Genomic DNA, 57,671 nt, shown 5'->3' with positions numbered 1-57,671 from the left:
GCTTCAAGAATTGAAGGAGAAAGAAGAGGAATTAAAAAAACTTGCCAAAGACCAACCTGAAAATTCTTTGGCGAACCTTTTTCTAGATGGAAATTTTGAAGAACTGGAAAAAAAATTAAATGATATGGATTCGCGACTTGAAAATCTTTCAAAGGATGAAAAAGATGAAATAGAAGAGCTAATTGAAGAATTATTGGCCGATCAAGAGATTGATTTAGATAAATTACTGGAAGAAGAACTAGCGGCAATGCTGGAAGAACTTGAAAACCTTTTTAAAGAATTGGAGAGTCTTTCTAGTATGGAGCAAATGCATGATTTGCTCCATCAAGCATCTATTAGTATGTATAATAACATGACGGCAGCGAGTTTGGATCCATCTAAATTAAGCTTGTCAAATACCAATCAATCTTCCCAAAGTCAAGGCCAAGGACAAGGACAAGGACAAGGACAAGGTCAGGGGCAAGGCCAAGGTCAAGGTCAAGGCCAGGGTCAAGGCCAGGGTCAAGGCCAGGGTCAAGGTCAAGGTCAGGGTCAAGGTGGTGGACAAGGAGCTGGGACAGGGGTTGGCGAGCAAAGTTTTACTGTTCCTTCTCATATTGATGGAAATAATCACACGGAATCCGATGGAGGGCAAACAGGAGAAGGTGAGTCTGAATATGAGGATGCTCCTGATTCTCCAACATTAAAGGGAGTAGCACGGCCTTATGAGGAAATATACTCCTCTTACGAAAGGACCAATCGGGAAGCATTGGAAAGAATGCAACTACCATCACGTCTAGAAAATATCGTCAAGCAATATTTCAGTGAAGTGGAGCCTAAAGGAGCTGATTAAATGATTAGTTTAGAAGAAAAAGAACAACAACTAAAACATTTTCAACATATTTTAGTAGAAATAAAAGAGGAAATTGGTCAAGTAATTGTTGGTCAGGAGGAAATTATTGAGCAGGTGCTTTGGGCTATGCTCTCAGAGGGGCATGCACTCCTTGAGGGGATGCCAGGGGTCGGGAAAACGATGTTAATTCGGACTATTTCAGAAGTATTGAATTTTGATTTTGCCAGAATTCAATTTACACCAGATCTAATGCCTTCTGATATTACAGGTACGAAAATGATAGAAATTCATGATAATGGCAAGCAATCCTTTGTGTTTCATGAAGGTCCGATATTTTCAAATATTGTCCTTGCGGATGAAATAAATCGTGCAACTCCAAAAACACAAAGTTCCCTTTTGGAAGCGATGGCAGAGAAAACAGTTACTATTATGGGGGAGACAAGAAAGGTATCTGCGCCATTCTTTGTCCTTGCTACCCAAAACCCAGTAGATATGGAAGGAACTTATCCATTGCCTGAGGCGCAGATGGACCGTTTTCTATTGAAAATTCATATGGGATACCCAAAAAAGGAAGAGTTGTATGAAATCATAAAAAGAACAACCGGTACGGAGTCTTATCAAGTTAAGAGCTTACTAGACACTGATTCTATGCAAAAAATTCAGCTTGCAGTTAAAGAAGTGCTTGTTTCTCAGGATTTACTTGACTATACGGTAAACCTTGTAATGGCAACTCATCCTGACCAAGAACTATCAAGTGAAATGGTTAGAAAATATGTAAGATATGGGGTTGGCCCTCGTGGAGTTCAAAGTTTAATAAGAGTAGCAAAAGCAAGAGCATTTTGTGCCGGACGTTTTCATGTATCCAAAGGAGACATTAAGCATGCAGCAATACCAGTTCTTCGTCACCGACTATTCCTTAATTTTGAAGGGGAAGCAACAGGCATTAAAGAAGATGCTATTTTGGAAGATGTAATCCAACATATTGATAAGTCCATGACTGGTAGGTAGTGGCATGTTAAATGCAACGTTAACCAAGCAGTTACAAGCGTACACACTTCAAGTAGGAAATTTAAAAAGAAGTTGGCATAAAGGTACTCGGAAATCAACTCGGTTTGGAGCTTCTCATGATTTTTCCGATTACAGAATGTATGAACAAGGTGATGATTTAAGGCAAATTGACTGGAACATTTATGCTCGTACACAAAAACATTATATTAAAAGATATTTAGATGAACAAGAGTTAACCGCTGCAATATACTTGGATTGCACCAAATCAATGACCATCTCGAATGAAAAGTGGAAATTAGCAAAGACATTAACTGCAGCTTTTGGTTACTTAACACTTAGTAATGATGATAGGGTATCCATCATAGGTGTCCATGGACAGGAGCCTCCTTATCTGTATCGTAAAGGAAAAGCACACCTCTACAGAATGATGCAGTATGTAGGTGATCTATCATCTAAGGATTTAAATCTATTATTTTCTGAAGCTATTGGCGAATACTTGCAAAGAAAATCTAGTGTATCCATTGTAATTACTGATTTGATGGAACCTCTTGATACTGTTATTCATTCTCTAAAACTAATCCAGGCAAACAAACAAAATGTGTATCTACTTCAAGTTTTAGATGAAGATGAATTTTCTCCAAGTTTTGAAGGCGATTTTATGTTGGTTGATAGTGAAACAAATCAGGAAGTGAATGTGACTGTATCTGATTATGCACGTAAAAGCTATTTAGAAAAGATGAAGAGAAGAATAGAGATTTTGGAGAATTTTTGCTTTGAACGTGGGATATCCTATATCTCTTGTCATACAGGTGAAAAAGTAGAAGATATATTATTTAACAGGATGACCACAAAAGGGTGGATTAGGTGATAGGAATGGGATTTTCAGCTCCATTATATTTTTTATTCAGTGTATTTTTACTTTTAGTCATATTCATGTATTTTTTTCGTAAACAATACGAAACAAAAAATATCCCATCAGTTCTACTTTGGCAGGAGTGGATGAATGAATTTGAAGCACAGGCATGGTGGAGAAAGCTCCAGCATCATTTGCTCTTGTACCTTCAATTACTTGCCCTCTGTTTTCTAATAGTAACGTTAGCTCAACCATTTTATAATAAAGATGGATTAAAAGGAGATCATATTATTTTTATCATGGATACTTCAGCTTCCATGACTGCAAAAGAGGGTGAAGTTACAAGACTTGAGCTGGCTAAGAAAGAAGCAAAAGAAATTCTTGCAAAAGTTAATGATCAACATATTACTGTAATTCATGCTTCTGAGACACCAGAAATATTGATAGAAAGGTCCACATCATCAAAAGAAGTGCAGAACTATGTGACAGACCTCAATCCTACTTATGGCGGTGCAAACCTTCTAGATTCAATAGAAATGGCTAAGAATCTTTTGGGAGATGAAGAAGGGCAAATTCATTTATTCACTGATTTTTTGTCTAAGGATACGGCCCTAGATTTTCATGAAAATACGACCTTTATAGCATACAACATAGGGGAAAGTAATGAAAATTTAGCAATTGATACGTTTGGTGTGGGTACACGTGACAATAACGTAATCGGAGTAGTTACAATTAAAAATGAGGGGAAAGCACTAAAAGGGGTGGAACTCACTATACAAGACGGTGACGGGAATAGCCTAGAAACGATAGTGGACCAGTTAGAGGCGGAAAATACTAAGACTTTCTATATAGAAGGATTACCTTTGGCTAGTGTATATAAAGCTATACTGGTTACAGATGATCATTACGAAGTGGATAACGAGCAATATGCTTTTTTATCTAGTGACCACGCTGCATCTATTTATATACATAATGATGTTCACCCGTTTGTTAGAAAAGCTGCTGAAATTGCAGGAGAGGATGTTATTCATTTAACTAAAGATGAAGGGAATAATGAAAATCTGGCTGGTATTCATGTATTAAAAGGGATGCCAGATGAGGAGTGGCCAAAAGGTCCGAAGTTGATTTTTCTTTCCCAAAATGAAAATCAGGAAAATGTGACAGGTGATATCACCTATAATCAGTCAAGTCCACTTTTTCAATCTGTTGAACTTGAGAAGGTTCATATCGAAAGTGCCATATCAACTGAGCTTTTTGAAGGGTTGGAAGTTGTAGCGAAAAGCGGTGAAACCCCATTGATTCTTAGTGGTATGTTCGAAGGAACACCTACCATAATTGTATTGTTTGACTTGTCTGTCAGTGATTGGCCACTTCACACAGGATTTCCATTATTTATCTATCATGCGATTCAATACCTATCTGAAAAAGAGGCATTACTTGGCTATTATTATCCAGGTCAGTTTTTGGATATAATTCCAGGCACCAACACTCAGAAATATGAAATAATAAACAACTCAAATAATGTAGTGTCAATTATTCAAAACCTAGATGAACCAATAAAGGTTCCATTTAAGCCTGGGTTATATACATTCAAGGAATATCAAGAAAGTGAAGAGATAGAAAGAAAATTATATGTCATGCTTCCGGATAATGAGAAAACGATTCAGACAGAAGAAGCTTTCACTATTTCTACAGAAGGATCAAAAGAGGGGACAACAAATGCAATGTCCAAAAAAGAATTTTCCCATCTGTTTATCTTACTTGGTTTTATCGTACTTTTAATAGAATGGGAGGTATATCGACGTGGGATTTCAAATTGAGTATCCTCTCATGCTGTTATTAGTCATACCTGTTATTGTTAGTCTTCTTCTCTATTGGAAAAGCAAAAAGAAAAAAGGCAAAAAGGAATATATCATATTTTCCCTTCGAAGTCTGGTTTACCTTTTTTTAATATTAGCCCTTACTGTACCATCGGTACTATATCCTGTTAAGGGTTTACACACGGTATTTCTAGTTGATCAATCAGATAGTGTAAAACGCATGGAAACAGAAATATTGTCTGCTGTAAATGAAGCAGTTAAAGGAAAGCATAAAGATGACCATTACAGTATCGTCACGTTTGCTAATAAACCGAAGTTGGAAAAATCATTTACAAACGAGCTAGATACCATTTCACAGCTATCCATCAATGATGAACCTCAATTTACTAACTTAGAGGAAGGAATCAAATTCGCTTCAAATTATATACCAGGTAATAAAAAGGGTAGGATCGTTCTCTTGTCTGATGGTTTAGAGACAAATGGAAACAGCCTAAGACAATCCCAATTTGCAAAAGATAGTAATATTGAGCTGGATATCATTCCCTTTCAATCACCAACTGTAGAAGATGTATCCATTAATTCGTTCTATACACCACAAATGAGTTTTGAAGGTGAAACCGTTCCATTACAAGTGTTGTTAGAGTCGAATTATGATACAGATGCTACTTTGATTATCACTAGAAATGAAGAAACGATTGTAAAGGAAGAGATTGCTGTAGCAAAGGGAACCAATCAATTTACCTATCAATTTCTAATAAGCGATCCTGGGATGTACACATTTAAAGCAGAAGTGTTCCCTCATGACGATCAAATCGTTGAAAATAACGTTTCACATGCACTCACTCAGGTTTCCGGTCAACCGAAAATACTAATGGTTGATAGAGAAGGAGAGGGAGAAAATGTCTATCAGGCTCTTCATTCAAGCGGGTGGAATGTTGATCGGATACTGCCGGAATTGCTTCCAACCAATCTTTCCGGTTTCTTAGACTATGAAAGTATCATTTTCCATAATATATCTGGTCATCAAATTAGCGGATCTCAAATGGAGTTAACGGAAACAGCGGTAAGAGATTTTGGTGTTGGATTTATTATGACCGGTGGAAATGAATCTTATGGACTTGGCGGATATTTCAAAACGCCAGTTGAGCGTATACTTCCAGTAGAAATGGATCTTAAAGGAAAAAAAGAGGTGCCATCACTTGGTTTAATCATTGTTCTGGACAGATCTGGAAGTATGATGGGCGAGAAGTTTGATCTTGCTAAAGAAGCAGCAGCGAGATCAGTGGAACTACTTAAAGAGGGAGATACATTTGGTTTTATTGCCTTTGATACCGAGTCATGGCAAATAGTCGATACAGAACCGATAAAAGATAAAGAAGAAGTAATGAATACAATACGTTCCACGGCACTTGGTGGAGGGACGGATATTTATCCGGCGCTTGAAGAAGCATACCAACAGCTGAATGAAATGGATCTTAAAAGAAAACATATTATTCTTTTGACAGATGGACAGTCACCAAATGGTGCTTATGATGAAATCATCGATGAAGGGTTATCTAATAATGTTACACTTTCGACTGTTGCAATTGGAGGGGATGCTGATTTAAATCTTCTGGAGGAGTTGGCAACTTTAGGAACAGGAAGGTTTTACGAAGTTTATGATGCCACTTCCATTCCTAGTATTCTCTCAAGAGAAACGGCATTGACTACCAAAACCTACATTGAAGATAATCCTCATGTACCAACTGTATACGGTGGTTACGTTTGGTCTTCAAGGTTTCAACATGGAACTCCTTTTTTGAATGCATATGTGGCAACTACGTTGAAACCAAGAGCAGAAATGATTATTGAGAGTGAAAAGGAAGACCCAATTCTTGCGAGAATGAACTATGGACTAGGTCGTTCCATAGCTTGGACATCTGATGTTTCCGGAGCATGGAGCGGTGGATTTCCGAGCTGGGAGGAGTGGTCTGGTTTTTGGAACGATATGGTAACGTGGTCACTTCCCTCCTACAATAAAGGTTCTTATTTTTTCTCTTCATTCATTGAAGGAGGAAAAGTCTCGTTGAAGGTGGATTCGGCTGATGATAGCCTATTGCCACTAACTATTTCAGTTTCTAATAATAAAGGAGAAATAATTGAAGATATTTCAAGTAAGATGGTTGGTCCTGGACAGTACGAATTAGAATTTTCCGCCCTACCAGATATCTACTTTTTAAATGTGACGCAGGAAGAAGAAGGAGAAGTAGTTTCAACGTTTAAAAGTGGAATCGTTGTCCCATTTTCAACAGAGTTTGAACAACGTCCTGTAAATTCAGAACTACTTGAAACATTAAGTAGTAACATGAACGGACAAATGTTAGAGCAGCCACAAGATGCTTTTAGACCTTGGCACAAAAATCTTTATACAAGTCAAAATGTATGGATTCCATTTGTTATCCTTGCGTTCTTCTTGTTTATCTTCGAAATATTTATCCGCAGATTTGGGTTATTCTCTTTTACTTTCCGTAAAAATACAGAGAAAGCAAAAAAGAACATTCATTCTGCAACAAAACTAAAACCTAAAAGGATGCATAAAGCAAAACAAACCACACAAAGAGAAGAACCGAACATTGACTTGCCTAAAAAAATAATGCAAAAAGAAACAATAGCTAAGGAAGAATCAACGACTGCAGATGATCGAATGAATCAGTTACTAAAAGCAAAAAATCGAAAAAGAAAATAATGGCACAATTCATCAAAGCAGACTGTAGACATTCTCTAAGAAATATGGAGATTGTTTGCAGTCTTTGTTGTTTAGAAATGGACAATTGCAAGGGGAACAACTTGAAGCCTTAATGAGCTAAATTCATGTAGAATGAATAACCATTAAGAGAATCGAAATCATCCACAAAGTAAAGATTCATTTACATCGATTTTTAAATTTTACTCCTAGAGAATTCCAACTAATCTAATGTGGAATATTCATTATGTAATATATAAAAGTGAAAAATATATGAAATAACGAATTCATGTGATAGGTGCCTGAAAAATGTGTTTATTTTATGAATTTCAAGGGTGAATTCTTCCTTCTAAAAGTATTTAATGATAGGATTTGATGGAAAGATAAAAATATGAAAAGGTGAAATAATTGAAACATACTTATTTAATACTAATAATTGTTTTAAGTTTGTTTTTAGCTGGATGCAATTCACAAATACCCGATAAGACAAATTGGGAGCTTGATGATTTTCAATACATAAATCAAGAGAATGAACCATTCGGCCTAAATGATCTAAAAGGTGACATTACGGTAGCTACTCTAATTTTCACAAATTGTACAACTGTTTGCTCACCAATGACAGCAAATATGGCAAAACTACAAAGAATGGCTGATGAAAAAGAGTTAGATGCTCATTTTCTATCCTTCTCTGTCGACCCTGAAGTAGACACACCAGAAGTATTGAAGGAATTTTCAAGTAGGTTTGATGCTGATTTATCAAATTGGAACTTCTTGACTGGTTATACACAAAAGGAAATTGAGACTTTTGGTCCTGAAAATTTTAAAGCTATAGTTGCCAAACCGAAAAACGGTGGGGATGTGGTACACGGGACAAGTTTCTACTTAATTAACCAAGAAGGTGTAATTATTAAAAGTTATGATGGACTTAATGTTCCTTACGAGGAAATATTAAAACATATAGAAATACTTGAAAATCAATAAAAAACGCCTGGATGACACATTAATTTGTGGATCCAGGCGTTTTTTCATTAGAATGAACCCCTATTATTAGGTGGGTATAAGTAAATACTTTAAGTATGTTCTCGCTCATTCGTAGGATGATTGTCAGGATTGGACAAGCCTCTTGTGTTTTTCGTACTATCTACCATATTATTATTGCTTGCCATAACTCCATCTGTTACGATAATTTGAAGCTCTTTGTTAAACAGCTCTTTTGCTAATTCTTCATTACAAGCCAATAATTCATTTTCTTTCAATTTTTTTCATCTCCTGAATTTATGGCTTTCTAAAGTGTTGCAAAAAAAGGGTAATGAGAAAGTTCTAAATTAAACAACTAGAGGGTGCAAAAGAGTAAGACAGTAACGATAATTGGAACTTTCTTGGATTTTTCGTAAATGAACAACAAAGTTTGCGGATACAGCCTTTTGAAAAAAACAGTAATTTATGTTATAAAAAGTATACTGCAGTTATTGCATTCCTTTAAAAATAGCCTAGATGAACGGCTAATCTATAAGGAGATTGAAACATGAAAAAATGGAGTGTAATTGGAATACTTGCCATATTAATAATTAGTATGGTTAGTTGTACATCAGAAAATTCCTCAAGCTATGTATCGGAGCGCGTAAAGGAAAGAAGAGAAAATCAGCAGGAAAAGCAACTTTTACAAGATTTCTTTAAAAGAGAAGATAATATTGAAAACCAACAAAAAATTACAAGCATTGAAGAGAAAGAGGAAGTTCCTGAAGGGTTCTTTGATCGTTCATTTAACCTTGTATTTTTTGGAGATTCCTTAACACAGGGTGTTGGTGATGAATCTGGTAAAGGTGGTTTTACTTCTACTGTAAAAGATTACTATGAGGATAAATCCTATATAGACAATGTCACAATTACTAATCTAGGTGTAAGAGGAAACAGAACAAACCATTTGTTAAAAAGGCTAGAAGACCCAGAAGTACAAGAAGCCCTTAAAAATGCGGATGTAATATTTATAACTGTCGGTGGAAATGATTTGATGAAAGTAGTTCGAGAAAATTTTCTTGATTTAACGTTCACTCTTTTCGATAAAGAACAGAAATTATATGCGGACCGATTAGATAGTGTATTAGGCGAAGTACGGATGCATAATGATAGTAGCAGAATATATTTAGTGGGACTATTTAATCCTTTTTATCAATTCTTTCAGGAGATAGAGGAAATGAACGAGGTTGTGACCAACTGGAACGAGACGACTCTTTCCGTATTAGATAAATATCCAAATACAGCTTTTGTACCAATTCAAAATATTTTCTTTGATCCAGAAGAAAATTTGCTTGATGATGATCAGTTTCATCCTAACCAAAAGGGGTATCAATTAATAGGGAACAACATTCTTGAAGAAATAAATCGCTTTAACGAAGATTCCGATGTGGATGAAATGCTTGAAGAAGAATAGTGGTGATGGTTATTTTGAAAAAAGTTGTCAACTGGAAAAATGCATTTATAGGTTTATTGATAATAAATATTTTAATAGCTGCATCTGCTATCATACTTGCATTGCTACCTAATAATACAAAGTTTAAGCTGATGGGTAATGGTAATGGGGAAGATAGGAAAAGGGTCGCATTGACGATTCAATCAGATAAGCAAGATATCAATGCGCTTATTCAATATTATTTAGAAAAAGAAACTAGAAGACCACTCAATTATGAGGTACTCTTGACTGACAGAGTAGAATTACGCGGGGAAATGACCGTATTTGAAAGAGATATTCCCCTCACCATGACATTTATTCCTGAAGTTCAGGAAAATGGTGATATTATGTTAAAGCAGGACTCGATGTCAATTGGTAGACTGCAAGTGCCAGTATCAATGGTTCTAAAATATGTAGCAGATAATTATCCACTTCCAGAATGGGTAGAGATCATACCTAACGAGCAAAGTATTTATGTGTCATTACAGGAATTGGAGCTGCAAAGTGACACAAAAGTACAATTTTCCAGGTTTGACTTAGAGCAAAATGATATAAAACTAAATTTACTAGTACCTGTTGAGGACTAGAGACCAAAAGATGTCCAATTTTAAGTGGGCATCTTTTTTTGCATTTTACAACTAAAGTAGTAAGGAGAGAGTCATTTTATAATACCAGTCAAATACCGCTACGTAAAAAACCCAATTTTTTTCGGAACTGGGCATTTGCCTTTACCAATAAGTCATTTGTGAATACATTATGTATTAGAAAAGAGGGGGAGGTGGAGAGCATGGGTGGATCTGGTTATGGCTCAGGATTCGCATTAATAGTTGTTCTGTTTATCTTATTGGTGATTGTAGGGGCAGGTATATTACATTATTAAATAAAAATGTATGAATATTGCTTATAAGAGGAGGTGACAGCTATGAGTTGGTGTGGATGCGGCGGCGGATACGGCTACGGACCAGTGGCAGGTGCAGGTTACCCTGGTTACGGAAGTTCATTCGTTTTAATTGTAGTATTGTTTATTCTTTTAATCATTGTTGGTGCTGCTTGGTGCTAATAAGATAGAAAAGAAGTGCTCAATCAAATTTTGGTTGAGCACTTTTGTTTTGCTAAGGAACAAGGAAAACGGTGTCAAGAGCTGGTGAGCCTTTGGAGAAACCAATGATAACAATTGTGTAACTTAAATTTGGGTTAAAGTTAACTCTGTTTAATGAAAAAATAACTTCCTTTGTTCCAGCAAGCCGTTTTTCCAAATCTACTGTCATCGGAGTTATTCCTAAATAAGGCGACATATCAGAATAGGATATATCCGGGAAGACAACATCCCCCTTTTTTACTGCAACATCCATAGTAGGAGTATCGGGGGATAAGTGCCATATTCGGAACTTGGATTCATTCATAGGGAGTGTTTCATCATCCTTGATCATTATAAGCTCCAATTCAGTACTTACTCCAGTCAAAGCTATAGTATAACTAGTATTTTCTTCTGCTTGGATAGTTCTGGATAGTAACGGGGTTTCTTTATTTTCTTTCGAATTAATAGTAACATGGAAATTCTTTTTGGGAATTTCATAATATCCACTACTATTCGTGTAACGAAATAGAGTCATAATCAGATGGTCATCTATATGAATGTCAACTTCTGGAGTATTAGGGGATGCATGTAAAAAACGAATTTTGTTAGTATCTTGCAATTGTACAAGATTCATTCTCTCGACATTTGCTTGACTTACTAACTGATACATATAACGATAGTAATATTTATAGTAATATAAGTGTTTGTCAAGATTGATATATTTATAATAGTCAGCAAGGGATTGGTATCTTCCAGCCTGTTCATAGCTATAATGAAGCATCTTTGTCCCCCTATCCAAATTATTGATATTGCTTCATGGATATGCACGAAAGGCTCGACTGTTAACCAATCATTTTTGATATTTCAAGAAGATACTATTTTTCATTGTTTAAGGACAATGGGTAAGTGGTAAAATAACGAATAGGACGTAACGAAAGGGGCAGGAAAATGGCTGGGTATGAAAAAGTGGTTACCAATAGTATTTCCTTATATTACGAAGACAGGGGAATTGGTCTTCCCATCGTATTACTGCATGGTTTTTGCGGCTCAAATGAGTATTGGAAATATTGTTTAGAAGAACTCTCAGAAAAAAATAGAGTGATTGCCATTGATTTAAGGGGACATGGTCATTCCGCTGTGGCAGAAGACGAGTTTACTGTGGATGAAATGGCAGATGATGTGAAGAAACTCCTCGACAGCTTAGAAATAGAAAGATCAGTCGTACTTGGACACTCTCTGGGAGGATATGTAGCTTTGGCATTGGCAGAAAATGAACCTAATCTTATAGCAGGATTAGGATTAATCCATTCAACTCCTTACGCTGATAGTGAAGAAAGTAAAATAGGCAGAGAAAAAGGGATAATTCAGATAAACAATCAAGGAATAAATGAATTTGTGACTGATTTAGTGCCTAAATTATTTTCACCGGAAAACCTTGAAAGTCATAAAGGGGAAGTGGAATTTACAAAAAAATTAGGTTATCAGACTACACCACAAGGAGCCATAGGCACCCTCCAAGCAATGAAAAATAGAATAGATAGATCTAGCTTCATAAAAAATTATCAAGGTCCTCTCCTGTTAGTTGCAGGTAAAGAAGATCGCGTTATCCCTCAAGAAAAAACTTTTATAACGGATGGAGATCATGTTAAAAAAGTTCTTCTGGAACATTCAGGGCATATGGGTATGTTAGAGGAGCCTAGAAGATTTGTAGAGGAAATTAAGACTTTTATTGATCGTGTAGATTCGTAACAAAACGGATAAGCAGACGAAAAACTTTCGCCGCTTATCCGTTTTGATGTTCAGCTCTTTTAATAAATAACTGTTCATCTTCAACTAACCCGCATGCTGCACACTGTACCTTTTGGGATGGACCTTTGTAAGGAATATGGAATGGTTCTAGGTTTTCAGAGGTAAACTCCTCAACCACTTCTCCAGACTGCGGATTAAGTTTTACTGATTTTGCAACTTGCTCGATAATATTAAAGCGTGACCGATTTGTCTTACAGTTTGGGCATAAATATGGGGATGCCATTTTAACGCCTCCTTTAATTTATAGGCTCTGCATCTCATTAAATAATTATACCCATCAATTCTTATTGTCTACTTTGCTTAAAGTGAGCTTGAATTTGTCCTTTTAACATTTGCTTTTTCCAGTTTTCATTTTCTTTCTCTTTCTTTTTCCATTCACGACGTATTTCATGTGTTTGTACGCCTTCTTCCATTTGATTTGCTATTTCCATTAAACGCTCAACGTCTGAGAAGGAATATTTTCTGATACCAGAACCGGTTCGTGCTGGGAATATCAATTTTCTTTCTTCATAATAACGAATTTGTCGTTCAGATAACCCAGTTAAATCACGTACCGTACCAATCGAGATGACTTTTCTTTCCTTTAAAGAATGATCTTCATGTGCCATGGTTATTCACTTCCTATCTGCATCTCCTACTACAAGTATAGATCATTTCCTTCCTATAAACCTGTATGTTTGTAAGAAAAGCTGACATATAAATATAAAATTCCCAAAGTTTCGTGTTAAATATTCTAACAAAAATAAGGTATTGGTACTAGGTGTATTGGTAAACTCATAGGAAAAGCGAGGTGAGGACAATGGCAAAGCTAATAAGTAATGCTATTGATGAGGCAAGGGAATATTATACAAGGACGCTCGTAGAAGCAGGATTTTTTAGTGATAGTAATCATTTATCCTCCTATACTCTTAGTGAACTGAAAAAAGAATATACGACATTAATTGGAAAGGGGACTATGGGCAATGGAGACCAATCAAATGTCAGAATCAATCAAATTAGCAAATGAAATAATAAAACTTGATCAGCAACGAGATAAAATATGGGAAGAACTCCTATTAAGCGCAGGTGATCGAGCTTTTGAAATATTGAGAGAATTACAAAATACGCATTAAGTTAGGGTTACTCTAATCAGCAGCTTCTTCAAAATATAAATGGTGTAACAATTGTAAATAACGGTTACATGAAATAGAAGCAGTATCATGGTGAATGACGGTATGCAAATATTTTCTGTTTTGTAATGGAAATTGATGAAGAAGCCTGGAAACTTGACGGAAATCTGGTCTAGCAACATAATCGGTAAGCTTTGCAGGGATATTACTATCAGGCTTCCTTGTACCATTGAGAAATTCTATAATGTAATCTGAACTTTGAATGCCAATACCATGTCCGAAGTATTTTTCATCCCCCATATACAAACCATTTTCGCCCCTCCACCAAAAAGTGACAGGATTAAAGTCCGGGTTATCAAAGTAGACGATATCACCAGGAATAAAATGATAGGTGTAAGTGGAATCTATTACAAGATCAGGGTCAAAATGCCAACTGTATAAGTAAAGATCTTGGAATGCATGATCAAACAACCGTTTCCCGATGGTACTAAGTAAAGCATGGTATAAAATGATCACCTTTGCGGTTGCACATTCGTAGGCATACTCACCACTATTTTTATATATATCCAATATCGCATCAGCAGGTGAGACACCTTTTCGTAGAAGAAATCCACCATTGCTTGTTAATGTCCAGTACTTTGGGTTGCATTGTGAACCTGCGAACGTCTCAAAACGTGCATCACCTTCACTCATCGCAGCTGCACTCGCAACTAGATTTTGCCGATAAGTCAACTCAAATTTTAACTCACCAATATTTAAGTAACTATGTGTTGCATTATCACTTATTAATTTATCTAAAATAAGCTTCTGAAACTTTTCGTCTGGTTTAAATGTACTTTTATCAAAAGGCTTTCCTGCAATTTCAATCATAGTTTTCCCCCTAGCTAATACAGTGTATTTCTATCAGGGTATTCACAAATTGGGTTAATGTTGAATTTAAGTTTTTAATTACGTTTGATCTCTATTTGATTACAAGTAAAAAAGGCATTGTTCCTTTTCTAAAATCGATTATTAAGCAATTTATTTAAGCAAGAAGGTAAATCCTTTTTTGAATTGGTTATTTGTTTTCAAGATCTTGCAACTCCGCTTTAATTTGTTCTGTATTTAAATTTTCACCTATCAGTACAAGATTCAAAGGGACTTTTACTAATTCTTTCATGTATAACGGTGTTCCATAGGAATATTGGAATAAATAGATCCCGCTCGTATTTTTAAAGTTTATATATCCTTTGATACGGTAAATGGTTTCTGGGAGCTTTCTCAACCAGTCTTCAAATTCATTTAAATCAATGGAAGATTGGAATTGATATACAAATGTTTTTAGATACAGATTATCTTTTACATGTGTTGAAGTGTGTGCGCTTCTTTCGAGACTATGTGTTTGCATCCAGCTTTTCGGTGGAATTTTAGAAAAATTAGTTAAAAGTGTCTTTGCATGAGGGTTAATCGCTTGAAGTTCAAATAATATGCTTCCCACCTCGGCTTCACTTACTAGGTCTACTTTATTGATAATGAGCATCTCAGCGTGCTTAACCTGTTCCCTAATAAGTTGCTTTATTTGGACGGAAAGTATATCTCTATCTCTCCATCTTAGAATATCGAGAAGAGTGATGATTTTTGGACTTGTAAATTGCTCTACAAAAATTGGAGATAAAATCGTATCCAATACTTCAATGGGATGTGCTGCACCGGTTGTTTCAATATATATAGCATCTAGATCATTGTTTAATAAAAGCTCTTGCAAGGTAGATTCTAGTTTTTCTTGAATCGTACAACAAATACATCCATCGAAAAGCTCAGACAATGGGGTGCTTTTAGGTACTGCATCTGAATCAATGGATACCTTCCCCAGTTCATTCATAACGACTGCCACTTTTCTGTTTGCTTGTTGCTCTTCTTTTAACATTTGTGTAAGGAGCGTTGTTTTACCACTGCCGAGAAACCCTGCTAATATATATACTTCTACTTTCTTTTTCATCTAATTTACCCTCCTAAACTATTCGAAGAAAATACAATCGAACAATCTATTTTAGCATAAAACATAGGAATCTGATTAAGCAAGACATTATGAATTCTTCATGTATATTGGTATAATGCAGCTAAACGATTCAAAAGAGGGGAATGAGTTCTTATGAATAGCCCTTTAGAAAGAGCTACATTTGCTGGAGGATGTTTCTGGTGCATGGTTAAACCTTTCGATGAGCAGGAAGGGATTGAACAAGTTATCTCAGGATATACAGGTGGGCATAAAGAAAACCCTACTTATAAAGAGGTATGTTCTGAAACGACTGGTCATTTTGAAGCTGTTCAGATTACATTTGATCCAAGTGTATTTTCATATCAACAACTATTGGAAATATTTTGGATGCAAATTGATCCAACTGATGCAGGTGGCCAGTTTCATGATCGAGGTGATTCCTATCGGACCGCCATATTCTATCATTCAGAAGAGCAGCGTCAAATGGCTGAGGAATCAAAAAAAAGGTTGGAGGAAAGTGGGCGGTTTACTAAACCGATTGCTACATTGCTTTTGCCTGCAAAACCTTTTTACCCTGCCGAGGAATATCATCAGAAATATTACAAGAAAAACCCTTTTCGCTATAAAATGTATGCAGCAGGGTCTGGGAGGGAAACTTTTATCAAAGAGTATTGGAAAAACAAAAGCGATGACCTAAAGAAGAGACTTACTCCTATGCAATTTGAAGTAACCCAAAATAATGGAACAGAGCCACCTTTTCAAAATGAATATTGGGATAGAACAGACGAAGGGATATATGTGGATATCATATCTGGAGAACCTTTATTCAGTTCAAGGGACAAATACGATGCAGGCTGTGGATGGCCAAGCTTTACCAAACCTATTGATAGTAAATCTATCAAGGAAGAAATGGATGTCAGCCATCGAATGGTCCGTACTGAAGTAAGAAGTAAAGACGCAGATTCTCATCTAGGTCATGTCTTTGAAGATGGTCCGCTGGATACAGGTGGCTTGCGCTATTGTATTAACTCTGCAGCATTAAGGTTTATACATTTCGAAGATCTAGAAAAAGAAGGCTACGGCGAATATAAGAAGCTATTTAATTGATAGAAGGTCACCTCAGGATTAAAGTTGAGGTGACCTTTTTAAGGATTTTCTTGGAGATTATATAAAAGTTTGAAGTAAGCATTGTTCAATCGAATCTTGTATGTCTTTAACTAAATAGTAAACATTGTTTAAAAGAACTCCTAACGAAAAGTCTATTCTCGAGGCTGAAGTATAGTTTTTCCTCCATATGGCAAAATTCAACAAATAATGCAGGATAATGAAGAAGATGCGAAGAATATTACTATAAGAAGATAAATAGTATAGATAGGAATTGTAATAATTTATAAAAAAGTAAATGAGAAAGATTCTTTTGTGGGGGATTAAAGATGTCATTACTAAGTGTAAGTGAATTAAAATTTCAGGATTTAGTTAGTAAGAATAAGTTAATGTTTTTTGTAATATTTTTTTCATATGGGGCAGGTCTGCTCGTCAATATCCTGATTCCCGCTGCAACAGTCATAACTGTCACTATTCTAATAGCATTTTGTTTAGGAATTATTTTGTACATATTGACAAAACGAAATAAGTGGTTCAATTATGTAGTTCCATATTTTGCGGTTATTGTCACTTTTTTCGTATTCTTTACCATTTTAGTGAGTAGGGGAGCTTCTTTATCTGGGTTTACTCTTCCTTTTTTTGTTCTCATGCTTGCAACTATTTATTTAAACCGAAAAGTGTTCATTGTAGGAGGAATTGGGAGTTTAATTTTATTTTCCTTCTCATTATGGTCATTTTTGAACGGTAATTTACTTACAGATGGTCAACTTGGAAATATTGTCTTGCTTTTCTTTGTATTATTTATTGTGACTATCGTCCAAGTGAAAATTGGAAATAAACTTTTTTTTAATTTTGAAAAAATAGTTAAAGACATGAAAGAAGTAAATATGGAAAGGCAACTTCGACAAGACCTTTTTCAAAAAGATGCGTTAAAATTGATAGATCATCTAAGTAACGTAAATGAAAGATTGAGCCTGAATATCCACTCACAAAGAGAGATATCACAAACAATTAACGAATTATCAGCGGGAAGTCAAAAACAAGCCGATCAAATAAGTGGAATTGCGGAGCTTACAAATGACGTGACTTTACTAATGGATAATATTGTATCTGAGTCTAACAATTTATACGGGCTTACCAATAAAACTAAAAATGCAGCAGAGCAGGGGCAAAAAAAGTCAGTGGACTTAACGGACAGCATGAACCAATTTGCAAATGATGTGAAAGAGATGGAATCTGTTTTTCATGTCCTTACAGAAAAAATTGATGAAACAAATAAACTGACTCAACACATAAAAAAAATAACAGAACAAACAAACTTGTTAGCATTAAATGCTTCCATTGAAGCAGCGAGGGCAGGAGAAGCTGGAAAAGGCTTTGCTGTTGTCGCAGAGGAAATCAGGAAGCTTGCAAGCTCTACTGGTGAGACTACGAAAGAAATTACGGAAAACTTATCCTCTTTACATGAGACAAAAGAAGAAGTGTTACAAATGCTTCGACGTAACACGATTGAAATGACTAAAAATGTGGTGGCAACGAAAGAAGTTAATCAGTACTTTCAGCATATTGGTGAAACCTTAACAGCTTTGCTTGCTGATGCACAACATTTTCATTATTATGCTAAAGATGTAAAAGAGAAAACTTCTAGGACCGATCATCATACAAGTGAATTTGCGAGTTTAATGGAGGAAGCAACAGCAGGAATGGAGGAAATAAGTGCAAGTGTCGAACAAGTGACAAATGAGAATAATCGTATTGAACTAACATTAAAGGATATGGTGGAAATCATTGATAATATGGAAAAGCATAAATAGTATTTTCTCAATATGGGCATTCGCACATACGGGACAGCCACCCAGTACATAGTGTAGAAGTGTAAATATTAAACAGGAGTGATGACCATGCACGATTACTGTTACTACACAAGTGGACCATGTGGCTACCCTCAAGCTGTAGGTCCTGCATATGGATATGGACATGGATGCGGAAGCCCATTTGTATTAATTGTAGTACTATTCATTTTGCTAATTATTGTTGGGGCTTGTATTTGTAAATAATAGAACGAAATAAAGTGTCGGCTCAAACAAATGGGTTGACGCTTTTTTAATTTTATAATAAATGGTTTCGTCATATATTTTCCGCAAACGGGGATATATACCTATAAATTGACATCCGACATCAAACAATAAAAACCCGAACATTAATTTATTTTAATTCGTAATTATTCGCTAAAAGGTTGACCTTATCTCGATTATTTGTTATATTTACCATTGTTTGATAGTAAAAACGAATGAAGTGACACGGGGGAATCAACATGAATAATAATTACGATGTGATAGTAGTTGGTGCCGGTCCTGCTGGTATTTTTGCAAGCTATGAATTGACTTTATTGAATCCAGAACTAAAAGTCTTATTAATTGATAAAGGTCATGATATTTATAAAAGGAATTGTCCGATACTTCAAAAGAAAATTGAAAAGTGTCCACCAGCTGCTGGAAGAAAAGAATTTGCTGGTTGTTTGCCAGCTTGCTCCATCACCAATGGTTTCGGGGGAGCAGGTGCCTATTCCGATGGTAAATTTAATATAACTAGTGAATTTGGTGGATGGATGACAGACTATCTTCCAGAATCCAAGGTTGTAGATCTTATTAAATATGTAGATCAAATTAACCTAAAGCATGGTGCAACTGAAACAATTACAGATCCGCTTACTGATGAGGTAAAAGCAATCGAGAAAAAAGGGTATGCTGTTGGGCTTAAGCTTTTACGTGCACAAGTTCGCCACCTAGGCACAGAACAAAACCTTGCCATCTTAAAAGATATATACGAATACCTCACAACAAAAATTGATATGCAATTTAAAGTGGAAGTCGATGATATTCTAACAGAAAAAATAGACCGTCAGCACACAATAAAAGGAATACTCTTGAAAAATGGTGAAGAAATACACGCAGAAAAAGTCATGGTTTGCCCAGGAAGAGACGGATCAAAGTGGCTAACAGATATTCTTAAAAAACGTCGTCTTAAAATGATTAACAATCAAGTCGACATTGGGGTGCGTGTGGAAACCTCAAATGTAGTCATGCAGGAAATCAACAAACATTTATATGAAGGGAAGTTTATTTTCAACACATCTGTGGGAACCCGAGTTCGCACCTTCTGTAGCAATCCATCAGGCCATGTGGTGGTAGAAAATCATTCAGGAATAATGCTTGCAAATGGTCATGCCTATAAGGACCCAGCTCTAGGTAGTCAAAATACAAACTTTGCTTTGTTAGTATCTCATACCTTCTCTGAGCCTTTTGATCAGCCAACGGAATATGCGCATGAAGTATCCAAATTAGCAAATAGATTATCTAATGGCGGTCTCATTGTTCAAAAATACGGAGATATTCTAAAAGGCAGACGTTCCACCCCAAATCGAATAAAAGAAGGATTTTTGGAACCTACAATGAAAGAGGCAGTTCCAGGGGATCTAGGCTTAGTATTGCCTTACAATACAATGAAAAGCTTAGTAGAAATGATGGAAGCGTTAGATCACGTAACACCTGGTCTAGCATCTGAGCACACACTATTCTATGGTGTGGAAGCTAAATTCTATTCTGCCCGCCCTAAAATCAATGATAAATTTGAAACAGAGATAGGTGGTCTATACGTTGGTGGAGATGGAGCAGGCATAACGAGAGGGCTTGCCCAAGCTAGTGCAAGTGGTGTCTGGGTTGCAAGAGATATGATTAAAACAATGTCGAAGAAAACAACAATAAAAGAGACGGTAGAAGTATAAGCAACATTGGACTGTCTCAATGTTATAAGAATGATTAAAACTAAGCCCTGTATAATGGACTGTGGCATTCAACATATTTTCTAAAAAAAGAGACTGGCAGAAAGCTATCAGTAATGGCTTTCTGGTCAGGCTCTTTTTTGTAATTTTGCAATGCAGCTTTAATCTCCGTAACAAACTCCAATCTCTGATCCATTAACACGTCAAAGTTCCTGGCAACAATTACAGGAATGAATCAGTCGAAAATGCTTAATAGTATGAAAGAAATTCCATACTCATACATAGAATACTAGTAAGCTAGTAACTGACACGATCTAAAAAGCACTAACCATGCTAGTAAACGGTTACAAAAAGATGCAGGAAAGGAGTAATCGTTTATGGATCAATCTTATCTAATTAAACCGCTTTTGGATAAGGAATATCCTGTTATCAGCCATGGAAATGGCGTTTATTTGTACGATAAGGAAGGAAAGAGATACCTTGATGGTTCGTCAGGAGCGGTGACTGCGAGTATCGGTCATCATGTACAAGCTGTAATTGATGCGATGGCCGACCAAGCAGCAAGAGTTTCTTTTGTATACCGTTCACAATTTACTAGTCATGCAGCAGAAACTTTAGCATCAAAGTTAATGGCACTTGCTCCTGGAGATGTGAATTGGTCTTTCTTTGTAAATAGTGGAACAGAAGCGTTAGAGACTGCTATGAAGATATCGATTCAATACTGGCAAGAGATAGGGAAGGAAAGTAAAAACCAAATTATCTCCAGATGGAAAAGTTACCACGGAATAACTATTGGAGCTTTGTCCTTATCTGGGCATCAACAAAGAAGGAAAAGGTTTGAACCCTTATTGGAGAAATCTCCAATAGTAGAGCCACCATATTGTTACAGATGTCCATTTAATCTTTCCTATCCAGCCTGTAATCTTCAATGTGCAAATGACTTAGAACGTGCAATACAGGAAATAGGAAAAGAAAGGGTAGCTGCTTTTGTTGCAGAACCAATAATTGGAGCTGCCGCTGGAGCAGTATGCCCTCCAAAAGGATACTATGAGAAAATTGCGGAAATCTGCAAAAAATACGATATTCATTTTATTGCAGATGAAGTGATGACAGGGATAGGTCGGACTGGGAAAATGTTTGCCATTGAACATTGGGGAGTGACACCTGACATCATCTGTATTGGAAAAGGTATGAGTGCGGGCTATAGTCCCATAGCGGCTACTCTTGTATCTGACAAAATTGTTCAAAGTATTTTGAAAGGATCCAAAGTTGTTATGAGCGGTCATACTTATAGTGCTAACCCGCAATCAGCTGCAGTAGCCAATGCCGTTCTAGAATATATAGACAAAGAAAAACTCGTGGAAAACGGACGGAAAATGGGAGACTACTTAAAAGAGAAGTTAAATAATCTGAAAACCTCCTACTCTATTATCGGTGATGTCCGTGGAAAAGGATTATTGCTTGGATTGGAAATAGTAGCAGATGTGTCGAGTAAATATCCTTTTATGATTGAAAAAGCAGTCACAACAAGAATTGTAGAATTAGCACAGAAAAATGGACTTTTAGTGTATCCAGCTTCTGCTGGAGTGGAAGAAATTGGGGGGGATGCAATAATTATTGCACCACCTCTATGCATTACAAGAAAAGAAATCGATGAATTAATAACCATCTTAGAATCGACACTACAAGAACTACAAGGACATTTGTAAGGAGTGCAGACAGGTGGAAAAAGTGGATAATCGTTTTCAAAAAATAGTTGAAGTGGAAACATTACATCAGTTTTTTTATGACAACATGACCATAATGTTCGGTGGATTTGGTGGGGTCGGAACACCGCCAAGACTTGTAGACCTTGTATTAGAAACTGGGGTGAAGGATTTAACGCTGATAGGAAATGATGCTGGTTTTCCTACGATTGGTATTGGAAAAGTAGTCTGTGCAGGAAGAGTTCAAAGGTTGATAGCTTCACACATTGGTTCAAATCCAGAAGCAGGAAAGTTAATGACAGAAAATAATCTTCAAGTGGAATTTTCTCCCCAAGGTACCCTTGCAGAAAGAATTAGGGCAGGAGGAGTAGGGCTTGGTGGAATTCTAGTGGATGTTGGTATTACAAATGAAATCGTCACCAAAAACAAGTCATTAGTAAAAATTAATGGTGACAACTTTATTATTGAAATGGCTTTGACTGCAGATGTTTCTGTTGTGTATGCCAAACAAGCAGATCCATATGGAAACTTAGTTTTTGACAAGAGTGCCAGAAATACCAATCCATTGGTAGCGATGGCTGGAAAAACTACCATTGTTGAAGTAGAAGAATTTGTTCCTCTTGGCCATTTAGATCCAGAAGCAATTGTGACGCCTGGCGTTTATATAGATTTTATGATCCAAAGTAAGGGAGTGAACTGGAAGTGGGTATGGGAAAAGACATACGGAACTTGATTGCAAAAAGAGCGGCACAGGAGATTTCAGATGGGATGGTCGTCAATCTTGGTATTGGCATCCCTTCATTAGTTCCAAATCATCTTTCATCAAACATACACGTTGTTTTTCAGGCAGAAAACGGTGTACTTGGTATGGGTAGCACACCTGATCCTGAAAAGGAGGATGAGAACCTATGCAATGCAGCAGGGTACCCAGTAACACTTGTTAAAGGAGGTTCTTATTTTGATAGTGCATTGGCCTTTGGAATGATTAGGCGAGGAAAACTGGATATAACTATACTTGGTTCATTACAAGTGAGTGAAAAAGGAGATTTAGCCAATTGGATTGTGCCAGGAAAAAGGGTGCCAGGAATGGGAGGAGCGATGGAATTATCTCAAAAAGCAAAAAAAGTCATTGTACTAATGAGTCATGTAGACAAATCTGGTCAAGCAAAAATTGTGAAAAAATGTTCATTGCCAATTACTACTCCTAGCTGCGTGGATATTATTATCACCGATTTAGCAGTAATGGAAATAACAAGCGAAGGCTTACACTTAAAAGAATTAATGCCGGGTATCTCGTTAAATCAAGTAATAGAAAAAACAGAAGCAAATTTGATGTACTAAAGGAATTCCCCGTCACGTTAAAGTGGGTTGAGAACTAGACTATTGGTGAAGGGATGAAGGTGATGAGTTATTCCGAAAAAATAACAAAATATATGCAAAAAAGGGAAAGTTATGCTATTAAACTACTCCAAAAACTTGTCCAGGAAAAAAGTATTTCAGAGCATGAAAGACAGGCACAAGCAATTGTTATCGAGACTTGCAGGGAAATTGGAATGGAAATTGATATTTGGGAACCAGATATGAAAGAATTGAGTACCCATCCAAATTTCGTTTCAAGTCGAAAAGACTTTCATGATTCACCGAATGTAGTGGCAAAGTGGAGTGGAGCAGGTGGGGGAAAATCAATCATCTTAAATGGCCATATCGATGTAGTGCCAGAAGGAGACATGAAGCAATGGCGTAATGATCCCTACGATGGAAAAGTGGAAGATGGAAAAGTGTATGGGCGTGGATCGACAGACATGAAAGGTGGAAACGTAGCGTTATTGATGGCGATATCTGCTATAAAGGATTTAGGAATCAAGTTGAAGGGAGATATAATCTTCCAAAGTGTCATTGAAGAAGAAAGTGGAGGGGCTGGTACCCTGGCAGCAATAGTACGTGGCTATAAAGCGGATGCGGTCATAATACCTGAACCGACTAATATGAAAATTTTTCCGAAACAGCAAGGTTCCATGTGGTTTCGGATTAACATAAAAGGAAAAGCAGCTCATGGGGGTACAAGATATGAAGGAGTTAGTGCCCTTGAAAAAGCAACTCTTGTAATAAAAAAAATCCATGAACTTGAACAAAAACGTAACAGTGAAGTTTCTGATCCATTATTTAAAAGTATCTCAATTCCTCTACCCATCAATATTGGGAAAATAGAAGGAGGTAACTGGCCATCATCTGTTCCTGACCTCGTTTTAATGGAAGGGAGAATTGGTGTTGGTCCACACGAAACATTGGAAGATGTACGAAAAGAATTGAGTGAAGCCCTTGTTTCACTGGAAGAAATTGATCCATGGTTAAAAGAAAATCCAGTTCAATTGGAATGGTTCGGAGCCCAGTGGGTACCTGGATCAATAAAGGAAGATCACACATTTCTCAAGTTACTAGAGTCAAATTTTGAAAAGGTTACGGGACAATCACCAACCTTAGAAGCTTCACCTTGGGGTACAGACGGAGGTTTGTTTACAGCTTTATTAAATACACCCACAATTGTTTTTGGACCAGGTACTACAGAGGTAGCCCATTATCCTAATGAATATATTAAAATTGATCAGATGATGAAAGCGGCTGAAATTATTGCTTCCCTTTTAATAGATTGGTGTGAAATTGCTGAAAAATGATCTCCTGTCGCACAGGAGGTTTTTTAAATAGGTTCGGTAACTGAAGTTAGAAGACAGGATCTAGCTTCAGCACGCCGTAAGAAAGAAGGAAATCCTTTGGTTTGGTGAATATTTAAAGGTGTAAAGTAACTTTACTTAAATTAAATAGGGGATTTTTCAATATAATGGCGAAAGGGTATATAGGGGGGATAACATGACAAACAACAATGGGGAAAATCTAATTGTTTCAACGGAATCTTATTACTTATATGGATATAGAGATCTTCATAACAAACGACTTAAAATTGAAGACTTCAGAGGAGATGTTTTAAACATTATCAACCAAATACAATCATGGGGCAATGATTCAAATGTTGAAAAAATAATTATCAAAACAAGAAAAGAATTCGTCAAGCAGCTGTTAGAAGTTGGTTTCTTACTGGAAGCTGTCGTACCGGGATATTTTTTAGGGAGTGACATGTACTTTCTTTGTAAATATAATTCATCAGAAAGATATAACAGTGAATGGTGGTGTGATGAGGATACGATTCTAGGAAATGTAAGAAATAGGGAAAATAAGGGACTGAATAATTTGGACTCTTCACTTATTTTGAGAATAGCTACTAAGGATGATGCGGAACGATTATCTAACTTTTATTCTTCTGTTTTTAGTATATATCCTGTACCAATTGATCAGCCATCTTATATAGAGGAACAAATAGATACGGGAACTATTTTTATGTTGATGGAAGAGAAAGGATATATTATCGCTGCAGCCTCAGCTGAAATAAATAACACGTATAAAAATGCCGAAATAACGGATTGTGCAACTTTACCTGGAAATCGTAAAGGCGGGTACATGAATCACATCATACGCTCTTTAGAAAAGGAGCTATTGAATAAGCAAATATATTGCAGTTATTCGATTGCCAGGTCTTTATCATTTGGGATGAATGCGGTTTTACAAAATCTTCATTATACTTATACTGGAAGACTTAAAAACAACTGTTATATCTTTGATAAGATGGAAGATATGAATGTCTGGTATAAAGATTTAACTAATAAAAATGCCAAAAACTTGGCAATCTTAGACGGAAATTAGGCGGTCTATTATGAACCAGACTCAACCACTATCGAAAGAAATGATAATAGCTATTTTGGATGGAATTGATGAGGCTATTCACGCTGTTGACCAGAATGGTTACTCCATTTATTACAATAGAGTTGCTGCAAATTATGATGGCATGAAGCAGGAGGAAGTATTGGGAAAACATATTCTTTCCGTATTTCCGTCCTTAACAGAACAAACTAGTACACTTTTGAAGGTCTTAAAAACTAAAAAAGCCATCTATCATCAAAAACAACGCTATGAAAATCAAAATGGGCAAATATTAGAAACTGTTAATACTACTATTCCTATTATGTCCGGAGAGTCACTTTTAGGTGCTGTCGAAATAGCTAAAAATTATGGACAATTGAAATTGCTATCACATAAATTAATGGATTTGCAATCAAAAGTATATAAAACTTCGACGACTAATATAGAAGCAACCTTTGAGATCCCTTATTCTTTAAAGGATTTTATTACTGATGATAAAGAGTGTCTCCAGATTATAACACAATCAAAATTATTTGCAGCATCCTCATTACCAATCGTCATTTTTGGTGAAACTGGCACGGGAAAAGAAATTATTGCACAGGGTATCCATAAGGAATCTCCAAGAAAGCTAGCCCCGTTTATTGCCCAAAATTGTGGTGCAATACCAGAAACATTGCTAGAAAGTATATTATTTGGAACAACAAAAGGAAGCTATACAGGTGCTACAGAAAGAGCAGGGTTATTTGAAATGGCAAATGGCGGGACTCTTTTTCTAGATGAAATGAACTCTATGTCAAAGGAACTTCAAGCAAAGTTGCTCCGAGTACTTGAAGACGGTTTTATACGGAGAGTTGGCGGCACAAGTTCTTTGCGAGTGGATGTAAGAATTATTACGGCAATGAATGAATCTCCTGAAAAATGTGTGGAAGATGGGAAGCTGCGTTCAGATCTTTATTATAGACTTAATACATGTTCGATCCATATTCCGCCATTAAGAAATCGCCCTAAGGATGTATCATTATTAATTCATCACTTCCTAACTCAACAAAGCCAAAAAAATATCCAACCTGAAGTGGAAGAACTTTTAAAGTCCTATACATGGCCAGGAAATGTAAGGGAGCTATTAAATACATTGGAATATTTGAGTTTAGTTTCAAAGGATGAAGCGATATCTTTTTGCCATCTTCCTTCTAAATTTCAGAACACTTCAGTGAAAAAAAAGGATGGTAGAAACAGCTCTTTAAAATCCATTCTACAACAAACAGAAGAAAAATTAATTAATGAAGCTTTGGTAAAAACGGATGGTAATGTATTGCAAGCAGCAAAACTTTTGGACGTTCCAAGACAAACACTTCAATATAAGCTTACAAAGATAAAATCGGCAGGAAAGTGAAGAATGATAAGCAATTCCCCATATCATAATAGTTCTTAAGTTCATATTGTCAAGAAAGTATAAATCAGTTTTAAAGTAAATGGACATAAAGTGCGCTTGGAAAATGCCGAAAAATTGGCAGCTAAGTGTAAATAACAAGTTCTCCTCTTTTTTCATATATAAGTAATAGCTAGGTGATAGATAGTTGGCACAGTTATTGCATGTGAAAAGGAAAGGGAGGAGATAGAATGAAAATGGATTTATACAAGCCTACCAGACACTGGAAAGATATAGAGCTATGGCAAAATGTTTCAGATGAACAATGGAATGATTGGATATGGCAACTCACCAATACAATCCGGACCCTAGAAGATTTAAAGAAGGTCATCCATCTCACACCTGAGGAGGAGGAAGGTGTGAAGATTTCTACCAAAACAATACCACTCAATATCACACCATACTATGCTTCGCTCATGAATTCAGACGATCCACGGTGTCCAATAAGAATGCAGTCTGTTCCCATATCAAAAGAAATATACAAAACGAAATATGATCTTGAAGACCCACTACATGAAGACGAGGATTCTCCTGTACCAGGGCTGACACACAGATATCCAGACAGAGTGTTGTTTCTTGTTACAAATCAATGCTCTATGTATTGTAGATACTGTACGAGAAGGCGGTTCTCAGGGCAAATTGGTATGGGAGTACCTAAAAAACAATTAGATGAAGCAATAGCATATATCGCAGCAAATGATCAAATTAGAGACTGTCTCATTTCTGGAGGAGACGGACTACTCATTAATGATCAAATACTGGAGTATATTCTAAAAAATTTAAGGGCAATTCCACATCTCGAAATTATCCGAATTGGAACAAGGGCACCAGTCGTATTTCCACAACGTATTACGGAAAATCTATGTAATATCTTAAAAAAATATCACCCTGTTTGGTTGAACACACACTTTAATACATCCATTGAAATTACAGAAGAATCAAAGCTTGCTTGTGAAATGCTTGTAAACGCAGGAGTACCAGTAGGCAATCAAGCGGTCATATTGGCCGGAATAAATGACAGCGTACCAATTATGAAAAAATTAATGCATGATCTCGTAAAGATCCGTGTCAGACCATATTATATTTATCAATGTGATTTATCAGAAGGGATTGGACATTTTCGTGCTCCAATATCCAAGGGATTAGAAATAATTGAAGGGCTCAGGGGACATACAAGTGGGTATGCAGTACCAACTTTTGTGGTCGATGCTCCTGGTGGCGGAGGGAAAATAGCCGTGCAACCAAATTATATTATTTCGCAAAGTGCTAACAAAGTCGTACTACGTAATTTTGAGGGCGTAATTACTACTTATCCAGAACCGGAAAATTATGTACCTGGAACTGCTGAATCATATTTTGGCCAAATATATTCTGATATGGAAGCAAAACGCTCAAACATAGGTATTGCTTCCTTAATGAATGATTCTCAGTTTAACTTAGTACCAGAAGGCCTAAATAGATTGAATCGTCGAAAAGACTATGAAACAAATCCCTCGCATGCTTCATTAAAAGATAAACGCGATAAAAGAGATGAGTTAAAGGAGAAAAAATACCAAGCACAACAAAAAAAATATAATACTGTAAATGAAGAGAATAAAAGTGAAAGCAGCTAAGGAGGGAATTGCATGATAACATGTGAATGGTGTCAAAGTAATGATGCAATTCAATCTAATAGTACTGTTTATTGGGAGCTGCCAGACGGTACGAAAGCAATAACCATCACAGGAACACCTTCTGTTGCTTGTTCTCTTTGTGGCATGGAATACCAAAAAGAAAGCATAACAAAAGAAATTGAAAATCAATTGTTTCTTATTGATACTACGAAAATCGAGACAGTTCTTTCATTTGAAGAATTGATGGGAAAACCTAGATTACTAAAGAGAAACTATTTCGATTTCAGTAGTTAAAGCTTGTTCGTTTTCCCTATTATCATGTAGAATGATAGAAAAACTGGGTGGGTCTTGAATGAATAAATCATTTTATCACTACATGATGAAATTTCGCCATGCACTTAAAAAAGATGAAATCAGCACGTTTGCTAATCATGCATATGATGATCATGCTTTTCCAAAAAACTCGGTAGATTATCATGAAATCAGCAGTTACCTGGAAATGAATGGGCAGTATTTAGATAGTATGTCAACTTTTGATAAGGCTTGGGAATTGTATAAACAGGATGTTTGAGTTTTGTAGCACGTACTCCAGTTTGGAGTACGTGCTTTTTATGTTTTTTCCAATCGCACAATAATATGACTTTTTACTTTAGACCTTTAGCGATTTGCTCATTAACTGCATATACTACATTACTACAAAAGCCATAGTGTTAAACGAGGAGAAATAGTGATGGGAAAGAATAGGAAACCTAATAAACCCAAATATAAAATTGGTGACATTGTTGTCATTACTATCTATGGTACTGTCGGTAAAGTAACGGACATGAAGCTAATAGATGGTGTGTACGTATATGAGGTAAATTCCAGTGAGGGGTTGTACCAGGAAGAAACCTTGGCATTTGTTTCGGAATATGAAGGAAAAGTTCTTATTACAGAGCGATTGGATATAAAGTATTTATATTTCATCGGAGATATTGTCCATGTAGCCGGGTATGGAAAAGAACTATTCAAGATTGTTGGATTTCGCACAGAAATATGGAGATACAAAGAAGATTCGTGGGAAGATATCATTTATGAAATGACAAGATTATCTGATGGTGAGTGGCTGGAGGCTGGGGAGGAAGAATTGACAATGGTTGTCCATCATGAACACGCAGAAATCCTTATTCATAAATTGGGCTTATCCTACATGTTCAACAAAGAAAATACAAGCTTGGAGTTGTATAATCCGATGACAGGTTCAAACAAGCATTATAAAAAAGAAGAATACTACAAAGAGTATCAGAGAATTATTGACGGATTGTTGGATGTGTATAACGATTATAAAGTATTATATGAAGTATTCGGTGATGAAGAATACAAAGAAGTGATGCTGCTTGTGATGAAAAACCTAAGAAAGTACATGGATGGCAAGAAACAAGGTCAGTTAGAGAAATGAATAGGAAAATTGAAAAAGTAAGTAAAAGAAGCATGGAATCCCAACAATAGTAGTTAATAATACAATTTTATCGGATAGTTTATCTAATATTGGTAATAAAAAATCTTCGTCTCCTAATTTCTCAATATCGGACATAAAGTTCTTCATAATGGGATCTCCTCCTAGCGGATGCTTGTCTTTTTCCCAATGTATGACTTTTATTAATTAAATATGCCAGAGATTTTTAAAACAATGATAGCAATTAAACATGCTATTGGATTAATATAGATAGTAAGACATATATCTATGACGATTTACATAAACCTTTATTGAGGGGTGATATTGTGAAAGAAATCGAGGTAATTATTGATACAGAGGAGATCGCCGAGTTCTTTTACAATGAGCTGGTAAGGCGGGGATATGTTCCAGCTGAGAGTGAGATTGAGGATTTGGCGGATATCACGTTTGACTATCTATTGGAAAAATGCATTATTGATGAGGAGATTGAATAACATCTCTGCTTTTCCAAACACCACCTAGGTATGACATGAATAAGGAAGTCACGGCGAGCTATCATTCTCGTCGTTTTTTTATTGGGTAGAAAAAATCCCATGTAATTCTGTCATGCCAGATAGCTTGATTAGGTTTTTTTTATGAACATTGTCCATTTCAATGACTTCTGCCTTTTGAGGTAAGGAGAGCAAACTAATAATATGATCAGGATGTGTAAACCAGTCTTTGGGAGTGGAACTAGGATGGTGTACATCTTGCCATACTATTTGAAGAGGGGGACTAAATATCTTATGGCTGTTTTTATGGATTGAAAAGATTTCGGGATAATAATCCGATCTTGACCCTGTATGGATGGAGCCGTCACAAAACTGAATGGCCCCTTTTTTCACAAATTTTTTAAAGAGAAGACAATATAATTTTTTTCCTACATCAATTCTAGTTATAAGAGAGGAAAACTGATCTACTATAAGGCCAGTTAAAAAAACTGACGACCCTTTATGATAAGGGAAAAGTACGAGGGTGAAACCTAATTTCTCTTGGAGTTGAAACGTAAAATTACTTAGAACTTTTTGCTGATAAAAAGGGTTTCTTAGTAGATTTTCTTCAATCAATGATTGTTCGTTTATTATGAGAGCTACAGTTAGTAATTCTTTGTTGCTTGTTTGAAAAAACTGATTCCAAACAGGCTCCATAAAAGTAGATACTTTCAACAATGGTAAAAGGTGAAAAAGTGATTTTTCCCTTTTTTTGCTCTCTTTCCAAATTAATAATTGTGGAAAAGCATCTTTAAAAATAAGATAGTTTGCTTTTTCTAAAAATCGAAATAAAATTGCGGTAGTTTCATAGGAAAGCAGAGAAGAAATATGGCTTGCTTTCAAATCTGTCATATTCCAGCCTCCGTTTCGAGAGACCATATGAGCTAAAAATGCCCAGTGTACTTCTTCATGCTCTTTGAAAAAGTCTAGGTAGGCATTAGTTCTTGTAATGTTGTTTCTATTGTGCCTAATTGTTTCCTCCCTAATAGTAACAAGCAATTTCCTTTCCTCGATTGTCGGTTTTATTTCTTTTTTTTCACTTTGCCAGTTCTTAGTTAGGAACTCGACATCTGCAGATGAACATATTTGATTATACTGAAGTGGGCTATTTTCAACTTTATTGGAGAAAGAAGAAAACCATTTCGAAAGCATAAAATCACCTCGCATTATTGTATGAAAGGTAATATATAATCATGAAGAAACTTTTTTCGTTTATTTTTTTTCCATTCGACAAAACAATATGTTTTTTGATGAAGGATTCGACACAGTGAGTTGCTAATATTCTATATAGATTAATCGCTAAGGGGTGAAGAGAATGTTAGCACTTAAAAGAATGATTAAGATTGGTGATGGGGATTATGATGTCACCATTATGCAAACACCAAACTATGGCGAATCAAAAGGATATGTACCTGTTTTTCGTTTAACGATTGAAGGCGGAAGTCATGCCGAAGTAGTAAATAAAATTTATAAGAAATTCAATGTAACAGACAGCATACCAAAGGCGTACTCAGGCAGATTTATAGCAACAGGCGATATTATTATGATTGATGAAGGAACATTGGGAATTTCGTATTACAGACTGGAATTTGGGGGATGGAAGAAAATAAACCGAGTGGCAATTAGATAATTTTAGAAAATCTGGCTCTATAGCCACCTAGTAATATAATAGGTTTAAATTTCAGACTCACTTGTTGTATCATTTATTCGGCTAGAGTATGAGCAAACACTTCTATTATAAAAGGGCAAAGGATGGCTTTGCCCTTTCTTTTCGTTATTATTGATGGTTTCCTGGGCCATTTTTGCGTCCTTTAGGTGAATACTCTTTTTCATGTGCAATTTGTTCAGCTTCAATAGCTTCTGGAGGGATGTGGTTGTTCTTTTTTTGCCCATTAATTCGGTTACGATGTTTTTTTCCCATTATGATTCCTCCTTATATTTTAACTTTGTTTCTTATTACGCTTAGAGGTATGTGGTTGCGCTGTTTTCTGCTTTGCTTGATCTATTTTTTCCTTTGAAAATCACCTTCAGGTTTTGAATTGCTCACTACAGGATTAGCTTTTGCTGAAAAAGGAAAAGAATGCGTTATTTCGCGAGAGATTCTTTTGTAACATGGGTAATATATGGTATAGTAGTCTTTGTTGTAAAATGACAACGGTAAGTTTTATTAGGAGGTAACAAAATGAGTGTACATATTGGAGCAAAACAAGGGGATATTGCAGAAACAATACTGTTGCCTGGCGACCCATTGCGTGCAAAATACATTGCGGAAACTTTTTTAGAGGATGCAGTTTGTTATAACGAAGTAAGAGGAATGCTCGGCTTTACCGGGACATATAAAGGTGAACGCATTTCTGTTCAAGGAACAGGAATGGGAGTTCCATCTATCTCTATTTATATCAATGAGTTAATGAACGAATACAATGTACAAAATTTAATTCGAGTTGGAACATGTGGAGCCATTCAAAAGGATGTTAAGGTGCGGGACGTTATCCTTGCAATGAGTGCATCAACAGATTCACAGATGAACCGCTTGACTTTCGGTGGAGTGGATTATGCACCAACTGCTAATTTTGAACTTTTGAAAAAAGCATATGACGTTGGAGTGGAAAAAGGACTTAACTTGAAGGTTGGAAACGTGTTTACTGCCGACATGTTCTACAACGATAATGGAGAACTAGAAAAATGGGCTAAATACGGGATACTTGCAATCGAAATGGAATCAGCTGCACTTTATACATTAGCTGCGAAATACGATCGTAAAGCGCTATCTGTTCTTACAGTAAGTGACCACATCCTGACAGGGGAAGAAACTACGTCCGAAGAACGCCAAACTACTTTCAGTGATATGATGGAAGTTGCTTTGGAAGCTGTCACGAAAAAATAAAAGATCTAGAAATAGTCCTTGAGTTCAGCTCAAGGGCTATTTTAATTAAGTTCTTAAGTCTAGGATTAAAGCAAAAAAGTTTACGAAAAAGGTCAAAGGGAAAGAATTTGTATAGTTTCCAACGAGGAGGAATACTGATGTTTAAGACACTTACAATTAATACTTCTAACCGGGATGAATGGCAAGATATCACAAAAGAAGTAGAGGAAAAGCTAAGAATGTCAGGGATATCAGATGGCATAATAACAATATACTGCCCACATACAACCGCTGGAATTACAATTAATGAAAACGCAGATCCGGATGTTGTTTCAGACGTAATCATGAGGTTAAACGAAGTATATCCATGGGAACATCCAAATTACAAGCACAGGGAAGGTAATACAGCTGCGCATTTAAAGGCTATGACAATGGGAAGTTCACAGCAAGTAATCGTGCAAAATGGAAAGCTTATCTTAGGAACATGGCAAGGAATATTCTTCTGCGAATTCGATGGACCTAGAACTAGGAAAGTTCATATTTACATATAAGATACAGCATAGTCAAATTGATAAAATCTTTTACGAAAAAACGGATAAGTGTTAAACTTATAAATAGCTTATATAAGGCTGTATTTTTTCAGTATAACAAAAAGGTGATAGGTAATGAAAAAGAAACATTTTTCCGCTTTCATGATATTAATGCTTTTAACTGGTTGTACAAAACCGGTAGAAGATATTAATTGGAAATTTTGGGAGTACTTTACGAATGGGACTCAGGAGGAAGGGATTGAAGTAAATGATCCTGAGGAACAAAATGTAGAGGAACAACCAGTAGAAGAAGTACCAGATGAAGAACCTGAACAAGATTTACCTGAAACAAATGATGAACAATTTGTATTGGCAGACCCATTTTTTACTGTCTTAAATGATGAAAAAATAATTGAGAATACAGATAATATATTAGTACTTGTTAATAAAAATCAGTCATTACCAACGGACTATATTCCTAAGGACCTTACGATTCCGGACGTTCCTTTTTCATTTGAAGGGGACTATGAAAAAAAGTATCTCCGTAAGGAAGCAGCGCAAGCCTTGGAAAGCCTATTTACAGCTGCTGAAAAAGACGGGATAGAGATTTTCGCAGTTTCTGGATATCGCTCCTATGAAACCCAAAATAGCATTTATAACTCCTACATAAAAAGATGGGGAGAAGAAAAAACAAATGCTGTATCTGCAGTTCCAGGTCATAGTGAACATCAAACTGGCTTGGCCATGGATATTTCCAGCCATTCCGCAGCACTTGATTTGACTGAAGAGTTTGGAGAAACGACTGAAGGTAAATGGGTAAAAGAACATGCAAGCGAACATGGTTTCATCATCCGCTACCCAGAAGAGGGCGAGCCAATTACAGGATATCAATACGAACCCTGGCATTTAAGATATGTAGGAAATGAAGTTGCCGCATACATGTACGAACATAACTTAACACTTGAAGAATTTTTTGATAGAGCAATTAAACAATAAGATTTAATAGGGGGATCAAAAAGTCAGTAAAACTGATTATTTTGATTCTCTTTTACATTACATACAGACGAATAAAAAAGTAATGAGATTTATGCAGGAAAAAACTTGAGAAAGTCTTAAATCATGGGGAAGCACGGTAAAAAGAGGAATCAAAATCCGGATGAAGACAAAAAATCATGAGAAAGTCGGATAAAAAGGTCATCATAAGCCAAATATTTATTTTTCGCCTCATTCTTGTGATATAAGACACCCATTTAAAGTATTCCAGCCGATAAGATATAAGAACATAGAAGTCCGAGTGCAGTTAGTAATCCGACAATTGGTCCTCCTTCTTCAAAGGCTTCTGGCATCATCGTTGATGCCACCATGGCAATGATGCCCCCTGCTGCAAGGCCGCTTACTAGATACATGTAGGATTCATTTAGTTTACTAAATAGAACATAACCGAAAAAAGAACTTAATGAAGTTAATATAAGCACAAATGTCCACAGATAAATAATTTTTTTGGGAGAAAATCCGTCTTTTTTTAGACCAACAGAACTTGATAATGCTTCTGGAATATTGCTAATAAATATGGCAAGTACAAGAACCCAGCTAACTGTATTTGATTTAAGAATGCCTACTCCAATTATGATCGATTCAGGGATAGCATCGATTATAGAACCTATAAATATAGCCATTCCAGAATGATTTTCTAGCTTTTGACGAGAAAGCTTACGATCTTTTCCACCTTTTTTACTGATTAATAATTCAAAGCATGTAAATATTAACGCTCCTATTATAAATCCAAATATGACATAACTAAATCCAATTTCTTTTTTAATTTTTCCCAGCAATTCAAATGATGCCGCGCCAATCAAAACTCCAGTACCAAATGCCATAATATATCCTGTTACTCTCCTTGGAACAGGAATGAATAATCCAGCAAGTGCCCCGATAAGAAGTGCCCCACCAGCAACCATCCCCCAAAATAATGCCTGTAACACAATATTCACCCTACTTATATTAGTTATGTATATTACTAATGTGTACGAAAAAAAATTCAACATACTTTATTTCTTTAATTCACACAATAAAGATGGTAAGCCATTTTGAATATTGAAGGAGGGTATGTATGAAAAAGCAATTTTGGTATTTAATGTTATTTGTTTTTATCTCCATATTTTTTGTAAGCGAAAAAGGGCCAGCTGCTCAAAAACAAGATGATGTTTATCAAGTTCAAACATCATTGGAATCTAGTTATCGAACCGAAATGCTGATTCCTAAAATAATAATAAAAGCAATTAAGAAAGGGAAGTGGGAAAAGATAACCTACCCAATTCCACCAACAGATGTTTTTGTTTCAATTGATGGCAAAACTAAATATGCTATAGATCATCAGATGAATATATATGATTTGAAAAAAAAGAAGGTCATTTTAATACTTCCTTCAAAAGTAGCAAATCAATTATCAAAAGATATGAAAAAATTATATAAAGCACATTATGGAACATTAATTACATGGAATGAAGCAAATAAAGTCCTGCCTAAATACAGTACTTTTAGAGTGTTGGATCTTGACACTGGGAAGACATTCAAGGTTCAAAGGCGGGCAGGGTCATATCATGCTGATGTACAACCATTGACACATGAAGATACAAAAATAATGAAACAGATTTATAAAGGAACTTGGAGTTGGGATAGACGGGCAATAATCATACTGTCAGGTGAAGAAAAGTACGCTGGATCCATGCATGGAATGCCTCACGGTCAAGGTGCTTTGCAAAATGGTTTTCCTGGCCATTTTTGTATTCATTTTCAGGATAGTATCACCCATAAATCTAGGAAAATGGATCATGCACACTCTATAATGATTAAAAAAGCGGCAGGTGAATGGTTAGATCACACAGAAAAACTGTCTCCACCTGAAATAGTAGATGCTGCAGTACTATCTGTTCATCAGCATGACTGGTTTATTCTCGCTTCCATACTAGATGATAAAAATCGTGAACTTTTTAGAGAAAATATTAAAACATTAGAAGATATTGAAGTAATAAAAAGAGTGTCAGACTTTCCTGATACACATGACCATGATACAAAACTATATATACCAATCACAGTTAAACTTTACTTCCAAAAAGATTCATCTGGTGCAGAATCCAGAATGGTAACATTTAAAATATACCGGGCTTCATTAGAAGAACCATGGACTATGGACCTAAAAAATCTAATTGATCAATTGAAATAACATATTTCCCATTAATTACTTTGGTTCTCAAAACCTTTTACATCAAATAAAGAAGGCATGTTCAGCCTTCTTTCAGACTGTTGACAAACCCAAATTATTTGTAGACTTGCATTTAACTGTTGATCTTCGTTGCAGACGCTTCGCTTTCCGCGGGCGGTCCGGGAACCTCCTCGGGCTTGCGCCCTGCGGGGTTTCCCATGTCCCTTCCTCCCGCAGGAGTCTTCGCGTCTTTCACTACGATCAACATAGGAATCGCGATAACATAAGAAAAGTACCTTTGTCTACACACTGAAAGAAGGCATGTTCAGCCTTCTTTATTTTTTCGTTTGTTTTTATCTATTCGTTCAATTGGGAGTTTCGTAACAGGAATATTCGTTTCTTTTTTGAGTGTGATTTCTAATATCCCGTCTTTATATTGTGCTTTTGAGCTATTTACTTTTACCATACATGGAAGAGGTATTGATTGTTTTTTTCCATTACCATCCACATCATCCAAAAAAACTGTGTTACAGGAATGAGATGTCTTTAATTTTCTCAATATATCCTCAGATTGTATAGGTATACGAACAATTATATCTTGATGAGTTTCAAAAATTTTTGGGTCATCATAATTTGACTTCTTCCTTTTTTTCTTCCCTTGTGCATGCTTTAACATTTCAAACGATTGAGCAAAAAAATCAGTATTATTTAACATTTGATGATTGAGAGGAAGTTTACCTTTCATTGATTGGGATAACCATTTTTCTACATCTGGCTGCTTTAAATAATCATCTTTCATATAATCTTTAGGAAAGGGAAACATTTTGTTCCAAGGTATCACATGATATCCCCCTTTAAAATTGTTGATACTTTACTTTATTCACTCAGTGATATCAAGGTTAATGAAGATTAATTGACGGGGTTACTTTTTTCTACTATACTAAAATTATCTCGAAATCAAGATATATTAATATATAAGGTAAAGGAGGATAATTCAATGAAACACATTTTTAAAAAAGGTTCTGAAAAAGTTCTCCTTTTGTTGCATGGTACAGGAGGGACTGAACAAGATTTACTTCCAATAGCAGAAATGTTAGACGAAGATGCTTCTGTATTAAGTGTAAGAGGAAACGTTTTAGAAAATGGTATGCCACGATTCTTCCGCCGATTACAAGAAGGAGTATTCGACGAAGAAGATTTGATTTTTCGGACGAGAGAACTGAATGATTTTTTAACAGAGGCTGCAGAGAAATACCAATTTGATCGTAACAATGTTATCGCAGTTGGCTATTCAAATGGCGCCAATATAGCAGGAAGTTTATTATTTCATTATTCCAATTCCTTGAAAGCTGCGATACTTTATCATCCAATGGTTCCACGAAGAGGAATAGAACTTCCAAATATGAATGGTGTAAAGGTATTTATTGGTGCTGGAAAGAATGATCCAATTTGCCCGGCTCAGGAAACAGAGGATCTGAGTGAGTTGCTAAATACATCAGAAGCGGATGTTACCGTACACTGGGAATACCAAGGTCATCAATTGACTGCAAGTGAAGTACAGGCTTCGCGAAAGTGGTATGAGAAAATTTAACTATAATACTAGCAACTTGTAAAAAAATTGCAAAAGTCTTTTATCCCCTAGGAATGAATTAACCTAAACATTTATAGGGGATATTTTATGCTTTTTGATCTGGCTTTTCTGTTATTTTATAGTCCAACTTGAGCAAAGCATTTTCTTTCCAACCAACACTGTATTACACTATATAAAAGAAATCATTTAAACGGAGGACACAATGAAGCTTATTGATCAAAAACTTGTTCAAGATCAATTAAACCTATTCGTGAACAGTAATGTGTTTGTTCATCTAGAGACAACTAACGGTGCTTATGCTGGTCATCATGGAACAGGACAAACTGTCGGAGCATTTATTCGAAACGTTCCATTATCGTTTGAGCGTGCTAAAATAGCTGGTGCCGGTCCTTTTCGTATTGGGCTTAAATTAGAGCATGGCTGGATATACGCAGAGGGTTTAACTCATTTTGAAGTTGATGAAAAAAATCGTCTGCTTTTAGCTGGGTTAAATCCTCAGGGTAAATTAGCAGTTGCCTTACAGATCAGTGAAAATCCATTTTAGGTAGGAGTGAGAGGTAATGGAGCCAGAAAGACATGTACTTGTTGTGTTTCCACATCCTGATGATGAAGCTTTCAGTTCTTCAGGAACCATAAAGCAGTTTACTCAGAGTGGGGTACCAGTTACCTACTTATGTGGAACTTTAGGACAAATGGGAAGAAATTTAGGAAACCCACTTTTTGCAAACCGTGAAACTTTGCCAGCCGTACGCAAGCAAGAATTAATAAATGCATGTGAAGTCATGGGAATAAAAGATTTGCGTATGCTGGGTCTTCATGATAAAACGATAGAATTTGAAGATGAAGAATACATAGCTGATATAGTGGAGAAAGTTATTCATGAGTTAAAGCCAAGCTTAGTGATTACTTTTTATCCGGGACATGGCGTGCACCCAGATCACGATGCGATGAGCAATGGAGTGAAAATCGCAGTTTCAAGACTCCCTGAACAGGAAAGACCTACTATATACGGCAAAGCAATACTAAAAAACAGTGTTGAATTAATTGGTCATCCGAATGTCATTATTGATATTCGTTCTGTAGCAGAAGAAAAACTAAAGGCAATAAAAGCACACAAGTCGCAAACGAGCGGTTGGGTGGAGTTAATGGAAAAACAGTTACAAGAAAATGCCCCAGAAATTGAAGAATGGCTTTACAGGGAGACATTCTGGACATACGAAGTTTAAGAAGTGTAGTAACAAACCTAAAGGCATAAATGTCTTTAGGTTTATTTTATTTATATATCCCCATTATTCACCTTGAAAACTAAATTAAACCAGTATATTGTTAATCATATAATGAATTTAGGAGACTATTAGTCATGAAACTAAAAAGAAAAATATTATGGCTAGAATTATGGAAGATTGAAGAACAGGAAGCGTGGTTTTCCTATTTAGCAACAAAAGGATATGTTTTAAAACAAGTAACAAAGTTATACGCCATCTTTGCAAAAGAACAGCCGCAGAATATTACATACAAGATTGCAGTCGATACTACCACACAGAAGCCATCTGATTTAACAATAAGTGAATATAAACAATTAAGTTGGGAATATGTCGCGTCTAGGGGCAATCTGCATATCTATAAGAATGGTTCATCCAATGACAGTTTCCCCGCTATCAATCAAATAAGTTCCTTGAAAAAACTGCGTAAAAAACTAAAAGTTAGAACAGTTGCCATTCTCTGTTTATCTATTCTAATAATTATTCTACAAACTTATATGATGGTAATAGAACCGATAAAAAATTATACCGAAGATGCATTCTTATCACCCCTATTTATTATTTCTATTTTTATTTTAGTGAATATACAAATGTGGAGTGGCGTTAAACATTTAGGTAAATTAATAGTAGAAGCAGACACCAATAATTTATTAGTGAATAAAGCAGTTTAGAAAGGAAGTTATTATATGAATAAAGCAATAGGGATTATAATCTGTATTAGTTTTACATTCCTCATCTTTCATACTAGTTCTTTGGTAAAAACAGTTTTCACCCATCAGTATCCACCGATTCCAGCAGGTAAACTTCCCATAATAACAATAGTAGACATAATGGATGATTCATTAAGAAATATAACGGTCGAGGATAACGGTAGTTATTTTAAGGAATCTTCCAGTTTAATAGTTCCGATCCAATATGAGTTGAGACAAGAGTTTTTTCTAGACGCTGATAGGGAAAGCTCCATGTTATTTTCTAAGAAATATCAATTAATTAGTGAATTTTTGACAAAGTCTTTTACTCAACAATTATTAAAATACCATGAGGGAAATGGGCAATACCAAAAAATTAACGACGACTTCTTTCATGATTTATATGTATCTGAAAGTCAATTGTATGATACATACTCAGTTATAGCCCGAAAAGATAAACAAGTGTATGTGGTTATTTTCAATGGAGAAGTGACGATTGACGCTCTCATAGAAGCTGTTAAACAAAACACTGAATAGAAATACAGTATTTCAGAGTCGCTTTATTTAGCGGCTTATTTTTCATGAGTTAATTTCAGAATTTTCTGTTGACAATATATCTGGTCAAGAGTAATTTTAATATGTCTTAGAAAATCTGTGACGAAAAATATACAAGCAATAAAAAAGTCGTTATAAAGGAAAGGTGAGTACATTTGACTTTACATGAGGTAGAATCAATTTCTGCAGAAAGTATGAGACTTCTTCAGTTGAAAAGATTGCAGCAAACAGTAAAACATATATACAAAAACGTCCCTTTCTATCAACAAAAACTTTTCGAACAAAATCTTACTCCATCAGATATACACTCCATTGAAGACATTCAAAAACTACCGTTTACTACAAAAAATGATTTAAGAGAACATTATCCATTCGGACTTTTTGCCATTCCTCCAAAACAAATTGCAAGACTTCATGCATCTTCAGGGACTAGCGGAAAACCAACAGTAGTAGCATATTCCCAAAAAGACATTGACATGTGGGCAGATATAGTTGCTAGAGCCATTTACATGGCTGGAGGAAGAAGTGGTGATATTTTACACAATTCTTATGGCTATGGACTGTTTACAGGGGGATTAGGGCTTCATTACGGAAGTGAAAGACTCGGGATGATCACTGTACCAGTTTCAGGTGGGAATACAGAAAGACAGATTCAATTAATACTTGATTTTAAGCCTTCGATAATTTGTGGAACTCCTTCCTACATACTAAATATCGCAGAGAAAATGGAGGAAATGGATATAAACCCTAAATCTACATCCTTACAATATGGGATATTTGGTGCAGAACCATGGTCTGAAGAAATGCGAAATACTTTAGAAACAACTTTTAACATAAAAGCTTGTGATATATATGGACTAAGTGAGGTTATTGGACCAGGTGTGGCGATGGAATGTCACGAAGCACAAAACGGCCTACATGTGGCAGAAGATCATTTTTATGTGGAAGTGATTGACCCTAAAACGGGAAAAGTATTGTCAGAAGGACAAAAAGGAGAACTGGTTTTCACTTCTCTTACAAAAGAGGCGATGCCTATCATTAGGTACCGTACAGGAGATATAGCCTCCATTCAAAAAGAATTGTGCAAATGCGGTAGAACGACTACGAAAATGTCAAGAGTAATGGGAAGAGTAGACGATATGATGATTATCAGGGGGGTAAATGTATTTCCTTCTCAAATTGAGCATGCACTTCTTCAAATTGATGGGGTAACTCCTCATTATCAAATATTGCTTACGAAAGATAATAATTTCGACATGTTAGAGGTTCAAGTAGAAACGAATTATCCAGTAGAAGAATGGAAGAAACTAGAAAAAAACATTACTCAATCCCTTCGTTCAGCTTGCTATGTCAAAGTCCGAGTAACGGTTTTACCGGAGAAATCCATCCCACGTTCTCATGGTAAAGCTACTAGGGTAATAGATAAACGAAGAATTAACGTGTAAATATTTCAGAAATTTCTGAGTTGATAATCATATAACATTAATATATAATAACGTTAAATAAACGTCATAAATAGGAGGCGGCAATTTTGACTAATCAGGTATCGTTTGACCGCTTAACAGAAGAAGAAAAGTATGTGCATTTTATGCAGCGTATCGAATCTGGGGAAAAGATTGAAGCTGATGATTGGATGCCAGAAGAATATAGGAAGACGCTAATAAAATTGATATCCATGCATGCTATAAGTGAAATAATGGGAGCGCTTCCAGAAAAAGAATGGGTTCCTAAAGCACCAACATTAAAACGCAAGCTTGGTATTATGGCAAAAGTACAGGATGAAATGGGCCATGGTCAGCTTTTACTTCGTGTAGCTGAAGATTTAATGACACCTTATGGAAAATCCAGAGAAGAAATTATGCAGGATTTGTTTTCAGGAGACTTGAAGTTTCATAATGTTTTTCATATGGAGGCACCGACTTGGGGGGATGCGGGGCTGATAGGCTGGCTGGTAGACGGAGCAGCAATCATTTCACAAACCAATATGTTAGATGCTTCCTATGGACCTTATGCAAGAGCATTAAAACGAATATGTGCAGAGGAAGTTTTCCATGCACAGCATGGAGAAGCAATTATAATGGCACTTGCGGAAGGAACGAAAGAACAGCAAGAGATGATCCAAGATTCTATTAACCGTTGGTGGGAAGCATTATTAATGTTCTTTGGACCAGCAGATGCATCAACTACCGGCACCTCTAAACAGGATATTACCATGAAATATAAAATAAGGACGAAAAACAATGAGGAATTACGGCAAGACTTTTTTACAAAGTACATTCCACGTGTCCTGTCTCTTGGGTTGACTGTTCCAGATGAAACGATGCATTTTGATGAAGGGCAACAAAAATGGATCTATAAGCAACCAAACTGGAGCAATTTTAAAGAAATAATAAAGAATAACGGACCAAAATCTAAAGATCGATTGCGTCTGAGAATAATCGCACACGAAAATAATGCATGGGTTCGCGAAGCACTAAGCTCCGAAACAAACGCAGGATAGAAGGGGGAGCTTACATGAGTACTAAAGGATTTTATAAGGAGTTTGAAGTGTTCAGTAAACGAACACACACTTCACCGCTGCAATATCAGTTCAGTCTGCTCGCTCCCAATAAAGAAATTGCACTGATAATGGCGCAGGAAAATTTTATGCGTCGTGAACCAGTTGTGGATATTTGGGTAGTTGAGCGATCTCATATTAGGAGAATGACACAGGAAGAAAAGGAATCCTTGCACAGAATTGATAATAAAGACTACCGCACTACAAAAGGCTATGGATATTTAAAGAAAAAATGGCGTCAATATGAACAAGGAATGCTTGATGAACAGGAAATCATGTCGTGGGGAGGGAAGAAACAGGAATGAACATCACATCGGTGGAGGAAGCAAAAAGAGATTCCGCGTATTACGAAGCATTGACACAGCTTTTATATCAACTTGCAGACGATGATTTCATCATTGCCTACAGAGGTTCTGAATGGTTGGGATTAGCTCCACATATAGAAGAAGATGTTGCTTTTTCATCCATCAATCAGGACACCATGGGTCATGCTGCCATGTATTATCAGCTATTAGAAGAACTTGGGGAAGGAAAGTTGGACTATCTTGCCCATGGAAGAAAAGTAGAAGAACGGGTAAATGCTATACTGCTTGAAAAAGTAAATGGTACTGGAACCTATTTAACAGAGCCGAAATACGATTGGGCTTTTACCGTCGTCCGGCATTACTTTTACACACAGTATAAGAAGATAAAAACAGAATCACTTAAAAATTCATCTTATGAGCCTTTAAAACATGTGGCATATAAAGTGAACATGGAGCTTTACTATCATTTACTGCATTGGCGAACTTGGTTTCATCAATTATGCACAGCAAATGGAGATGCGAAGACTAGGATGAAGGCAGCTATTAGTATTGTATTGGAAGACTTTGGCGGGGTTGTCCATTTAGGTCCTGCTCAAAAGGAAATGACATCGTTCCAATTAATTGATTCTGAGAAGATACTTCGTGAACGTTTCCTTTTAGAGATGAAGCAGATGTTTGAAAAAGCTGATCTGAATTTTACCATGAATATGGAAATGAAGCGAGGTAACGGAAGATTAGGTGAGCATACAAGTGATCTGGATGATGCCTTAAAGACATTAAGTGAGGTCTATAACAGCAACCCTGCAGCGATATGGTAGAACAAAAGGATGATGTGTGATGCAGAAAGTAGAAATCTTAATATGGGATTCTTTACACAAAGTGAAAGATCCTGAAATAGACACAGTCAGCATTGTTGATTTAGGGATGGTAGAAGATGTACAAATCATGGATGATACATTGATAGTAAAGATGCTTCCCACCTTTATGGGGTGCCCTGCCTTGGATATTATTAAAAAAAATGTAGAGACGGAAATTAATCTCTTAAAAATCTTTAACAATATAGCAGTTCAATTCATCTATCATCCACCTTGGACATCTGATAGAGTTACCGAGCAAGGAAGAGAGAACTTAAAGAAATTTGGTATTGCTCCTCCTCCTCAACTTGATGAAGGTGGGGAATGGCATGTGGACTGCCCTTATTGCGATTCCACTTATACGACATTGGAAAATTTATTCGGTCCGACAGCATGCCGAAGCATTCTGTACTGTAAAGGATGCAAAAACCCTTTTGAAGCAATGAAACCTGTCTCAACGTTAATGTAATAGATTTTGAGAATGTTAGAGGTGGTTTTCGCAAACTTTGATCCGCTATTGCTGCTATTAGTTTAAAGTAAGATTCTAGTTTTTAAGTAACATGCAAGTAAAAGTGTCCAGAACCCTTCATTCTAAGAGATAAGAGATATTCTTCAAAAAATGCATACATAAAAAAGGAGAGAGTGAAAAAATGGTAAAATTAATCGCGCTTTACAAACACCCTGAAAACAAAGAAGCTTTTGATCAGCATTATTTTGATATCCATGCACCAATTACTGCTAAGATTCCTGGCCTACGTAAAATGGATGTGACAAAAGTGGTTGGAAGCCCAATGGGTGGAGAAGGCAAGTATTATTTAATGTGCGAAATGTATTATGACAATCATGATGCTTTAAAGCAGGCAATGAAAACAGACGAAGCAAAAGCTTCTGGAAAGGATCTTATGAGCTTTGCTGGTAATTTAGTAACATTAATGATCGGTGAAGAAGTGAATGAGTAAGGAGTATACATTTATTGAAGTATCCAATCAAGCTTCCATTGGAATCATTAAGCTTAACCGCCCGAACGTGTTAAATGCAATAAATCGTCCTATGGTTACAGAAATCGTAAAGGCGACAGAAGCATTCGACCGTGATGATTCCGTGAAAGTGATAATACTTGCAGGGAATGGACGTGCATTTGCAGCAGGTGCTGATATTGATGAGATGGCAGAAGCCGGAGCCATTGAAATGGAACTTTTAAATCAATTCACAGAATGGGACCGCCTAGCATGGGTGAAGAAACCAATCATTGGTGCTGTTCAAGGATTTGCGCTTGGTGGAGGATTTGAACTTGCTCTTTGTTGTGACGTGCTTTTCGCTGCCCATGATACAGAGTTTGGATTTCCGGAAGTTGGTCTTGGAGTAATGCCTGGTGCTGGGGGAACGCAACGTCTGACAAAGCTAATGGGAAAATCTAAGGCAATGGAATGGTTGTTGACTGGAGATAGGATGAGTGCCCAGGAAGCATTACATCACGGAGTCATTAACCGAATTATAGCAAAAGAGCTATTGTTAGAGGAAACATTAAAATTCGCCCACAAAATCGCGCAACAACCATCCCTTTCGCTGCGATTAATAAAAGAATCTGTTTATAAAGCAGTGGACTATTCCATTTATGAAGGAATGCAATATGAAAGGAAGAACTTTTATCTTCTTTTTGCTTCTCACGATCAAAAAGAAGGAATGCGTGCCTTCCGGGAAAAACGCAAACCTAATTTTAAAGGTGAATAGGGAGGTGGACAAATGTTCGAAACAATCAAGTATGAAACAAAGAACCACGTAGCATGGATTATTTTAAACCGACCAGAAAAATTGAATGCGTTTACAGAAAAAATGAACATGGAGATAACCAATTCTCTGAAGCATGCAAGCATGGATAATGACGTAAGAGCAATTGTGATTACTGGAGAAGGAAGAGCGTTTTCAGCAGGGCAGGACCTAGCCGAAGTGGATGAAAACATGGATCATGGTGAGGTTCTACGATCAAGATATAGACCAATGATGAAACAGCTTGCAAAGTGTGAGAAACCAGTAATTGCAGCAGTTAACGGTGTAGCCGCGGGAGCAGGTTTTAGCCTTGCTTTGGCTAGTGACTTCCGGTTGTTTTCTGAAAAAGCTAGCTTTGTTCAGGCATTCATTCATGTTGGGTTGGTTCCTGACTCAGGAAATCTATATTTTCTTCCAAAACTAATAGGAAATGCAAAAGCATTGGAGTTAGCAGTCTTTGGAGAAAAACTAAAGGCAGATAAAGTGAAAGAACTTGGTCTTGCAACCAAGATAATTTCTGAAGAAAATTGGCAGTCTGAAGTTACAAAGTTCGCTGAACAGCTAGCTTCTATGCCGACTAAAGCTATTGGGTTGATTAAGAGGTCCATTCAAGCAAGCTGGAATATGAGCTATGAAGAGTTTCTTGAACAGGAAGCTTACAATCAACGGATTGCAGGGTTATCGGAAGATCATAAAGAAGGTGTCACTGCATTTAGCGAGAAAAGAATGCCTGAATTCCAAGGGAAATAGAATTTTTTAGGAGATGAGAACATGACTACCGTTAAAGAAGAAAAATTAGAGAAACTTGACATGAAACGTGATACTTACCAACTGATTATCAACGGAAGGCGTGTAGAGAGTACCTCAGGTGAAACGTTCACTTCATACAACCCTGCAACTGGTGAAGCCATAGCCACAATCGCTAAAGCAAGCAGAGAAGATGCTGAGAAAGCAATCGAAGCGGCTCGAAATGCATTTGATAAAGGGAAATGGAAGCTTTTTCCGCTCAACAAACGTGCCAGAACATTAAATAAAATTGCTTCAATAATGCGTTCGCGATTTAATGAGCTTGTAGAGCTAGAAATATTAGATACTGGAAAGTCATTGTCTGCTGCGCAAGGGCAGGTAATGCAGGCTATAGAAGACTTTGAGTTTTACGCGGGAGCCATCGTAGGTCATAGAGGGTCCGTAAATAACGTCCCAGGTCAATTCCATAACTATACAGAAAAAGAACCTGTTGGTGTCTGTGCACAAATAATACCTTGGAACTATCCATTAATGATGGCAGCTTGGAAAATAGCACCTGCCATAGCAGTGGGATGTTCAGTTGTTGTAAAACCAGCTACACTTACACCTTTAACAGCTATTTGTTTAGGAGAAATTTGTATAGAAGCAGGTGTGCCAGAAGGTGTTGTTAACATTATCCCTGGTGCTGGGTCTGAGGTGGGGAACCATCTTGTAGAGCATCCAAAGGTAGATAAAGTAGCATTTACAGGTTCAACTCCAATTGGTAAGGATATTATGGAAAAAGCATCACAAAGCTTAAAGCGAGTTACTTTGGAGCTTGGTGGTAAATCTCCGAATCTAGTTTTCGAAGATGCTGATATAGAGGCCGCTGTAGATGGTTCTCTTTTCGGTATTTTCTATAATACAGGTCAATCCTGCGAAGCTAGGTCTCGTTTGTATGTGCACGAGAGTATCTATGATGTGTTCATGGAGAAGTTTGTAGAAAAAGCGAAAAAACTACAACTCGGTGATCCTTTTTCAAAAGAGACACATATAGGAGCTATTATAAATAAAGGACAATTAGAAGTCATTGATGGTTACGTCCAGTCTGCAAAAGAAGACGGAGCAAATATTCTATTGGGAGGAAAAATTGCAAAGGTAGAAGGTTTTGAAGACGGCTTCTGGTATGAACCGACAATCATTTCAGGTGTGACTCATGATATGAAGGCAGTAAAAGAGGAGATTTTCGGACCAGTTGTTGTAGTGATGCCGTTTAGTGATGAGAAGGAAGCAATAAGGCTGGCAAATGATAGTGAGTACGGCTTAGGTTCTGCAATCTGGACAACAAGTCATGCACGTGCAACAAGGGTTGCAAAGCAGATTCAAGCAGGGATAGTTATGGTAAATTGTCCATTTTCTGCATTCCCGGGAACACCATTTGGAGGATATAAGCAGTCTGGATTCGGTAGGGAGCTATGTATTGAAACATTAGATTTATACACTGAAACGAAAAGCGTCATATCCTACTTTGGAAATCGTTCACTAAATCCGTTTGGTGTATAAAGTCATAAGTGTATCTTGAGCAAAGGGGATGCCTCTTTGCTCTTTTACAACGTGTTAAAGGAGGAAACATCCTAATGGAGAGAATTGTAGTTGTTGGCTCTGGAGTAATGGGGCGGGGAATTGCGTATGTTAGCGCACTCGGCGGCTACCATACATTTCTTGTTGATGTAGAAGAAATGCAACTCGGAAGTGCAAGGGAAGAGCTAGAAAAAATACATCTAAAAGGAATGGAAAGGGGAAAGATCACAGAAGAACAGAATAAGTTCTTCAAGCAAAATTTGACCTACTCCACAAGTCTTGAAGATGCTGCATCAAGTGCAAATCTTATTATCGAAGCGGTACCGGAAAACTTGGCGGTTAAGAAGTCTGTTTTTGAAAGAGTAAATAAGGCCGCGCCAGCAAGCTGCTATTTCGCTTCAAATACATCCACAATGAGTCCAACCGAAATCGCAAGCTTCACCGATTGTCCCGATAAGGTAATTGCAATGCATTTCTTTAATCCAGTACATAAAATGAAGCTCGTGGAAATTGTAAGAGGTTTGGAAACAAGTGATGAAACCTCTGAATACATTCGCCTTGTTGCAGAAAAAATGGGAAAGGAGACCGTTATCGTAAATGAATTTCCAGGATTTGTCACTAGTCGAATTAGTGCACTAGTCGGTAACGAAGCTTTTTACATGCTACAAGAAGGAGTTGGAACTCCCGAAGAAATTGATAAGGCAATCAAACTCGGACTGAATTATCCGATGGGACCTTTTGAGCTTGGTGATCTAGTCGGATTAGATACCCGCCTAAACAATTTAAAATATCTTCATGAAAAACTCGGTGAGAAATATCGACCTGCCCCTTTACTTGAAAAATATGTAAAGGCAGGTAGATTAGGCCGTAAAACGGGAAAAGGTGTTTACGATTACGAAACTAACAACTAGAAAGGTGAGGTTAATGAAGGAAGTAGTGATAGTGGATGCATGTCGTACACCAATTGGAAGATACAAAGGTAGCTTGAAAACAGTGCGACCAGATGATCTAGGTGCAATAGTTATCAAAGCATTAATAAGCAGGAATCCTGATGTACCTGTCCAACGAATTGAAGAAGTTGTGTTTGGGAATGCAAATCAAGCAGGGGAAGATAATCGGAATGTAGCAAGAATGAGTGCATTACTTGCAGGTCTTCCAGTAGATGTGGCAGGAACAACGATTAATCGCCTATGTGGATCTGGTCTAGATGCAGTCAATTATGCAGCAAGAGCTATTATGGCAGGGGAAGGGGATATTTTCATTGCAGGTGGTACGGAAAGCATGACAAGAGCCCCATTTGTCATGGCGAAGCCGGAAGTGGATTATCCGCGCGGAAACATAGAATTGATGGATACAACAATTGGCTGGAGGTTTACAAACAAGAATCTTGAAGGTATGTATGGGGCTGATACGATGCCTAAAACAGCGGAGAATGTAGCTGAAGCTTTTTCCATCTCCAGAGACGAACAGGATAGATTTGCATTTGAGAGCCAACAAAAAGCAAAACTAGCTATGGAAAATCATCGTTTTAAGGAAGAATTAGTTCCAGTGTCTATTTTCGACCGTAAAGGCAATGAAACGATTATTGAAGAGGATGAACACCCACGTCCAGACACAACTATGGAAAAGCTTTCAAGATTACGACCGATTTTTGATGGTGGAACGGTAACAGCTGGCAATGCTTCAGGTGTAAATGATGGAGCGTCGGCATTATTACTAATGAGCGCAGAAATCGCAAAAGAGCTAGGTGTCACTCCTCTTGCTAAATATGTTACTTCTGCTGTGTCTGGAATAATGCCTAATATCATGGGGATTGGTCCCATTTCTGCAACCAAAAAAGCAGTCAAACGAGCTGGTATTTCTATTGCAGATATCGAGTTAATCGAGATAAATGAAGCATTTGCATCACAGTCACTAGAGTGTATTCGTCAGCTGGAGCTGGACACTAAAAAAGTGAATGTAAATGGTGGTGCGATAGCATTTGGACATCCTCTTGGTGCAAGTGGCGCAAGAATCCTTACTACACTTGTGCACGAAATGAAAAAGAGAAAAGTAAAATATGGGCTTGCAACTATGTGTGTGGGAGTTGGGCAGGGGATTGCAACCATCGTAGAAGGAATGGAAGAATCATAGGGGGTATCTCTATGATTCTTTGTGGTGCAAATTTTTAACAGTAACTTCACCTTTTCTATAACGCGTTACTCTGATAAAATGAAACTAGTGTAATATAAAGCTCGATAGTTTGAAGGAAGAGGATGTACATAATGAATACAAGATCTATGATATTTACCCTATATGGAGATTATGTCAGGCACTATGGAAATAAAATATGGATTGGAAGCTTAATCAAGTTACTAAATGAATTTGGTCACAATGATCAAGCAGTGAGAGCTGCAATTTCACGGATGAATAAACAAGGATGGGTCCAGGCCGAAAAAAAAGGTAATAAAAGCTATTATTATTTAACAGAGCGTGGAGTAAAGCGTATTGATGAAGCTGCAAAACGTATTTTTAAGTTGAAAACGGAGAGTTGGGATGGAAAATGGCGGATGTTAATGTATTCCATACCAGAAGAGATTAGAACTGTGAGAGACGAACTTCGAAAAGAATTAGTTTGGAGTGGCTTCGGAACGCTCTCTAATAGTTGTTGGATTTCACCCAATGCATTAGAAAAGCAAGTACAAGATCTGATCTCTAAGTATGAGATTAGTGATTATGTCGATTTCTTTATTTCTGACTACCATGGGCCACATGAGAACGAACGCCTTGTATTAAAAAGCTGGGACCTTGATGACATTAACGGAAGGTATCAAGTTTTCATTCAAGAATATAGCCAAAAATACATTATCGATAAGAATAAAATTGGAAAAGGTCAAATGTCAGATGCAGAGTGTTTTGTAGAGAGAACAAAACTTGTACACGAATACCGCAAATTCCTATTTGTCGACCCTGGTTTACCAGAAGAACTTCTGCCTAATAGGTGGCTAGGTAGTCACGCCGCTTCATTATTTAGTGAGTATTATAAAGAGCTTGCGGAGCCGGCTTCCCGCTTTTTTGAGGAAGTTTTTGAAGATGGAAATGAGCTCACATTAAAAGATAAACGCTATGATGTGTTAGATCATCCTTATATGATGGAGTAGTACAATTAAAAAAAAGAACATTTCAGTAAAGAGGGGGAGTGTTCTTTTTCAACAGTTAACATAATATTGTTATAGTTTACAACTTGTGAATATATTAGTTTATTTTGTGTTTTTCCTAAGTCAAAAAACAAAACCGTGCAAAATGCCCGGTTTTGTTTTTGGTGCTTCGTTACTTTTCGAACTCTTTTTGATAATCTTTTCCTTTTTGAACATATGTATCGATGGAAAGTTGGATTAACTCTAAATCTTTATCCGTCAGTTCTCTAATAACTTTTCCTGGAGAACCTACCACAAGAGAGCGAGGTGGTATTTTCTTTCCAGAAGGTATTAATGTATTAGCTCCAATGATAGATTCTTCCCCAATATCAGCTCCGTCCAGTATCGTCGATCCCATACCTATAATACAGCGTTTTCTGACTGTACACCCATGAAGAATGGCAGTATGTCCAACAGTTACCTCATCTTCAATGACAAGTGGAAACCCTTCATATAAATGCGCAGTAACGTTATCTTGAATACTACACCTTTTTCCAACTGTGATAGGGCCTTCGTCTCCACGTAGCACGGCATTAAACCATACAGTTGATTCTTCTTCGATTGTTACATTTCCGATAATTCTAGCACCAGGTGCAACGAATACTGAGTGATCTACCTTGGGTGATATTCCGCCATATGGATATATCATTATCCTCACTCCTATGTAATTATTGTCTAAATATTAAAATTAGTATAACATTATTTTTACGAGGGGTGAAATATTAGATGAATAACTTAAAAGAGATATTAAATATAGAATCGCCGATTATACAAGGAGGAATGGGGAATATCAGTAATGCAACTCTTGCCGCAACAGTTTCAAACGCAGGTGGGCTTGGAACCATAGGGGCAGGAACTATGACACCAGAAGTTGTGGAAAAAATAATTATTGACACTAAAAACAATACAAAAAAGCCATTTGCTATTAATGTGGCTATCTCAGTATCTTCATATACAAAAGAAATCCTAAAATTGATTATTAAACACAAGGTGGCTGTTGCGTCACTGTCGGCTGGGAATCCAACCTCCATCATCCCCAAACTAAAAGAGCATGGAGTAAAGGTAATCTGTGTAGTCGCGTCCCCTAAACAAGCGGTGAAGGCAGAAAGGGCAGGTGCTGATATAATCGTAGCAGAAGGCTATGAAGCGGCTGGTATAAACTCTAACCTAGAAACTACTACCATGACACTGATTCCCCAAGTGGTCAATTCTGTATCCATTCCAGTAGTTGCTGCAGGTGGGATTGGGAGTGGCAAAGGTTTGGCTGCCGCTCTTTCTCTTGGAGCATCAGGAGTGCAAATGGGAACTAGATTGATAGCTACACGAGAAGCTCCTTTTCATGATAACTATAAACAAATGATCATAGAAGCAGATGATAATGGCACCGTCATTGTCGGCAGATCAGTTGGAAGGGTTAGGAGAGTTATGCAAACTCCATATGCTTCCTATCTGTTACAAAAAGAAAAAGATGGAATTGATCTGGATAGCTTTAATAACCTAACAACAGAAGAACAACATATTATTGGTGCAATTAATGGAGAGTTAGAAAAGGGATTTATTAATGGAGGACAGATCTCTGGACTGATTTCAGATATTCCTACTGTGGAAGAATTATTTCAATCAATGTTGCAGGAAGCAAAAGAACAATTACAAAAAGCCACTACGTTATTGGACTAGAAATTAGAAAGGTAAATCTTTTAAGAGATTCAGAGCAATGGTGAATCCAGATAAATACGGACTTTTTTAAACAGTATGAAGAGACCTCATTTAAGAGGTTTTCTTTTTTATGAAAGGAAACAAAAATAAAAAGGTTTTCTATGAGTAAAAGAAAATTTATAGTAAAATAGTATATGTATTTTAAATTTTTAGAATATATTGACACTAATTTACTATAAGTGATAATATAACGGTGAAAATACGAAACTGAAAATATTCATCATAGTTTATAGGTTTTACAAGTGGTTATATTTTATAATCGCTTTTAAAAAATACATTGAACTTGCAAAGAGATACATTTTGATAAGTTCAGTACAATACTAAAGGGGGATTTGTATGAAAAGGTTCAAATTAAGAACTATGCTGGCTTCTGTAGCATGTGTTGCATTACTTGCAGGCTGTAATTCTGAAACGACTGGTGGAAATGATGATGATCAGATTGTCGTTGGAGTCACCCAAATTGTAGAACATCCTTCACTGGATGCCGCTTTTGAGGGATTTAAGAAAGCACTTGAAGAAAACGGTTACAAAGAAGGAGAGAATGTAAAATACGATGTGCAAATTGCACAGGGGGATCCTAATAACAATAAGCCAATCGCTGATAATTTTGTTGCCAATGAAGTCGATTTGATTTTTGCAAACTCCACACCTAGTGCTCAAAGTGCATTGCAGGCTACAAAAGACATTCCGATAGTTTTCACTTCTGTCACAGACCCAGTTGGCGCTGAGTTAGTCAAGTCATTCGATGAGCCAGGTGAAAACATAACTGGTACTTCTGATACACATCCAGATGCTATTACAAGTACCATTAACTTTATTGTGGATCAGATTGGAGCAAAAAATATAGGTGTTTTATACAATGCAGGTGAACAGAATTCAATCGTACAAGTACAAAAGGTAAAAGAGATTGCTGAATCAAAAGGTGCATCTATTGTGGAAGCATCCGTTTCCACTTCAGCTGAAGTACAGCAGGCAGCAGAATCACTCATAGGAAGAGTGGATGCTATTTATATCCCTACAGATAACACAGTGGTATCTGCGTTTCAAACAGTTGTTGGAGTAGCAAATAATGAAAAGATTCCTTTATTTGCTGGAGAGCTCGATTCTATGGAGCTTGGTGCAGTAGCTGCTTCAGGATTCAGCTATTTTGATCTCGGCTATGAAACGGGATTGATGGCAGTCCAAATTTTAAAAGGTGAAAAGAAAGCATCTGAAATTCCAGTAGCATACCCGCAAAATCTAAAGCTGGTTATTAATACCGAAGCGGCAGAGGCGCAAGGGGTGGATGTTCAGGAAGCATGGGCAGATATTGCAGAATTTCATGATGAAAAATAAGTAAATGAGGAGATGATTCGGACGTGATTACAGCTCTTTTTGGTTCAGTCGAATTGGGAATCATCTACGCAATCATGGCCCTGGGGGTATATCTTTCCTTTAGGGTCCTTGATTTTCCTGATCTCACGGTAGATGGTAGTTTTGTTACTGGTGCTGCTGTAGCAGCAACGATGATTGTCAGTGGATATAATCCAGTTGTAGCAACTTTAATTGCAATGGTAGCAGGATTTTTTGCTGGATGTATAACTGGTGTCTTACATACTTTCGGAAAAATTAATGCCCTTTTATCCGGGATATTAATGATGATTGCTCTTTATTCGATAAACCTACGAATAATGGGACGTTCCAATGTTCCATTGTTAAGCAGTAATACTTTCTTTACAGATGTAAGGGAATGGTGGAATGGTTTAGGCATAGATCCATTTCTAAATAAAATATTCTCTTCGATTGGATTAGGAGCCTTTATCCCTCGATCTTGGGGAATTATCATTGTCATGTTGCTCGTGACATTTGCTATAAAGTACTTTACAGACTGGTTCTTGAAAACAGAAATTGGACTGGCAGTACGAGCAACTGGTGATAACAAGCGAATGATTCGAAGTTTATCGGCGAATACAAATGGATTAGTAATTCTTGGCCTAGGCGTTTCTAACGCAATGGTTGCTTTCTCTGGTGCATTGATTGCCCAGCACGGGGGCTATGCGGATGTAGGGATGGGAATTGGGATGATTATTATTGGACTTGCTTCTGTCATTATCGGAGAAGCAATCTTTGGAACAAAAACAATTGCCAGAACTACCTTAGCCGTAATTGGAGGAGCAATTATTTACAGAATCGTTGTTACATTGGCACTTCGTGTTGAGTTTTTAGAAACAGGGGATTTAAAAGCGATTACAGCTACCATCGTAATTCTTGCCCTCATTACTCCAAAACTCATAGATGGATACCGTGAAAGAAAACGAAAAAGACAAAAGATACTGAAGCTCCAATCTCTTGCCGCAACCGGTGGAAAGGGGGACCAACGTGCTACAGTTAACTCAGATTAATAAGGTGTTCAATGAAGGGACGTTAGATGAAAAAAATGCTTTAGATTCTATCCATTTAACACTTGATAAGGGAGATTTTGTAACGATCATTGGCAGTAATGGTGCCGGGAAATCAACGATGATGAATATGATTTCCGGCGTGTTAACCCCTGATACTGGAAAAGTAGAAATTGATGGTCGAAATGTCACCTATATGGCAGAACATAGAAGAGCCAAATACATTGGCAGGGTATTTCAGGATCCTATGGCAGGTACTGCACCGACGATGACAATAGAAGAAAATCTCGCAATGGCGTTTGCTCGTAATAAAAAAAGAACGTTAAAGCTAGGTGTAACAAAGAAAAGAAAATCCTATTTTAAAGAAGTCCTTGAAACACTACATTTAGGACTTGAAAATAGGCTCTCAGCGAAAGTTGGATTACTTTCTGGAGGTGAAAGGCAGGCATTGTCACTGCTAATGGCTACATTCACCGACCCTGATATCCTTCTGTTGGACGAGCATACAGCTGCACTTGACCCTTCAAGAGCTGAATTAATAACTAACATTACAAAAGAAATCGTAGCAGAAAAAAAACTAACCACATTAATGGTGACTCATAATATGCAACAGGCACTTGATCTTGGTAACAGACTGATTATGATGGATAAAGGTCAAATCATATTAGAAGTAGATGAAGAAGAAAAGAAAACTTTAACAATTGAGCGTTTGTTATCAGAATTCCAAAGGATACGCGGTGAAAAGATGACAAGTGACAGAGCGCTATTAAGTTAAAAAGTTAAAGAAGCGGGGCTGGGACAAAAATGTTTTAGCCTAAGACAAAACCGAACTTATTTGAGTGATTGATCAAATATGTTCGGTTTTTTAGTATAAAAATATGCTTTTATTTTTTAGATTACACTAGCGGTT

The 57,671-nt window shown here is 36.7% G+C and carries 66 protein-coding genes (1 of these 66 running past the window's edge); 54 read left to right on the top strand and 12 right to left on the bottom strand.

Annotation, left to right across the window (positions count from 1 at the left end):
* From LRP81_RS13855 to LRP81_RS13830, 6 genes are all read left to right on the top strand, one after another.
* Nucleotides 1-832, top strand: the 3' portion of a protein-coding gene (locus tag LRP81_RS13855; RefSeq protein WP_230502058.1) for a hypothetical protein. It extends 680 nt beyond the left edge of the window; the window shows 832 of its 1,512 coding nt (coding positions 681-1,512); the start codon falls outside the window, past its left edge; the stop codon is at nt 830-832.
* Nucleotides 833-1,840, top strand: coding sequence for an AAA family ATPase (locus LRP81_RS13850; protein ID WP_230502057.1), 1,008 nt, complete (start codon nt 833-835; stop codon nt 1,838-1,840).
* Between the two features lie 4 nt (nt 1,841-1,844).
* The gene (locus LRP81_RS13845) at nt 1,845-2,708 is read left to right on the top strand and encodes a DUF58 domain-containing protein (protein WP_230502055.1); all 864 of its coding nucleotides are present in this window, start codon (nt 1,845-1,847) and stop codon (nt 2,706-2,708) included.
* Nucleotides 2,709-2,713: 5 nt separating this feature from the next.
* Entirely contained in the window at nt 2,714-4,513 is a 1,800-nt protein-coding gene (locus tag LRP81_RS13840; protein ID WP_263458248.1) for a vWA domain-containing protein, read from the top strand.
* On the top strand, nt 4,497-7,238 hold the full coding sequence (locus tag LRP81_RS13835) for a VWA domain-containing protein (protein ID WP_230502053.1): 2,742 nt from the start codon (nt 4,497-4,499) through the stop codon (nt 7,236-7,238). Before LRP81_RS13840 ends, LRP81_RS13835 begins: the two co-directional genes overlap by 17 nt.
* A 405-nt stretch (nt 7,239-7,643) precedes the next feature.
* On the top strand, nt 7,644-8,216 hold the full coding sequence (locus tag LRP81_RS13830; RefSeq protein ID WP_230502050.1) for an SCO family protein: 573 nt from the start codon (nt 7,644-7,646) through the stop codon (nt 8,214-8,216).
* Between the two features lie 89 nt (nt 8,217-8,305).
* Here LRP81_RS13830 and LRP81_RS13825 read toward each other — a convergent pair whose 3' ends face one another.
* A complete protein-coding gene (locus tag LRP81_RS13825; RefSeq protein ID WP_230502049.1) occupies nt 8,306-8,491 on the bottom strand; it encodes a hypothetical protein in 186 nt (61 codons plus the stop codon).
* 269 nt (nt 8,492-8,760) lie between these two features.
* Between LRP81_RS13825 and LRP81_RS13820 the strand changes: the two genes are divergently transcribed.
* From LRP81_RS13820 to LRP81_RS13805, 4 genes are all read left to right on the top strand, one after another.
* On the top strand, nt 8,761-9,666 hold the full coding sequence (locus LRP81_RS13820; RefSeq protein WP_230502047.1) for an SGNH/GDSL hydrolase family protein: 906 nt from the start codon (nt 8,761-8,763) through the stop codon (nt 9,664-9,666).
* A gap of 14 nt (nt 9,667-9,680) precedes the next feature.
* Nucleotides 9,681-10,271 carry a YpmS family protein gene (locus tag LRP81_RS13815; protein ID WP_230502045.1) on the top strand — a complete coding sequence of 197 codons (591 nt, stop codon included), beginning with the start codon at nt 9,681-9,683 and terminating at the stop codon, nt 10,269-10,271.
* A 200-nt stretch (nt 10,272-10,471) separates the two neighbouring features.
* Nucleotides 10,472-10,564 (top strand): YjcZ family sporulation protein, encoded by a 93-nt coding sequence (locus tag LRP81_RS13810; RefSeq protein ID WP_230502043.1) that lies wholly within the window; start codon nt 10,472-10,474, stop codon nt 10,562-10,564.
* Nucleotides 10,565-10,606: 42 nt separating this feature from the next.
* The gene (locus tag LRP81_RS13805; protein ID WP_230502041.1) at nt 10,607-10,744 is read left to right on the top strand and encodes a YjcZ family sporulation protein; all 138 of its coding nucleotides are present in this window, start codon (nt 10,607-10,609) and stop codon (nt 10,742-10,744) included.
* 52 nt (nt 10,745-10,796) lie between these two features.
* On the opposite strand, the gene LRP81_RS13800 is transcribed toward LRP81_RS13805, so the two are convergent.
* Nucleotides 10,797-11,543, bottom strand: coding sequence for a DUF4397 domain-containing protein (locus LRP81_RS13800; RefSeq protein ID WP_230502039.1), 747 nt, complete (start codon nt 11,541-11,543; stop codon nt 10,797-10,799).
* A 167-nt stretch (nt 11,544-11,710) separates the two neighbouring features.
* Between LRP81_RS13800 and LRP81_RS13795 the strand changes: the two genes are divergently transcribed.
* Nucleotides 11,711-12,511: an alpha/beta fold hydrolase gene (locus LRP81_RS13795; protein WP_230502037.1), complete on the top strand. Its 801-nt coding sequence runs from the start codon at nt 11,711-11,713 to the stop codon at nt 12,509-12,511.
* Between the two features lie 34 nt (nt 12,512-12,545).
* Here the strand turns inward: LRP81_RS13795 and LRP81_RS13790 are convergent, their stop codons facing one another.
* Complete coding sequence (locus LRP81_RS13790) at nt 12,546-12,794, bottom strand: DNA alkylation repair protein (protein WP_230502035.1); 249 nt, start codon at nt 12,792-12,794, stop codon at nt 12,546-12,548.
* 61 nt (nt 12,795-12,855) lie between these two features.
* Entirely contained in the window at nt 12,856-13,179 is a 324-nt protein-coding gene (locus LRP81_RS13785) for a MerR family transcriptional regulator (protein ID WP_230502033.1), read from the bottom strand.
* Nucleotides 13,180-13,370: 191 nt separating this feature from the next.
* Between LRP81_RS13785 and fbpA the strand changes: the two genes are divergently transcribed.
* Both fbpA and LRP81_RS23230 read left to right on the top strand, forming a co-directional pair.
* Complete coding sequence (gene fbpA, locus LRP81_RS13780; RefSeq protein ID WP_230502031.1) at nt 13,371-13,577, top strand: Fur-regulated basic protein FbpA; 207 nt, start codon at nt 13,371-13,373, stop codon at nt 13,575-13,577.
* On the top strand, nt 13,549-13,683 hold the full coding sequence (locus LRP81_RS23230; RefSeq protein ID WP_263458247.1) for a hypothetical protein: 135 nt from the start codon (nt 13,549-13,551) through the stop codon (nt 13,681-13,683). The genes fbpA and LRP81_RS23230 overlap by 29 nt, the downstream gene beginning before the upstream one ends.
* Nucleotides 13,684-13,695: 12 nt before the next feature.
* On the opposite strand, the gene LRP81_RS13775 is transcribed toward LRP81_RS23230, so the two are convergent.
* Both LRP81_RS13775 and LRP81_RS13770 read right to left on the bottom strand, forming a co-directional pair.
* Nucleotides 13,696-14,550 carry a protein-glutamine gamma-glutamyltransferase gene (locus tag LRP81_RS13775; RefSeq protein ID WP_230502029.1) on the bottom strand — a complete coding sequence of 285 codons (855 nt, stop codon included), beginning with the start codon at nt 14,548-14,550 and terminating at the stop codon, nt 13,696-13,698.
* A gap of 187 nt (nt 14,551-14,737) precedes the next feature.
* Complete coding sequence (locus tag LRP81_RS13770) at nt 14,738-15,658, bottom strand: CobW family GTP-binding protein (RefSeq protein ID WP_230502027.1); 921 nt, start codon at nt 15,656-15,658, stop codon at nt 14,738-14,740.
* Nucleotides 15,659-15,811: 153 nt separating this feature from the next.
* On the opposite strand from LRP81_RS13770, the gene msrA reads away from it, so the two are divergent.
* From msrA to LRP81_RS13700, 14 genes are all read left to right on the top strand, one after another.
* Nucleotides 15,812-16,765 (top strand): peptide-methionine (S)-S-oxide reductase MsrA, encoded by a 954-nt coding sequence (msrA, locus tag LRP81_RS13765; RefSeq protein ID WP_230502025.1) that lies wholly within the window; start codon nt 15,812-15,814, stop codon nt 16,763-16,765.
* Between the two features lie 326 nt (nt 16,766-17,091).
* Nucleotides 17,092-18,576, top strand: a complete 1,485-nt coding sequence (locus tag LRP81_RS13760; RefSeq protein ID WP_230502023.1) for a methyl-accepting chemotaxis protein — start codon at nt 17,092-17,094, stop codon at nt 18,574-18,576.
* Nucleotides 18,577-18,663: 87 nt separating this feature from the next.
* Nucleotides 18,664-18,819, top strand: a complete 156-nt coding sequence (locus LRP81_RS13755; protein WP_230502021.1) for a YjcZ family sporulation protein — start codon at nt 18,664-18,666, stop codon at nt 18,817-18,819.
* Between the two features lie 257 nt (nt 18,820-19,076).
* Nucleotides 19,077-20,546 (top strand): NAD(P)/FAD-dependent oxidoreductase, encoded by a 1,470-nt coding sequence (locus LRP81_RS13750; protein ID WP_230502020.1) that lies wholly within the window; start codon nt 19,077-19,079, stop codon nt 20,544-20,546.
* A 374-nt stretch (nt 20,547-20,920) separates the two neighbouring features.
* Nucleotides 20,921-22,252: an aspartate aminotransferase family protein gene (locus tag LRP81_RS13745; protein ID WP_230502018.1), complete on the top strand. Its 1,332-nt coding sequence runs from the start codon at nt 20,921-20,923 to the stop codon at nt 22,250-22,252.
* Between the two features lie 13 nt (nt 22,253-22,265).
* A complete protein-coding gene (locus LRP81_RS13740; protein WP_230502016.1) occupies nt 22,266-22,982 on the top strand; it encodes a 3-oxoacid CoA-transferase subunit A in 717 nt (238 codons plus the stop codon).
* Nucleotides 22,952-23,590: a 3-oxoacid CoA-transferase subunit B gene (locus LRP81_RS13735; protein WP_230502014.1), complete on the top strand. Its 639-nt coding sequence runs from the start codon at nt 22,952-22,954 to the stop codon at nt 23,588-23,590. The genes LRP81_RS13740 and LRP81_RS13735 overlap by 31 nt, the downstream gene beginning before the upstream one ends.
* A gap of 59 nt (nt 23,591-23,649) precedes the next feature.
* Nucleotides 23,650-24,921 carry a peptidase gene (locus LRP81_RS13730; RefSeq protein ID WP_399207748.1) on the top strand — a complete coding sequence of 424 codons (1,272 nt, stop codon included), beginning with the start codon at nt 23,650-23,652 and terminating at the stop codon, nt 24,919-24,921.
* Nucleotides 24,922-25,114: 193 nt separating this feature from the next.
* Nucleotides 25,115-26,002, top strand: coding sequence for a putative beta-lysine N-acetyltransferase (gene ablB, locus LRP81_RS13725; RefSeq protein ID WP_230502011.1), 888 nt, complete (start codon nt 25,115-25,117; stop codon nt 26,000-26,002).
* Nucleotides 26,003-26,012: 10 nt separating this feature from the next.
* Nucleotides 26,013-27,392 (top strand): sigma-54 interaction domain-containing protein, encoded by a 1,380-nt coding sequence (locus LRP81_RS13720; protein WP_230502009.1) that lies wholly within the window; start codon nt 26,013-26,015, stop codon nt 27,390-27,392.
* A 227-nt stretch (nt 27,393-27,619) separates the two neighbouring features.
* Complete coding sequence (kamA, locus tag LRP81_RS13715) at nt 27,620-29,041, top strand: lysine 2,3-aminomutase (RefSeq protein ID WP_230502006.1); 1,422 nt, start codon at nt 27,620-27,622, stop codon at nt 29,039-29,041.
* A 15-nt stretch (nt 29,042-29,056) separates the two neighbouring features.
* Nucleotides 29,057-29,335 carry a YokU family protein gene (locus LRP81_RS13710; RefSeq protein WP_230502131.1) on the top strand — a complete coding sequence of 93 codons (279 nt, stop codon included), beginning with the start codon at nt 29,057-29,059 and terminating at the stop codon, nt 29,333-29,335.
* A gap of 58 nt (nt 29,336-29,393) precedes the next feature.
* A complete protein-coding gene (locus LRP81_RS13705) occupies nt 29,394-29,612 on the top strand; it encodes a YozE family protein (protein WP_230502005.1) in 219 nt (72 codons plus the stop codon).
* A gap of 159 nt (nt 29,613-29,771) precedes the next feature.
* Nucleotides 29,772-30,479, top strand: a complete 708-nt coding sequence (locus LRP81_RS13700; RefSeq protein ID WP_230502003.1) for a hypothetical protein — start codon at nt 29,772-29,774, stop codon at nt 30,477-30,479.
* Here LRP81_RS13700 and LRP81_RS13695 read toward each other — a convergent pair.
* Nucleotides 30,468-30,626: a hypothetical protein gene (locus LRP81_RS13695; protein ID WP_230502002.1), complete on the bottom strand. Its 159-nt coding sequence runs from the start codon at nt 30,624-30,626 to the stop codon at nt 30,468-30,470. The two genes, LRP81_RS13700 and LRP81_RS13695, sit on opposite strands and share 12 nt — an antisense overlap.
* 176 nt (nt 30,627-30,802) lie before the next feature.
* Between LRP81_RS13695 and LRP81_RS13690 the strand changes: the two genes are divergently transcribed.
* Nucleotides 30,803-30,970, top strand: coding sequence for a YozD family protein (locus tag LRP81_RS13690; protein ID WP_230502000.1), 168 nt, complete (start codon nt 30,803-30,805; stop codon nt 30,968-30,970).
* A gap of 78 nt (nt 30,971-31,048) precedes the next feature.
* On the opposite strand, the gene LRP81_RS13685 is transcribed toward LRP81_RS13690, so the two are convergent.
* Nucleotides 31,049-32,158 carry a DUF2515 family protein gene (locus LRP81_RS13685; protein WP_230501998.1) on the bottom strand — a complete coding sequence of 370 codons (1,110 nt, stop codon included), beginning with the start codon at nt 32,156-32,158 and terminating at the stop codon, nt 31,049-31,051.
* Between the two features lie 163 nt (nt 32,159-32,321).
* Here LRP81_RS13685 and LRP81_RS13680 point away from each other — a divergent pair, with 163 nt between their 5' ends.
* Nucleotides 32,322-32,636 carry a hypothetical protein gene (locus LRP81_RS13680; RefSeq protein ID WP_230501996.1) on the top strand — a complete coding sequence of 105 codons (315 nt, stop codon included), beginning with the start codon at nt 32,322-32,324 and terminating at the stop codon, nt 32,634-32,636.
* A 147-nt stretch (nt 32,637-32,783) separates the two neighbouring features.
* Here LRP81_RS13680 and LRP81_RS13675 read toward each other — a convergent pair whose 3' ends face one another.
* On the bottom strand, nt 32,784-32,927 hold the full coding sequence (locus tag LRP81_RS13675; protein WP_230501994.1) for a hypothetical protein: 144 nt from the start codon (nt 32,925-32,927) through the stop codon (nt 32,784-32,786).
* 261 nt (nt 32,928-33,188) lie between these two features.
* On the opposite strand from LRP81_RS13675, the gene deoD reads away from it, so the two are divergent.
* The 3 genes from deoD to LRP81_RS13660 all read left to right on the top strand — a co-directional run bounded on the left by deoD (nt 33,189) and on the right by LRP81_RS13660 (nt 35,398).
* Complete coding sequence (deoD, locus tag LRP81_RS13670; RefSeq protein ID WP_230501992.1) at nt 33,189-33,893, top strand: purine-nucleoside phosphorylase; 705 nt, start codon at nt 33,189-33,191, stop codon at nt 33,891-33,893.
* A gap of 137 nt (nt 33,894-34,030) precedes the next feature.
* Complete coding sequence (locus LRP81_RS13665; protein ID WP_230501990.1) at nt 34,031-34,423, top strand: secondary thiamine-phosphate synthase enzyme YjbQ; 393 nt, start codon at nt 34,031-34,033, stop codon at nt 34,421-34,423.
* A 114-nt stretch (nt 34,424-34,537) separates the two neighbouring features.
* A complete protein-coding gene (locus LRP81_RS13660; RefSeq protein ID WP_230501988.1) occupies nt 34,538-35,398 on the top strand; it encodes a M15 family metallopeptidase in 861 nt (286 codons plus the stop codon).
* Nucleotides 35,399-35,652: 254 nt separating this feature from the next.
* Here LRP81_RS13660 and LRP81_RS13655 read toward each other — a convergent pair whose 3' ends face one another.
* On the bottom strand, nt 35,653-36,384 hold the full coding sequence (locus tag LRP81_RS13655) for a ZIP family metal transporter (RefSeq protein WP_230501987.1): 732 nt from the start codon (nt 36,382-36,384) through the stop codon (nt 35,653-35,655).
* Between the two features lie 128 nt (nt 36,385-36,512).
* Here LRP81_RS13655 and LRP81_RS13650 point away from each other — a divergent pair, with 128 nt between their 5' ends.
* Nucleotides 36,513-37,625: a hypothetical protein gene (locus tag LRP81_RS13650; protein WP_230501985.1), complete on the top strand. Its 1,113-nt coding sequence runs from the start codon at nt 36,513-36,515 to the stop codon at nt 37,623-37,625.
* Nucleotides 37,626-37,929: 304 nt separating this feature from the next.
* On the opposite strand, the gene LRP81_RS13645 is transcribed toward LRP81_RS13650, so the two are convergent.
* Nucleotides 37,930-38,403, bottom strand: coding sequence for an Hsp20/alpha crystallin family protein (locus LRP81_RS13645; protein WP_230501983.1), 474 nt, complete (start codon nt 38,401-38,403; stop codon nt 37,930-37,932).
* A 198-nt stretch (nt 38,404-38,601) separates the two neighbouring features.
* Between LRP81_RS13645 and LRP81_RS13640 the strand changes: the two genes are divergently transcribed.
* The 17 genes from LRP81_RS13640 to paaX all read left to right on the top strand — a co-directional run bounded on the left by LRP81_RS13640 (nt 38,602) and on the right by paaX (nt 52,631).
* Nucleotides 38,602-39,195 (top strand): alpha/beta hydrolase, encoded by a 594-nt coding sequence (locus LRP81_RS13640; protein WP_230501981.1) that lies wholly within the window; start codon nt 38,602-38,604, stop codon nt 39,193-39,195.
* Nucleotides 39,196-39,397: 202 nt separating this feature from the next.
* Nucleotides 39,398-39,739, top strand: a complete 342-nt coding sequence (locus LRP81_RS13635) for a YojF family protein (protein ID WP_230501978.1) — start codon at nt 39,398-39,400, stop codon at nt 39,737-39,739.
* Nucleotides 39,740-39,755: 16 nt separating this feature from the next.
* Nucleotides 39,756-40,421: a bacillithiol biosynthesis deacetylase BshB2 gene (gene bshB2 / locus LRP81_RS13630; RefSeq protein ID WP_230501976.1), complete on the top strand. Its 666-nt coding sequence runs from the start codon at nt 39,756-39,758 to the stop codon at nt 40,419-40,421.
* A 134-nt stretch (nt 40,422-40,555) separates the two neighbouring features.
* The gene (locus LRP81_RS13625; RefSeq protein ID WP_230501974.1) at nt 40,556-41,128 is read left to right on the top strand and encodes a DUF2812 domain-containing protein; all 573 of its coding nucleotides are present in this window, start codon (nt 40,556-40,558) and stop codon (nt 41,126-41,128) included.
* Between the two features lie 15 nt (nt 41,129-41,143).
* Complete coding sequence (locus tag LRP81_RS13620) at nt 41,144-41,683, top strand: hypothetical protein (RefSeq protein WP_230501972.1); 540 nt, start codon at nt 41,144-41,146, stop codon at nt 41,681-41,683.
* A gap of 173 nt (nt 41,684-41,856) precedes the next feature.
* On the top strand, nt 41,857-43,146 hold the full coding sequence (locus tag LRP81_RS13615) for a phenylacetate--CoA ligase family protein (RefSeq protein ID WP_230501970.1): 1,290 nt from the start codon (nt 41,857-41,859) through the stop codon (nt 43,144-43,146).
* Nucleotides 43,147-43,289: 143 nt separating this feature from the next.
* A complete protein-coding gene (paaA, locus tag LRP81_RS13610) occupies nt 43,290-44,201 on the top strand; it encodes a 1,2-phenylacetyl-CoA epoxidase subunit PaaA (protein ID WP_399207746.1) in 912 nt (303 codons plus the stop codon).
* A gap of 14 nt (nt 44,202-44,215) precedes the next feature.
* Nucleotides 44,216-44,563: a 1,2-phenylacetyl-CoA epoxidase subunit PaaB gene (gene paaB, locus LRP81_RS13605; RefSeq protein WP_230501967.1), complete on the top strand. Its 348-nt coding sequence runs from the start codon at nt 44,216-44,218 to the stop codon at nt 44,561-44,563.
* Complete coding sequence (gene paaC / locus LRP81_RS13600; protein WP_230501965.1) at nt 44,560-45,381, top strand: 1,2-phenylacetyl-CoA epoxidase subunit PaaC; 822 nt, start codon at nt 44,560-44,562, stop codon at nt 45,379-45,381. The genes paaB and paaC overlap by 4 nt, the downstream gene beginning before the upstream one ends.
* A gap of 19 nt (nt 45,382-45,400) precedes the next feature.
* Nucleotides 45,401-45,886 carry a 1,2-phenylacetyl-CoA epoxidase subunit PaaD gene (paaD, locus tag LRP81_RS13595; RefSeq protein WP_230501963.1) on the top strand — a complete coding sequence of 162 codons (486 nt, stop codon included), beginning with the start codon at nt 45,401-45,403 and terminating at the stop codon, nt 45,884-45,886.
* Between the two features lie 181 nt (nt 45,887-46,067).
* On the top strand, nt 46,068-46,376 hold the full coding sequence (locus tag LRP81_RS13590) for an EthD family reductase (RefSeq protein ID WP_230501961.1): 309 nt from the start codon (nt 46,068-46,070) through the stop codon (nt 46,374-46,376).
* Nucleotides 46,369-47,148, top strand: a complete 780-nt coding sequence (locus LRP81_RS13585) for an enoyl-CoA hydratase/isomerase family protein (RefSeq protein WP_230501959.1) — start codon at nt 46,369-46,371, stop codon at nt 47,146-47,148. Before LRP81_RS13590 ends, LRP81_RS13585 begins: the two co-directional genes overlap by 8 nt.
* 12 nt (nt 47,149-47,160) lie before the next feature.
* Nucleotides 47,161-47,934: an enoyl-CoA hydratase-related protein gene (locus LRP81_RS13580; protein ID WP_230501957.1), complete on the top strand. Its 774-nt coding sequence runs from the start codon at nt 47,161-47,163 to the stop codon at nt 47,932-47,934.
* 21 nt (nt 47,935-47,955) lie between these two features.
* Nucleotides 47,956-49,473 (top strand): aldehyde dehydrogenase family protein, encoded by a 1,518-nt coding sequence (locus tag LRP81_RS13575; RefSeq protein ID WP_230501955.1) that lies wholly within the window; start codon nt 47,956-47,958, stop codon nt 49,471-49,473.
* Nucleotides 49,474-49,547: 74 nt separating this feature from the next.
* Nucleotides 49,548-50,402 carry a 3-hydroxyacyl-CoA dehydrogenase gene (locus LRP81_RS13570; RefSeq protein ID WP_230501953.1) on the top strand — a complete coding sequence of 285 codons (855 nt, stop codon included), beginning with the start codon at nt 49,548-49,550 and terminating at the stop codon, nt 50,400-50,402.
* Between the two features lie 13 nt (nt 50,403-50,415).
* Complete coding sequence (locus LRP81_RS13565) at nt 50,416-51,624, top strand: acetyl-CoA C-acyltransferase (RefSeq protein WP_230501952.1); 1,209 nt, start codon at nt 50,416-50,418, stop codon at nt 51,622-51,624.
* Nucleotides 51,625-51,755: 131 nt separating this feature from the next.
* The gene (paaX, locus tag LRP81_RS13560) at nt 51,756-52,631 is read left to right on the top strand and encodes a phenylacetic acid degradation operon negative regulatory protein PaaX (protein WP_230501950.1); all 876 of its coding nucleotides are present in this window, start codon (nt 51,756-51,758) and stop codon (nt 52,629-52,631) included.
* Between the two features lie 169 nt (nt 52,632-52,800).
* Here the strand turns inward: paaX and LRP81_RS13555 are convergent, their stop codons facing one another.
* On the bottom strand, nt 52,801-53,316 hold the full coding sequence (locus tag LRP81_RS13555; RefSeq protein ID WP_230501948.1) for a gamma carbonic anhydrase family protein: 516 nt from the start codon (nt 53,314-53,316) through the stop codon (nt 52,801-52,803).
* 77 nt (nt 53,317-53,393) lie between these two features.
* On the opposite strand from LRP81_RS13555, the gene LRP81_RS13550 reads away from it, so the two are divergent.
* From LRP81_RS13550 to LRP81_RS13535, 4 genes are all read left to right on the top strand, one after another.
* Complete coding sequence (locus LRP81_RS13550; RefSeq protein ID WP_230501945.1) at nt 53,394-54,344, top strand: NAD(P)H-dependent flavin oxidoreductase; 951 nt, start codon at nt 53,394-53,396, stop codon at nt 54,342-54,344.
* 375 nt (nt 54,345-54,719) lie between these two features.
* Entirely contained in the window at nt 54,720-55,718 is a 999-nt protein-coding gene (locus LRP81_RS13545) for an ABC transporter substrate-binding protein (protein WP_230501943.1), read from the top strand.
* A gap of 23 nt (nt 55,719-55,741) precedes the next feature.
* Nucleotides 55,742-56,764: an ABC transporter permease gene (locus tag LRP81_RS13540; RefSeq protein WP_230501941.1), complete on the top strand. Its 1,023-nt coding sequence runs from the start codon at nt 55,742-55,744 to the stop codon at nt 56,762-56,764.
* Nucleotides 56,742-57,536: an ABC transporter ATP-binding protein gene (locus LRP81_RS13535; RefSeq protein ID WP_230501939.1), complete on the top strand. Its 795-nt coding sequence runs from the start codon at nt 56,742-56,744 to the stop codon at nt 57,534-57,536. The genes LRP81_RS13540 and LRP81_RS13535 overlap by 23 nt, the downstream gene beginning before the upstream one ends.
* Nucleotides 57,537-57,671 lie beyond the last annotated feature (135 nt).

The organism is Sutcliffiella rhizosphaerae (assembly GCF_917563925.1).
GTDB lineage: Bacteria > Bacillota > Bacilli > Bacillales > Bacillaceae_I > Sutcliffiella_A > Sutcliffiella_A rhizosphaerae.
This window is presented reverse-complemented; position numbering and strand designations above follow the sequence as displayed.

Coding starts and splice junctions, on each gene's coding strand:
- LRP81_RS13850 (WP_230502057.1), top strand. CDS start 833: ATGATTAGTTTAGAAGAAAAAGAACAACAACTAAAACATTTTCAACAT.
- LRP81_RS13845 (WP_230502055.1), top strand. CDS start 1,845: ATGTTAAATGCAACGTTAACCAAGCAGTTACAAGCGTACACACTTCAA.
- LRP81_RS13840 (WP_263458248.1), top strand. CDS start 2,714: ATGGGATTTTCAGCTCCATTATATTTTTTATTCAGTGTATTTTTACTT.
- LRP81_RS13820 (WP_230502047.1), top strand. CDS start 8,761: ATGAAAAAATGGAGTGTAATTGGAATACTTGCCATATTAATAATTAGT.
- LRP81_RS13810 (WP_230502043.1), top strand. CDS start 10,472: ATGGGTGGATCTGGTTATGGCTCAGGATTCGCATTAATAGTTGTTCTG.
- LRP81_RS13805 (WP_230502041.1), top strand. CDS start 10,607: ATGAGTTGGTGTGGATGCGGCGGCGGATACGGCTACGGACCAGTGGCA.
- LRP81_RS13800 (WP_230502039.1), bottom strand. CDS start 11,543: ATGCTTCATTATAGCTATGAACAGGCTGGAAGATACCAATCCCTTGCT.
- LRP81_RS13795 (WP_230502037.1), top strand. CDS start 11,711: ATGGCTGGGTATGAAAAAGTGGTTACCAATAGTATTTCCTTATATTAC.
- LRP81_RS13790 (WP_230502035.1), bottom strand. CDS start 12,794: ATGGCATCCCCATATTTATGCCCAAACTGTAAGACAAATCGGTCACGC.
- LRP81_RS13785 (WP_230502033.1), bottom strand. CDS start 13,179: ATGGCACATGAAGATCATTCTTTAAAGGAAAGAAAAGTCATCTCGATT.
- fbpA (WP_230502031.1), top strand. CDS start 13,371: ATGGCAAAGCTAATAAGTAATGCTATTGATGAGGCAAGGGAATATTAT.
- LRP81_RS23230 (WP_263458247.1), top strand. CDS start 13,549: ATGTCAGAATCAATCAAATTAGCAAATGAAATAATAAAACTTGATCAG.
- LRP81_RS13775 (WP_230502029.1), bottom strand. CDS start 14,550: ATGATTGAAATTGCAGGAAAGCCTTTTGATAAAAGTACATTTAAACCA.
- LRP81_RS13770 (WP_230502027.1), bottom strand. CDS start 15,658: ATGAAAAAGAAAGTAGAAGTATATATATTAGCAGGGTTTCTCGGCAGT.
- msrA (WP_230502025.1), top strand. CDS start 15,812: ATGAATAGCCCTTTAGAAAGAGCTACATTTGCTGGAGGATGTTTCTGG.
- LRP81_RS13760 (WP_230502023.1), top strand. CDS start 17,092: ATGTCATTACTAAGTGTAAGTGAATTAAAATTTCAGGATTTAGTTAGT.
- LRP81_RS13755 (WP_230502021.1), top strand. CDS start 18,664: ATGCACGATTACTGTTACTACACAAGTGGACCATGTGGCTACCCTCAA.
- LRP81_RS13750 (WP_230502020.1), top strand. CDS start 19,077: ATGAATAATAATTACGATGTGATAGTAGTTGGTGCCGGTCCTGCTGGT.
- LRP81_RS13745 (WP_230502018.1), top strand. CDS start 20,921: ATGGATCAATCTTATCTAATTAAACCGCTTTTGGATAAGGAATATCCT.
- ablB (WP_230502011.1), top strand. CDS start 25,115: ATGACAAACAACAATGGGGAAAATCTAATTGTTTCAACGGAATCTTAT.
- LRP81_RS13720 (WP_230502009.1), top strand. CDS start 26,013: ATGAACCAGACTCAACCACTATCGAAAGAAATGATAATAGCTATTTTG.
- kamA (WP_230502006.1), top strand. CDS start 27,620: ATGAAAATGGATTTATACAAGCCTACCAGACACTGGAAAGATATAGAG.
- LRP81_RS13705 (WP_230502005.1), top strand. CDS start 29,394: ATGAATAAATCATTTTATCACTACATGATGAAATTTCGCCATGCACTT.
- LRP81_RS13700 (WP_230502003.1), top strand. CDS start 29,772: ATGGGAAAGAATAGGAAACCTAATAAACCCAAATATAAAATTGGTGAC.
- LRP81_RS13695 (WP_230502002.1), bottom strand. CDS start 30,626: ATGAAGAACTTTATGTCCGATATTGAGAAATTAGGAGACGAAGATTTT.
- LRP81_RS13685 (WP_230501998.1), bottom strand. CDS start 32,158: ATGCTTTCGAAATGGTTTTCTTCTTTCTCCAATAAAGTTGAAAATAGC.
- LRP81_RS13680 (WP_230501996.1), top strand. CDS start 32,322: ATGTTAGCACTTAAAAGAATGATTAAGATTGGTGATGGGGATTATGAT.
- LRP81_RS13675 (WP_230501994.1), bottom strand. CDS start 32,927: ATGGGAAAAAAACATCGTAACCGAATTAATGGGCAAAAAAAGAACAAC.
- deoD (WP_230501992.1), top strand. CDS start 33,189: ATGAGTGTACATATTGGAGCAAAACAAGGGGATATTGCAGAAACAATA.
- LRP81_RS13665 (WP_230501990.1), top strand. CDS start 34,031: ATGTTTAAGACACTTACAATTAATACTTCTAACCGGGATGAATGGCAA.
- LRP81_RS13660 (WP_230501988.1), top strand. CDS start 34,538: ATGAAAAAGAAACATTTTTCCGCTTTCATGATATTAATGCTTTTAACT.
- LRP81_RS13650 (WP_230501985.1), top strand. CDS start 36,513: ATGAAAAAGCAATTTTGGTATTTAATGTTATTTGTTTTTATCTCCATA.
- LRP81_RS13645 (WP_230501983.1), bottom strand. CDS start 38,403: ATGAAAGATGATTATTTAAAGCAGCCAGATGTAGAAAAATGGTTATCC.
- LRP81_RS13640 (WP_230501981.1), top strand. CDS start 38,602: ATGAAACACATTTTTAAAAAAGGTTCTGAAAAAGTTCTCCTTTTGTTG.
- LRP81_RS13635 (WP_230501978.1), top strand. CDS start 39,398: ATGAAGCTTATTGATCAAAAACTTGTTCAAGATCAATTAAACCTATTC.
- bshB2 (WP_230501976.1), top strand. CDS start 39,756: ATGGAGCCAGAAAGACATGTACTTGTTGTGTTTCCACATCCTGATGAT.
- LRP81_RS13625 (WP_230501974.1), top strand. CDS start 40,556: ATGAAACTAAAAAGAAAAATATTATGGCTAGAATTATGGAAGATTGAA.
- LRP81_RS13620 (WP_230501972.1), top strand. CDS start 41,144: ATGAATAAAGCAATAGGGATTATAATCTGTATTAGTTTTACATTCCTC.
- paaA (WP_399207746.1), top strand. CDS start 43,290: ATGCAGCGTATCGAATCTGGGGAAAAGATTGAAGCTGATGATTGGATG.
- paaB (WP_230501967.1), top strand. CDS start 44,216: ATGAGTACTAAAGGATTTTATAAGGAGTTTGAAGTGTTCAGTAAACGA.
- paaC (WP_230501965.1), top strand. CDS start 44,560: ATGAACATCACATCGGTGGAGGAAGCAAAAAGAGATTCCGCGTATTAC.
- paaD (WP_230501963.1), top strand. CDS start 45,401: ATGCAGAAAGTAGAAATCTTAATATGGGATTCTTTACACAAAGTGAAA.
- LRP81_RS13590 (WP_230501961.1), top strand. CDS start 46,068: ATGGTAAAATTAATCGCGCTTTACAAACACCCTGAAAACAAAGAAGCT.
- LRP81_RS13585 (WP_230501959.1), top strand. CDS start 46,369: ATGAGTAAGGAGTATACATTTATTGAAGTATCCAATCAAGCTTCCATT.
- LRP81_RS13580 (WP_230501957.1), top strand. CDS start 47,161: ATGTTCGAAACAATCAAGTATGAAACAAAGAACCACGTAGCATGGATT.
- LRP81_RS13575 (WP_230501955.1), top strand. CDS start 47,956: ATGACTACCGTTAAAGAAGAAAAATTAGAGAAACTTGACATGAAACGT.
- LRP81_RS13570 (WP_230501953.1), top strand. CDS start 49,548: ATGGAGAGAATTGTAGTTGTTGGCTCTGGAGTAATGGGGCGGGGAATT.
- LRP81_RS13565 (WP_230501952.1), top strand. CDS start 50,416: ATGAAGGAAGTAGTGATAGTGGATGCATGTCGTACACCAATTGGAAGA.
- paaX (WP_230501950.1), top strand. CDS start 51,756: ATGAATACAAGATCTATGATATTTACCCTATATGGAGATTATGTCAGG.
- LRP81_RS13555 (WP_230501948.1), bottom strand. CDS start 53,316: ATGATATATCCATATGGCGGAATATCACCCAAGGTAGATCACTCAGTA.
- LRP81_RS13550 (WP_230501945.1), top strand. CDS start 53,394: ATGAATAACTTAAAAGAGATATTAAATATAGAATCGCCGATTATACAA.
- LRP81_RS13545 (WP_230501943.1), top strand. CDS start 54,720: ATGAAAAGGTTCAAATTAAGAACTATGCTGGCTTCTGTAGCATGTGTT.